Here is a 51178-nt window from a genome sequence, read left to right on the forward strand (position 1 = left end):
GCGGGTGTGGCACTCGATCGATTCGAGGGTTGTTACTGCACGCCCAGCGAGGCGTAGTCGTAGCGGCCGTTGTACGCGTCGGCCGTGTAGACGTTGGTCAGGCGCGAGCTGCGCCAGATGATGTTCTTCTCGAAGGTGAAGGGCAGGTAGTACGCGCCCTCGGAGACCTTCTGGTTGATCTGCTTGTAGACCTCGGCCGCGGCGTTCGCGTCGGTCTGCTGCAGCGCCTGGTCGAACAGGCCGTCGATCGACTTGTCCTTGATCTCGGCGAAGTTGTTGTTGCCGCTCTCGAGGATGAACCGGCTGTCGACCAGCGGCTGCAGGAAGCCCTGGCCCGACGGGAAGTCGGCGCCCCAGCCCATGATGATGATGCCGTAGCCCTTGGACTTGACCGTCTTCGGGGCACCGATGATGCCGGAGGTCTGCGCACCGTCGAACTCGTCGAGCTCGGTGGTGATGCCGACCTTCTTCAGCGACTCCTGCAGCGACTCGGCCGTGGCGATCTCGATCGGCTTGTTGTTGCGGACCGCGATCGTGGTCTTGAAGCCGTTGGGCTGGCCGCAGGCCTTGAGTTCCTTCTTGGCCTCTTCGACGTTGCCCGTGGTGTCCTTCAGGACGTTGTACGGGTCGTACTTGCCGTCGGCGCCCTTGATGCCCAGCGGGAGCATGTTCGGGGCGATCGCGCCACCGGCCTGCGGGCCGCCGCGGGCGGTCTGCAGCGACTTGTGGTCGGCGGCGAGGATGACCGCCTTGCGGCAGTGGATGTTGTCCATCGGCTTGACCGTGGTCGGGAAGACCGCGTAGCGGATGAAGCCGGTGTCCGGGTTGTCGGCGTTGGCCTTGTTCTTGCCGAGCACCTCGGCGCGCGCGGCCTGGCCGACACCGGTGGCGTTGAGGTCCAGGTCGTAGTCGCCGTTGATCAGGCGCTTGTCCATGTCGTCGGCGTTGGTGGTCAGGGTGACCGTGATCTTGTCCGGCAGCGCCTTGCGGAGGTCGTCGGTGGACGCGCTCCAGTTGGTGTTGCGGACCAGGACCATCGACTTGTTCGGCGTGTACGACTGGAACTTGTACGGACCGCTGGAGAACGGCTTGAGGCCGTACTTCGCGCCGGTGTCCTTGTCGGCCTTGACCGGCGAGCCGGAGGGCATGGCCAGCATCTGCTCGAAGTCGCTGTTGGGCTTCGGCAGCTTGAAGATGATGGTCTTGTCGTCCGGCGTCTCGATGGCCTTCAGGCCGAGCTTGTCGGGCGACGTGTCCTTGTAGGGGCCCTTGTACTCACCCTTGGGGTCGAGCACCTGCTGCAGGTAGATCGGACCGCCGGAGATGACGTCCTGAGCCCAGATGCGCTCGATGCCGTACTTGACGTCCTTGGAGGTCAGCGGCGAGCCGTCCTCCCACTTCAGGCCGTCCTTCAGTGTGTACGTGTAGGTCTTGCCGTCGTCGCTGATCTTCGCGTTGGAGGTCGCGAGGTCCGGCTTCAGCGTGGTGCTGGCCAGACCCGGCTCCGGGCTGAAGGAGACCAGCTGGCGGGTGTAGTACCGGGCGAAGTCCCACATGAAGCCGTAGTAACCGCGCTGCGGGTCCCAAGAGTCGGCGTCCTGCGTCCCGATGAACTTGAGCGTGCCGCCCTTCTTGTCGGACGCGTTCGCCACCTTGTTGATGGCGGCGTTGAATCCGGGGGCCTTGGCGTTGCCTTCGGACTTGCCACCGCCGCCTCCGCCGCAAGCGGCGGTGGACAGCAGCGTGGCGACCACGACGGCCGTCCCTGCGGCCAGCCTGCGCCTCGATGAGCGTGGGGATGTCACTTTTCCGTAACCTCCGTGATTCGCGGTCCGCGGCCTTCGGCGGACCTGCGGTCCTTCTCGGTGAGAAGCCACCTGACGGGAATGGCAGGGGCGGTATGCGTGGGCTAGCGGGAGCCCTTCGGGTCCAGCGCATCCCGTACGCCGTCACCGAAGAGGTTGAAGGCGAGCACGGTGATGAAGATCGCGAGGCCCGGGATCAGCATGAAGATCGGGTCCGTCTCATAGAAGGACAGCGCCTTGAAGAGCATCTGCCCCCACGAGGAGGTGGGCGGCTTCACACCGACCCCGAGGAAGCTCAGGGCGGCCTCGGTGAGGATGTTCGTCGGGATCATCAGCGTCGCGTAGACGGTGATCGGGGCGACGAGGTTGGGCAGCAGTTCCCGGAAGAGGATGTAACTACGGCCGGCGCCGAGGCTGCGTGCCGCGTCGACATATTCGCGTTCCCTCAGGCTCAGGGTCTGGCCGCGGACGATGCGGCCGACGTACGGCCAGCCGAAGAAGCCGATCACCACCACCAGGACGCCCATGCGCACGCCGGTACCGCTGAAGCCCAGCAGCGAGTTCGGCATGACCGAGACCAAGGACATGATGAAGAGCAGCTGGGGGAAGGCCAGGAGGACGTCCATCACGCGGCCGATGGCAGCGTCGACCCAACCGCCGAAGTAGCCGGCCATGATGCCGAAGAAGGTACCGAGGACCACGGCGACGACCGCCGACAGGAAGGCCACCAGCAGGGAGATGCGCGTGCCGTAGACGATGCGGCTGAAGACGTCGCGGCCGTTGACCGGCTCCACGCCGAAGAGGTAATCCCCGCTGACGCCGCCCCACTTGCCGGTGGGGGTGCCGAAGAGGGGGTCGATCTTGTCCTCGTGGAAGTCGTTCGGCGGGTGTCCGAGGGCGCTGACGATGAGGGGGGCGAAGACCGCGACCAGGATGAGGAAGACGACGATCACGCCGCCTGCCAGCGCCACCTTGTCGCGCTTGAGGCGCATCCATGCGATACGCCCGGGTGAACGGCCCTCGATCGCCTTCGCGGGTGTGTCGGCGGCGAGGTCGGCGACGGTCGTCTCGGCGGTGTCGTGCAGCGGTGCTGTCATGTCTCCTCGTGCATCCCCCTGCCGGCGGTGGCCGACTTCGCCTGGCCGTCCGCCCGGGTCGACGGAGCGGACCACCATGTCGGGCGCAGCTCTTGTGGTGGTGCGGTGGCGCTGGGCTGTGGTTTCGTGGTTTTGACGAACGGTTGGACGACGCGCTGGCCGCCTTGGTGCGCGAGTCTTCATGGGGGCGCCGATCACGCGCCAGACCCCGCGGGGAAAGGATGCGCAACCGTGATGTGATGACTGTTCGTCCGCTATTACCGCAGTGTTACGCGCGTTGACACATCGCCGCGGCACATGGGGAGTCGCTACCGTCGATGCCATGAATGATCGGCTTCGCTCGGTGTGCGACCTGATGGTCCCCGTGGTCAGGGAGATGGCGGGACTCCACGAGTACGACGGCCAGGTGCAGGATCTGTCGCCCGACGGCGTCCGCCGGGGACTGTCCTCGCTCGCCCACGCCCGGCTGCGCGAACCGGCCCTCGCCGACCCCCATGACGAGCGGCACCTCTCGGTCTTCGAGGACACCCTCAAGGTCCAGTACGGCGAACTGGAACTGCACCGTCGCGACCCTTATCCGCATGTGTCCAATCTGGAACTCACTGCCTACGACCGCGAGTACGCGCCCAGGCAGGAGCTGGCCGAGGCCCGCAGACGCCACCTGCAGCAGTGGCCGGACGCCGTGGACGCGGCCATCGCGTCGCTCGACCGGGTGAGCGCGCCGGTCGCCGGGGCACTCCTCGGGGCGGTTCGCGGCCTGGCCGCCGACCTCGACCCGGACGCCGAGCCGGAGGCCGGCCCCGCACTCGCCGCGCACTCCCGGCTGGTCGACCACATCGCACGCGCCGCCGAGACGGGCGATCCCGACCCGCGACTGGGCGGGCAGGCGCTGTCCTTGCTGATGGGCAGTCAGGAAGGTTTGCGGGTCGACCTGTCGGCCCTGGCCGACGAGGCCGAGCGCGAGCGGGACCGGCTCACCGCACTCCTCACGGACTCCTGCGCACGGCTGGACCCGAAGGCCGGCGTGGCGGAGCTCATCCCGCGACTGCTGGCCGACCATCCGGAGGCGGACGAGGTCATCCCCGAGGCCGCCCGGCTCACCGACGAGGTCATCGACTTCACCCGCCGGCGGGGTCTCGTGCCCTGGCTGGACGGCGACTGTCTCGTCGGGCCGGCGCCGCCCTCGCGCCGCTGGTCCATGGCAATGATGAGCTGGGCCGCGCCGGAGGAGGCCGACTCCGCCTCCTGGTACCACGTCACCCCTCCGGAGCCGGACTGGCCGGAGGAGGAACGCGAGGAGTGGCTCTCGGTCTTCAGCCGCACGAGCCTGCCGGCGATCACCGTCCACGAGGTGGCGCCCGGTCATTTCGCCCACGGACGGGCATTGCGGCACGCACCGACGCAGGTGCAGCGTGTCCTGCACTCGTTGTCCTTCTGCGAGGGCTGGGCGCATTACGTCGAGGAGGTCTGCCTCGAGGAGGGCTTCCGTGCCCGCGACCCCCGCTTCGCGATCGGCGTGGCCCTGGAGGCGCTCGTACGCGTCACCCGGCTCGCGTGCGCCATCGGGCTGCACACGGGGGCCATGACGCTGGAGGAGGCCACGCAGCGCTTCATGCGCGACGCCCACCTCGCACGGGCCGGCGCGGCCTCCGAGGCGCGGCGCGGCACCTTCGACGCGGCGTACGGGCGTTACACCTGGGGCAAGCTGGAGATCATGCGGTTGCGGGAGCGGGCCCGGCGCGCCTGGGGGCCGGAGTTCTCACTGCAGCGGTTCCACGGTGCCCTGCTGGAGCTGGGCAGCCCGCCGCTGGGGCTTCTCGACGCGATCCTCTGAGGCGCCGCCCTCAATGCGCCGTGCAGGCGTTCGGGGGCGGTCGGGCGTGGCGGGCCGTCTCCCGCCCGCCCGTCGCCGTCGACGCTCGCGTGCACGCCGAGCGGGCGGAGCGCGCCGCCCGCAAGCCGCCGGCGGACAGGCGGCGCCCACAGGGGCGCCTCGCTCCACCCGCGGCACCGCACGGGCGGCGGCGGAAAGGCCCGCCGCGGTCAACGGACCGCGACCGCCGACGGCCCGGCGGCAGCCGCGAGGTCCACCACCGCACACGACCGCGACACCGTGCCGCCGCAGGGTGGCCGACGGCACCGCTGCCGCGGGCGTGCCGACGGATGCCTCAGTAGGACCGCGGGGGCCAGCCGTACGCGGCCCCGGGCGCACTCGGAGCACCCGGCGCACCGGGGACGCCCGGCGCGCCGTGGGCGTCGCGGGAGTAGAAGGGCTGCGCCGAGGCCCGCATCCACAGGCCGACCGGGTCGTACTCGTCGGTGAGCGCGACCGTGGCGACGGGCAGTCCCGGCGGCACCGCCCCGAGGGCGGACTGCATCATCAGCCGCACGGAGTCCGCCGCCTGCGGCCCGGCGTCGTAGAGGTCGACGCCGATCGCCAGATACGGCTCGCCCAGCACGGGCTGCACCCAGGCGCGCCGCAACGACCTGACGGCCGGGGTGCGATGGGCCTGCTGGGACAACAGGGCGTAGTAGTGGGGGATCTGGAGCGCGGGCTCGCCGATCCTCAGCGGTCCGGCCGGGGAGCGGTCGAGGCCGAGGCAGACGCGCCGCAGGTCGGGCCAGGGGATGCCGACGCCGCCGCCCGGGGCGTGCGGGTTGAGCCACAGCCCCCAGCGGTCGGGGAAGAGCGAGGCGGCGATCTCCCGACCGGACACCACCTCGTGGGCCCGGTCCCAGCCGCAGGCGCCGAGCTCCTGCGGCGAGGTCACGCAGGGCGCGTAGCCGTGGCCGCCGACCTCCATGTTGCCGTACTGCGCGTCCGCCCCGCCGGGCGTGCCCTGCCAGAGCAGCATCCACACCTGGCTGTCGGCGAGGGTGCGCAGCAGTTCCTCGTAGGCGTCGAACCTACCGGGCGTCACCTGCCGGAGCGCGTGCTCCAGTCCGCCCCCTCCCACGCCGGCGCTCACGTGCCCCGCCCTTCCGTGTCTGCCTTGCCGCGTCGTCTGCTTCTCGGTCGGCTTCGCCGCATGCCTCTGGTGTCGTGCCGGACCCAGGTTAAGCGCCCGAGCCGACATAGAAGGGTCGCACGCGCTCCAGCATCCAGTCGCCGACGGGGTCCTGCGCGACGTCCAGCAGCACCAGGTTGACCTGCCAGGGCAGCGGTACGGCGCCGAGCGCGCGTCCGAGGGCGCCCATGGCGGCGGCCCGGTCCTCCTCCTGCCAGCGGTCGAGTTCGACCCCCACGAAGAGCGTGGCGGGGTCGCCCTCGACGCTGGCCAGCGCGCGGCGGGCGGAGAGCACGACGGGGGTCACTGCGAACTCGCCCGCGGCGGCGGCCAGGAAGTCGACCGGCTCCTCGTCCGGCGAGGGCTCCCACAGCCGGACCCGGGCGCCGGTCGGGGTGCCGGGCTCGCGGTCGGTGCGGCACAGCTCCATCACCGCGGCGGGCGGCAGCGGAATGCCCACCGCGCCCCCCGGGTTCACGGCGATCCCGAGCTGCGGGGGCAGCCCGCGGGCGAACTCCCGGGCGGGTGCGACGGCGAAGCTCATACCGGAGCCGGCGGCCATGAACTGCGCTTCCGAGCTGAAGACAGGCACATAGACGCCACCGTCGAGTTCGAGGGTCGGCAGGTCGAGGTCCGCGCTGTCGGGGCCGCCGCCGTTCGGCAGCGGGATCCACACCTGGGAACGCCCGAGCACCTCCAGCACCCGGGCCGTGGCACCCGGATCGCCGAGTGCCGCGGAGAGCACTTCCTCGAGCTCGTTGGCGGGCCAGCCGCCGGCACCGTGGACCGGCGGGGCGAAGCCGTCCGGTATCCGCTGCCCCGGGATGTTCACTGCGTCTCGCCTCGCAAGTTCCTGTGGTGTGCGCTCGGTGGAAACCCTATCCGGCGGCAGGCCCCCAGACCTCCGCATCACACGCTTGTCACACCATGCGATGGTCCGGTTGCGAAGCGTCACATCGCCTCCGAAGGTAGGACGAGCAAGGAGAAAACCCTCAACCGGGAGATATCTCGACATGCGCATCACCAGGATCAACTCCACCCTCATAGCGGCAGCAGTGTGCGCCTCGCTGACGATGGGCTTCGCCGGCACCGCCGACGCCCACGCCCCGGTTCGCATCGCGGCTGCCGACATCTCCAAGGCGGCGGATTCCGCCGACGCGGCGGCCGCCACCCGAGCCGAGCTGATCGCGAAGCTGGGTGACACGCTGTCCTATGGCGCCCGGATCACCCAGGACGCCCAGGCTCAGTCCCCGGACGGGGGTAGTTTGCAGGAGCTGAGCTCCCGTCTGGCGGAGGCGAGCCGCCAGTTCGCCGGCCTCATCGACACGGCCGCCGCGCAGAGCGTGGGCCAGTCGCCCGACCAGTCCGGACTGGCGGCCGGCCGCGCCAAGGACGGCGCCGCGGAAGAGGGCGCCAAGGAAGGTGCCAAGGACGGCGCCAAGGCGGCGGCCGGCACCATCGACGAGATCAAGGCGCAGCTGGACAAGCTGATCACCGACGTGGCCGCCCTGGTCACCGCCGTGATCTCGGGGGATATCACGGCCGTGGCGGCGCAGATCGCCGTCGTGGTCGGGGACCTCCAGGCGATTCTGCTGCTGGTGCCGCAGCTGCTGACCGACATCCTCGTGCCGCTGCCGCTGCCGTTCGGCAACGACGCGGCGCTGTCGCCGCTGTCCCCCGCGGTTCCCGGTGCGCCCGAGCTGTCCCCCGCAACACCCCAGACGGTGTTCGAGGCGCCGCAGGCGCTCGCTGAGCCGCAGTTGCAGTAGCAGGACCCCTGCGGGGCGAGCCCCGCACGCGACGCGGCCCGGCCGCTCAGCCGTCGAAGTCGATGGCCTCGAGCTCCCGGGCCGCTGCGCGGTCCAGCAGCACCACCGAGGCGCACGCCCGGGGCAGCCGGCCCGCCGCCGCCTCGGCCAGCAGGCGGCGGGAGGCGTTGCGGTGCCGGGCCATGGCGTACGCCGACACCCCCCGGCCGCGCCGGCGCTGGCCGTCCAGCGCGGCGCCCACCGGGACGTCCAGCAGCACCAGGTGCATCCCCCGCCCCCGGCGCCGTGCCTCACGGGCGACCCAGGCGCGCACCCAGCGCTGGGTGCCGCAGTCGTGCAGGACGACGCTGTCGCCCGAGCGCAGCGCCCGCCGGAGCCCCGCGTAGTGCGCGATCCGCACCAGGGGGCGGTAGAGGGCGTAGGGCAGCAGCCTCGGGACCCGGGCCTGCCAGCGCTCCCTGACGTCCTGAGAGTCGATCAGACGGGCGCCGCCCGCCGCGCGCCGCATGAGGGTGGTCTTGCCGCCGCCCGGGAGGCCGGAGACCACCAGGACGTCCCCCGGCGGATAGCGCAGGGTGCGCACGGGCCGGCGCCCCCGCCGCAGATCGAGCAGCCGGCGCGGCCGCACGGCGCGGCCGCCGCGGCGCGCCTCCCCGGCCCGCGCCGGGACCGGCCGGGACGCGGCCGGACCCCCGGCCGTCGCATACGCACTCTGCCACCGCACAGCTCGCCTCCGGGTCAGATGTTCAAGAAACAGTAAATCCTGTGTCTTTGCTTACCCAGAGAAGCGGCGGCGTTACTGCGCGATCAGGACCGGACCCGGACATCCGGCACGCGATCGCGACAACGACCGGCGCCGTGCAATGATGGCGCCCTCAACCTCATAGCGGCCGTTCGAGGTCGCGCGGGAGAGTTTCCGCACCACCGCGGTGGTGCGGACGCCGAAGGAGCAAGTCCTCCCTTGAATCTCTCAGGCACAGATACCGCGCGTCCGAGGCAGATCTGAAAAGCGGGCGAACCTCCCGGCCACGGAGCGCCGCCCCACCCAAGGTGCAAACCAGGACTCCTCCCGTCGGAGGGTCCAGGTGAACCTCTCAGGTTCCGATGACAGATGGGGAGGACCTGACCCGTCATCGCCCTACCTGTCCCCTCTCGCCTTGGGAGTCCGCCCGATGAGTGAACCCCGCCGTACCGCACTGGACGCGCTGCACCGCGCCCTCGGCGCCACCATGACCGACTTCGCGGGCTGGGACATGCCCCTGCGGTACGCCAGCGAGCGCGACGAGCACACCGCCGTGCGGACCCGGGCCGGCCTCTTCGACCTGTCCCACATGGGCGAGATCACCGTCACCGGTCCCGCCGCCGGCGAAGCGCTGGACTACGCGCTGGTCGGCCACATCTCGGCGCTGGCCGTGGGTCGCGCCCGCTACACGATGATCTGCGCGCCCGACGGCGGTATCCTCGACGACCTGATCGTCTACCGCCTCGGCGACGAGGAGTACATGGTCGTCGCCAACGCCTCCAACGCCCAGGTCGTGCTCGACGCGGTGACCGAGCGTGCCGCCGGCTTCGACGCCGCGGTCCGCGACGACCGGGACGCCTACGCGCTGATCGCCGTCCAGGGCCCCCTCTCCCCCGCCATCGTGAAGTCGGTCACCGACGCCGACCTGGACGGGCTGAAGTACTACGCGGGGCTGCCCGGCACCGTCGCCGGCGTCCCCGCGCTGATCGCCCGCACGGGCTACACGGGCGAGGACGGGTTCGAGCTGTTCGTCGCACCGGCCGACGCCGAGAAGCTGTGGCAGGCGCTGACCGAGGCCGGAGCGGACGCGGGCCTCGTGCCGTGCGGCCTGTCCTGCCGCGACACGCTGCGCCTGGAGGCGGGCATGCCGCTGTACGGTCACGAACTGACCACCGCGCTCACCCCCTTCGACGCCGGGCTCGGCCGGGTCGTGAAGTTCGACAAGCCGGGTGACTTCGTGGGCCGCGAGGCGCTGGTCGCGGCCGCCGCCAAGGCCGAGGCGCAACCGCCGCGCAAGCTGGTCGGCCTGGTCGCCGAGGGCCGCCGGGTCCCCCGGGCGGGCTACGCCGTGGTGGCGGGCGGCGAGGTCGTCGGCGAGGTGACCTCCGGAGCCCCGTCCCCGACCCTGGGCAAGCCGATCGCCATGGCGTACGTGGACGCCGCGCACGCCGCGCCGGGCAGCCCCGGTGTGGGCGTGGACATCCGCGGTACCCATGAGCCGTACGAGGTGGTGGCCCTGCCGTTCTACAAGCGGCAGCGCTGACGCCCCGCCCGCTTCCGGCGCCCGCGTCTTACCTGTCAAGACAGCCATTCACCAGCACATACCGTCATCCAGGAGAATTGAGCCATGAGCAACCCCCAGCAGCTGCGGTACAGCAAGGAGCACGAGTGGGTCTCGGCCCCCGACGCGGACGGCGTGGCCTCGGTGGGCATCACCGAGCACGCGGCGAACGCCCTCGGCGACGTGGTCTACGTCCAGCTCCCGGCGGTCGGCGACACGGTCGCCGCGGGCGAGACCTGTGGTGAGCTGGAGTCGACCAAGTCGGTCAGCGATCTGTACGCCCCGGTCTCCGGTGAGGTCGCCGAGGTCAACGAGGACGTCGTGGGCGACCCCTCGCTGGTGAACACGGCGGCCTTCGAGGGCGGCTGGCTGTTCAAGGTGAAGGTCTCCGAGGAGCCGGGCGACCTGCTCTCCGCGGACGAGTACACCGCCTTCATCGGCGACTGACGCCCACGGCTGCCGACCGCTCCGCCCTGCCCACTCCGACTTCCGGACGGATGACATCCTGATGTCGCTTCTCAACAGCTCACTCCATGAGCTCGACCCCGACGTCGCCGCCGCCGTCGACGCCGAACTGAACCGCCAGCAGTCCACCCTCGAGATGATCGCCTCGGAGAACTTCGCTCCGGTCGCGGTGCTCCAGGCCCAGGGCTCGGTGCTGACCAACAAGTACGCCGAGGGGTACCCCGGCCGCCGCTACTACGGCGGTTGCGAGCACGTCGACGTCGTCGAGCAGCTCGCGATCGACCGCGTCAAGGCGCTCTTCGGCGCCGAGCACGCCAACGTCCAGCCGCACTCGGGCGCGCAGGCCAACGCCGCCGCGATGTTCGCGCTGCTCAGCCCCGGCGACACGATCCTGGGTCTGAACCTCGCCCACGGCGGGCACCTGACCCACGGCATGAAGATCAACTTCTCCGGCAAGCTCTACAACGTGGCCGCGTACCACGTGGACGCGGAGACCGGGCAGGTCGACATGGCCGAGGTCGAGCGCCTGGCCCGGGAGTCCCGCCCGAAGCTGATCATCGCCGGCTGGTCGGCCTACCCCCGGCAGCTGGACTTCGCGGCCTTCCGCCGGATCGCCGACGAGGTCGGCGCGTACCTGATGGTCGACATGGCGCACTTCGCCGGTCTGGTGGCGGCGGGGCTGCACCCCTCCCCTGTGCCGTACGCGGACGTCGTCACCACGACCACGCACAAGACCCTGGGCGGTCCGCGCGGCGGCGTGATCCTGAGCAAGGCGGAGCTCGCGAAGAAGATCAACTCGGCGGTCTTCCCTGGCCAGCAGGGCGGCCCGCTGGAGCACGTCATCGCCGCGAAGGCGGTCGCCTTCAAGGTCGCGGCGAGCGAGGAGTTCAAGGACCGCCAGGTCCGCACCCTGGAGGGCGCGAAGATCCTCGCCGAGCGGCTGACCCAGCCCGACGTCACCGCGGCGGGCGTCTCGGTGCTGTCCGGCGGCACCGACGTCCACCTGGTCCTGGTCGACCTGCGCGACAGCGAGCTCGACGGGCAGCAGGCCGAGGACCGGCTGCACGAGATCGGCATCACGGTCAACCGCAACGCCGTCCCGAACGACCCGCGCCCGCCGATGGTCACCTCCGGACTGCGCATCGGCACCCCGGCCCTGGCCACCCGCGGCTTCGGCGCGGAGGACTTCCGCGAGGTCGCCGACATCATCGCCGCGGCCCTGAAGCCGCACTTCGACGCGGAGACCGCCAAGGCGCTCGGCGCCCGCGTCACCGCCCTGGCCGACAAGCACCCGCTCTACCCCGGCCTGAAGTAGCGAGCGTCACCGGTGTGCGGGGCCCGTCCCACAAGGAGGGTCCCGCACACTGAGAACCGCGTGCGGCGCACCCACGCCACCCCACGTACCACTCCGGCGGCGACCCCGCCGCCCGCCCGCGCACAACAGGGTCCGCGAACCCGAGGAGTCATCGCACCGTGGCCATCTCCGTCTTCGACCTCTTCTCGATCGGCATAGGCCCGTCCAGCTCCCATACGGTGGGCCCGATGCGCGCCGCCCGGATGTTCGCCCAGCGGCTGAAGAACGACGGTCTGCTGGCCGGCATCGCCTCCGTGCGCGCCGAGCTCTACGGCTCCCTCGGCGCGACGGGCCACGGCCACGGCACCCCCAAGGCGGTGCTGCTGGGCCTGGAGGGGCACTCCCCCCGCACGGTCGACGTGGACACGGCCGACGAGCGCGTCGAACGGATCCGCACCGACCGCCGCATCAGCCTGCTCGGGGCCCACGAGATCCCGTTCTCGCCCGACAACGACCTGATCCTGCACCGCCGCCGCTCGCTGCCGTATCACGCCAACGGCATGACGCTCTTCGCGTACGACGAGACCGGCGCGCCCGTGCTGGAGAAGACCTACTACTCGGTCGGCGGCGGCTTCGTCGTCGACGAGGACGCGGTCGGCGAGGACCGCATCAAGCTGGACGACACCGTGCTGAAGTACCCCTTCCGCACGGGTGACGAGCTGCTGCGGCTCACCCGGGAGACCGGGCTGTCCATCTCCGGCCTGATGCTGGAGAACGAGAAGGCCTGGCGCACCGAGGCGGAGATCCGCGCGGGGCTGCTGGAGATCTGGCGGGTGATGCGGGACTGCGTGCAGGCCGGGCTGAACCGCGAGGGCATCCTCCCCGGCGGCCTCAAGGTCCGCCGCCGCGCCTCGGCCACCGCCCGTCAGCTGCGCGCCGAGGGCGACACGGCGGCGCACGCCATGGAGTGGGTCACCCTCTACGCCATGGCCGTCAACGAGGAGAACGCCGCCGGCGGCCGGGTCGTCACCGCCCCCACCAACGGCGCCGCCGGCATCATCCCGGCCGTGCTGCACTACTACGTGAACTTCGTGGCCGAGCGCTCGACGGAGGCGGAGAAGGAGGACGACGTCGTCCGCTTCCTGCTCGCGGCGGGTGCGATCGGCATGCTCTTCAAGGAGAACGCCTCCATCTCCGGCGCCGAGGTCGGCTGCCAGGGCGAGGTCGGCTCCGCCTGCTCCATGGCCGCGGGCGGCCTGGCCGAGGTCCTCGGCGGCGGCCCGGAGAAGGTCGAGAACGCCGCCGAGATCGGCATGGAGCACAACCTCGGTCTCACCTGCGACCCGGTCGGCGGGCTCGTCCAGATCCCCTGCATCGAGCGCAACGGCATGGCCGCGGTCAAGGCCGTCACCGCGGCGCGCATGGCGATGCGCGGGGACGGGCGGCACCACGTCTCCCTCGACAAGGTCATCAAGACCATGAAGGAGACCGGGGCCGACATGAAGGTCAAGTACAAGGAGACCGCGCGGGGCGGGCTCGCGGTGAACGTCATCGAGTGCTAGGGAAACAGGCCCTGACCTGCGAATTCCCATCTTTCGCAGCTGTCAGGGCCTTCCCTGTCTGCTCCCTCGGCACGGGTTCGACGCCGTGACCGTCACGGAGATCGCCTCCGGGGCGGGTGTGGCGCGGAGCACGTTCTTCCGCTACTTCCCGGACAAGGCGGACGTGTTCTTCCATGACGACGAAGCCGCACATCTCCTGCTCGCTAGAGCCGTGGCGGGAGCAGCCCGCACCAAGGCGCGCTCGGAGTTTCACTGACCGAAGCGCTGCGAGCCGCCCACTCCGCCTGCCTCGTACTCGCCGACTCCAAGGCCATCCAGGCCCTGCGTTTCCGTTTCCCGATGCGCCAGCAGCTCATCGCCCAGCCACCCCAGCTCCAGGCCTGCAGCCTCGTCAAGGAACGCGCACACACCGACGTCCTGGAAGCGGCACTGATCGAGCAGGGCACCGATCCCCTCATCGCCCGAGGGCACGTTGCGCGCTTCGGGTACCGAACGGCGGCGCCTCTCCGGGCCCTGCAAGGCGCCGCCGTCCATGAGCCGTGACTGCACGGCGCCCCCGACCGAGGCATGCCAGCGCTGTCTACACTGGAAGAAGTTACAATATTCCCCGTCCACGACGCGGAACCACGTTTGGCGTTGCGCCGCAAGACCATTGGAAGACGCATATGGCCGCTCCCGTGACCGTCCCGGAATGGCTAGAGTTCCTGACTGCTCCTGGCACCGACTGGCCTGGTACGCTGCCCGCGAACGAGGGCGCGGTCCGTGCCGTCGAGCAGCGGCTCGGCCTCTCGCTGCCCCCCAGCTACCGGAACTTTCTGCTGGTCAGCGATGGTTGGGAGGAGATGCCCACCAACGCGGGCACGTTGCGAACGGCCGACGCGATCGGCTGGTACCCCGAGACGGACCCGGAGATGTGGACCGCTTGGTTCGGGCCGGACATGGACTTCCCCGACCTGGAGTCCGCGCTCAGACGGTGCGTACTGATCACTACCGACTCCGTCCAGGGCGACGTCTGGGTACTCAGCGCGGACCACATCGGTGCGAACGGCGAGTGGCGGGCCTACGAGTGGTGGCCGGGTGATGACGGCTCCCTGTTGCCTCATGACAGCTTCGGCTCACTGTTGCTCAGCGCACGCGACGCATGGGTGCTCGAACGGGCGGCGGAAGCCTGATGCTGACCGACACCGGCGTCATGTCCGGGGCTGCGGTCTTGCCGGCCGACGCCGCTTCGCCGGCCGACGCTTGTCGGAATCCGTCTTCCACCGATTCCGGCTGGTCGAGGGGCGTGTCGTCCCTCGCCTCCGTGAAACGGTAGCCGTCGCCGAGTGCCTGTCGGACTGGCGCTCTTGAACCCGCACGCGCTCACAGCGGAGTGATGTCGGCCACCGCGGAGGCCGGCCGGCCGCACGATCGCCCGCCGCCACCCCGCCCGGATCGCGATGGGCGCAACCCCCCACGCCGAAGGCTCCGGCAGTCGACGACCCTCCCGAAAGCCCTACCACCCGCGGGGCGCCCTCACCTGGCCGCGGCCCGTCGGCGTCCCGGCCTTCGGCTCGCCCGCGTGGATCACCGGGGTTCCCGGCTCCCGAGGCCGCCGACACCGTCGCCGAGTCCGCGACGGCAGCACCCGAGTGGACGATCCGCGAGCCGGGGAAGGCTGACTGCCGAAGGGCGCGGAGACCGTCGTCCTGCGGGCGTCCGGCAGCGGCTTCGGCCACCCGGCCCTCATGGCCCTCCGGTCGCTGCGACCGTAGCGTCCTCGGCGGGACGGGCGTCACCGCCGAGGAGGCCACCGCCGTCGACGGCTCGGCCCCGGCGGCTCGGCTCCCTCCAAGCCTCCCTGCCGTCAGGGGGGTTGCCGGCCATCGCCCCACGTGGACGCCGGGTGACGCGGGCTGCCGCACCGGTGACTCGCCCTGGAGGAGAGCGGCTTGGGGCCCGCGCCCTCGGCCACGGCATGCGCGCCGGTCGCGGCACGTCCCCGCCGCCCCGGTCCGCCGGCGCCACCGCGCGGCGGACCGGAGGCGGAGGAGCCACGGGCGCGGACGGCGCCGAGTGACGGCGGGCACCTCTCCTGACGGCCTACCAGGCGCCCGCTCGGCCGCCGCGCGCCACCTCTGATGCCCCGGCAGAGTGGCGATGCGACGGAACCGCTCATACCGTCAGATTCCAGGTGACCCGGGACGTCACCCCGGAAGGCAGGTACGGGCAGTCATGACACTTCGTCGGCCCCAGGCGACCGCGGTGGCCGCGGTCGCCGGTGTGCTGAGGGGCGCGGACACCGTCCTCGCCCCGGGGACCCGGGCCGGCCGCAACGTCCGTACGCCGGCCGGGAACGGACTGCGCGTCACCGCGGCGGGGCAGAGCCGGCTGGGCGGCGTCCGGCTGCGGTCGCTCCCGGCCTCCGGCGTCCGCGAGGACGGCGTGGACGCCTTTCGGACGGACGACCCCGAGGGCGGTGCCGCCGCCGAACACAACAGCCGCCAGGGCATCGGCGTCCGGCATGCGGTGCGGTACCCGGGCGTCGTGGGCAACCGCTTCACCGCCGACAGCGGCGGCGTCCTCGTCGTCGGGGAGGAAGAAGTCCCGCGCGCCGGAGGCCGGACCGTCTCCGACGACATCGTGGCGGCGAAACCCACGTGCTGCCCTTCCACCGCCCGGCTCCCCTTCACGCAGGGCGCGGGGACCGTGCTGACGGGCGCAGAACGGACCCTGGTGGTCCGCAACCGGGTCGTGGACCACCACGGCACCTCACCGATGTCCGGCGGGATCGTGCTCTTCCGCAGCGTGGAGGGCGCCCACGACGCCGGCAACACCGTCCGGGGCGACACGACCCCGGGCGACAGCCCGGCCGATCCGGCCGACCGTGACCAGGGCACCGCCGATGTCCTCCGTGGCAACACGTGCCGCGTCTTTGAACCGAAGGGGTTGTGCGAGGAATGACCGTGACAGAGACCACCAGCGAGGACGGCACCGCGAAGACGGCGGCCGCCGAGACCGCCACGCCGCCGGCGATGCGTCTGCGCGAGCTCGTCTTCGGCGCCGCGTGCGCCGCCGCCGTACGGGCCGCCGCCAGGCTGGGCGTGCCGGACGCGCTCGGCAAGGAGCCCGCGACCGCCGAGGAACTCGCGGCCATGGTCGGCGCCGCGCCGCGCCAGCTGCGCCGGCTGCTGCTCGCCCTGACCTCCTATGGGGTCTTCGAGGAGCAGGCCGACGGCCGCTTCGTTCACACCGAGATGTCGCGGATGCTCCGCAAGGACAGCCCGAACACCCTGCACTACATCGCGCTGTGGTGCACCGAGCCGTGGACGTGGGAGGTCTGGCCGCGGCTGGACGACGCGGTGCGCGGCGGTCGCAACGTCTTCCCTGAGGTCTTCGGCAAGGAGTTCTTCGAGTACCTCCACGACGACGCCCGCGACAGCGCCCGGATCTTCGACCGCGCCATGACCGCCTCCAGCCGGCAGTCGGCGCAGGACATCGCGGCGCTGCTGGACCTGACCGGCGTCGGCTCGGTCGCCGACATCGGGGGCGGCCAGGGGCACGTGCTGGCCGCGCTGCTGGAGAAGCACCCCGAGCTGCAGGGCACGCTGCTGGACCTGCCGAAGGTCGTCGCCGGCGCGGACCCGCGGCTGCGCGAGGGCGGTCCGCTGGCAGCGCGCGCCCGGCTGGTGCCCGGGGACTGCCGGGTGGACGTCCCGGTGGCCGCCGACATGTACATCATCAAGAACATCCTGGAGTGGGACGACGACAGCACGCGGCGCACGCTGCGCAACGTCGTCGCGGCGGGCGGCGCCGGGGCGAAGGTCGTCGTCATCGAGAACCTCGTCGACGACACCCCGTCCATGCGCTTCACCACCGCCATGGACCTGCTCCTGCTGCTGAACGTCGGCGGTCAGAAGCACACCCGGGACAGCATGGTGAAGCTGATGACGGAGGCGGGGCTGCAGATCGGCGAGGTGACCCCGGTCAACGCCTATCTGCACGCCCTGCACAGCACGGTCGGCCCGGCGCGCTGACCACCGGACGGCTAGCCGTTCTCGCCGGTACCGGTGATCTCCGCCACCAGGCCGGTGGTGTGCCGGCCCGCCCGGAACTCCGGGCGGGCCAGCACCTTGCGCAGGAAGCCGGCCGTGGTGCACACGCCCTCGCCGTGCACCCGCATCTCCTCCAGGACGCGGTCCATGCGGGCCAGCGCCCGTTCCCGGTCCGGTGCCCAGACGACCGCCTTGGCGAGCAGGGAGTCGTAGTCGGGACCGATCCGCCAGCCGGGGAAGGCGTGGGTGTCCACCCTGACGAAGGGCCCGCCGGGCACCTCGAATGCGGTCAGCAGGCCCGGGGTCGGCGCGAAACCGCGGTCGGGGTCCTCGGCGTTGACCCGGCACTCCACGGCGACCCCGCGGTGCACGACGTCCTCCTGGCGCAGGGTCAGCGGATGGCCGGCGGCCGCCAGGATCTGCTCACGGACCAGGTCGATCCCCGTCACCATCTCGGTGACCGGGTGCTCCACCTGGAGCCGGCAGTTGACCTCCAGCAGGTGGAAGTCCCGCTCCGGGGTGAGCACGAACTCGAAGGTGCCGACGCCCGTGTAGCCGACCGCCCGGGCGCCGCGCACGGCCGCCGCGCACATCGCCGAGCGCAGCCGCGCCGGCAGGTCCGGGGCGGGGGCCTCCTCGACCAGCTTCTGGTGGTGCCGCTGCACCGAGCAGTCGCGCTCGCCGAGGTGGACGACCGTGCCGTACCGGTCGCAGAGCACCTGCACCTCCACGTGGCGGGCGTGCTCGATGTACCGCTCCAGGTAGAGCCGGTCGTCGCCGAAGACGGAGCGGGCGTGCGCCGCGGTGCCGCGGTAGGTCTCGAGCAGCCGGTCGGGGGCGGTGACCACGGCCATGCCGCGCCCCCCGCCTCCGGCGACGGCCTTGAGGATCACCGGGTAACCGGTCTGCTGCGCCGCCTCCTTCGCGTCGGCGAGCCCCGTCAGCGGGCCCGTGCTGCCGGGCAGCACGGGCAGTCCGGCCTCGGCCATCAGCGTGCGGCAGGACGCCTTGTCGCCCAGCAGGGAGAGCACCTGCGGGGAGGGGCCGATGAAGGTGAGGCCGCCTGCCTCGCAGATCTCGGCGAAGTCGGGATCCTCGGACAGGAAGCCGTAACCGGGGTGGACGGCCTGCGCTCCGGTGCGGCGGGCCGCCTCGACGACGGCCGGGATGTTGAGGTAGCTCGCGCGCGCCGGGGGCGGTCCGATGTGCACGGCCTCGTCGGCGAAGCGGACGACGGCCGAGTCGCGGTCGGCCGTGGAGTACACCGCGACCGTGCGGATGCCCAGTTCACGGCAGGCGCGTGCGATCCGCAGCGCGATCTCGCCGCGGTTGGCGATCAGGACGGTGGAGAACACGGGCCCTCACTCCTCCACCGCTCGAGGCTGCAGTGCGATCAGCGGCTGCTGGAACTCCACAGGCTGCCCGTCCGGGACCACGATCTCCACGACGCGGCCGGCCACGTCCGCCTCGACGATGTTCATCATCTTCATGACCTCCAGGACGCCCACGCTCTGGCCGGGGCGGACCAGGTCGCCGACCCGGACGCACGGGCGCTCGCCGGGTTCCAGGGCGTGGTAGAAGGTGCCCACGGTGGGGGCGCAGACGTAGTGGTGCGACTCGGAAGTCTGCGCTCCGTGCGCCTCGTGCGCCTGAGCCGCGCCGGCGGCGCCCTGGCTTCCACCGGGGGCGGGCGGCGGGGCGGCAGCCGCCGGAGCGGTCTCCGGTGCGGCGGGAGCGGGCGCGGCCGGAGCGGTCTCCGGTGCGGCGGGAGCGGGCGCGGCCGGAGCGGGCGCGGCCGGAGCGGGCGCGGGTCCGTCCGAAGAGGCCGGCGGCTGCGGCCACTCGATCTCGACCGCCGTCTGGCCGTGGCGCAGCCTGATCCGCCGCGGCGGGGCGGGCATCGAGCGGGCCAGCTCCGCCGCGCTGCGGCAGACCGCCTCCAGCGCAGGGGGCGCGGTCTGCGCGCCCGGGGACGTTCCGTTGAGGGCCTTGCCCGCGCCCGGAGGGCGGGCCGTCCTGTCGTCGCCGTGGAGTGTCATGGTGCTGCCTCCTCCTCCAGTCGGCCGAAACGGTGGAACCGGTCGCGGCGCTCGGCCAGCAGCCGGTCGGGGGCCCGGGGACGCAGTTCGTCCAGGGCGGCCGAGACCGCGCCGCCGACGAGGGCGGCCGCGAGGGCGTGGTCCTTGTGGGCGCCGTCGGGCGGCTCGGGGATCACGCCGTCGACGATGCCCAGCCGGAGCAGATCACGGGCGTGCAGCCGCAGGGCGGCCGCGGCGGCGGGGGCCGCGGCGGGGTCCTTCCACAGGATCGCGGCGCAGCCCTCGGGGCTGATGACGGAGTAGACGCCGCTCTCGGTGACCAGGACCCGGTCGGCGACGGCGAGGGCCAGGGCCCCGCCGCTGCCGCCCTCGCCGGTGATCACGGCGACGACCGGTACGGGCAGCCGCGCCATCAGGCGCAGGCTCTCGGCGATGGCCAGAGCCTGGCCGCCGCACTCCGCCTCCGGGCCCGGGTCGGCGCCCGGGGTGTCGATGAGGGTCACCACCGGCATGCCCAGCTTGGCGGCGGTCCGCATCAGGCGCGCCGCCTTCCGGTGACCGGCCGGTGTGGCCATGCCGTGGCGGCGCCGCCGGCGCTCCTCCGCCTCGGGGCCGCCCTTGTGATGGCCGATCAGCATGATGGGCCGGCCGTCGAGCAGCCCCGGCCCGCCGATCACGGCCGGGCAGTCGGCGGCCAGCCGGTCGCCGTGCAACTCCTGGAAGTCCCGCAGCAGATGGGCCGCGTAGTCGGCGGCCGTGGGGCGCATCGGGTGCCGGGCCAGGCGTACCGCATCCCAGGGGTCCCGCTCCGGCAGTTCGTCCGCCGTGCGGACGACGCGGACGGCGGGTCCGCGCGGCACGGTCGCCGGCCGGGGCCGCTCGGCGGCGGGCGCGTCCTCCCCGCGGGCGGCGTCCGCCCCGGAGCGCAGCCGCAGCAGCCGGGCCAGCGTCGGGCGGAGTTCGGCGCGGGGGACGACGTCGTCGACGAGTCCGTGCGCGAGGAGGAACTCCGCGGTCTGGAAGCCCTCGGGAAGCCGGCGGCCGGTGGTCTGCTCGATGACGCGCGGCCCGGCGAAGCCCATCCGGGCGCCGGGCTCGGCCAGGATGACGTCGGCGAGGGTCGCGTAGGACGCGGCGACGCCGCCGTACGTGGGATCGGTGACCAGGGACACTACGAGGACGCCGGCCTCGTCGAGTTCGGCGAGCGCCTGGGCGGTCCTGGCCATCTGCATCAGGGACAGGGCGCCCTCCTGCATGCGGGCGCCGCCGGAGGCGGTGACCAGCAGCAGCGGGACGCGCTGCCGCAGGCTGCAGCGGGCGGCCCGGGTGATCTGCGAACCGACCCCCAGACCGAGGCTGCCGCCGAGGAAGCGGAAGTCCATCGCGGCGGCCACCACCGGCTGCCCCCCGACGGCGCCCCGCACGCAGACGACGGCCTCGTCCATCCCCGTCCGCGCCCGTGCCTCGCTCAGCCGCTCGGCGTACGGGCGGGTGTCGGTGAAGCCCAGCGGATCGTGCTGCGCCGGCCGCTCGCCGCGCTCGGCGGCGAGCGGCCGGCAGGAGCCCGGGTCCAGCAGCTGGTCGAGCCGCTGCCGGGCGGTGAGCCGGCCGTGCGCGCCGCACTCCGGGCAGACGCGCAGCGTACGGGCGTAGCGCTTGCCGTAGACGAGCGCCGCACAGCGCTCGCAGCGCACCCAGTCCGGCTCGGCGGTGGCCTGCTCAGCCACTGCGCTCCCAGCGGTAGAACTCCCGGGCCATGGCGTCCTTGGGCTCACGCCAGGTCTCGGGGTCGTACGCGGAGATGAAGGACGACAGCTGCTCGCTGATGTCCCGGAACGCCGGGTGGTCCTTGTACCGGGCGACCTCGGGGCCGGGCGGCCGGTCGGCCTCGACCAGGTGCAGATAGACGTCGCGGAACTGGAACAGGCTGCGCCCGGTGACCCCGATCAGACCGGGCAGCTCGCCCTTGTCCGACTCGGCGAAGACCTGCGCCACCTGCTCCTGCGAACCGGGCTTCATCCTGGCCACGATCAGGCTGCGGTAGCTCATGCCGAGCCCCCGCGGTGGCGCTGCACGATCCGCTCGCGGATCAGCTCCAGCTGGATCTTGGAGTTGTCGTTGATCCGGGCCGTCATCGCCTCGTCGTCGAGGGGGGCGCCGGGCTTCATGGCGAAGTCCTGGGTCCAGCGCATCCGGGTGCCGCCGGGGACCTCCTCGTACGCCCAGCGGATGTCCATGTACTGGAAGGGGCCGGTCTCCACCCGGTGCGCGCGCACGGTGCGGGTGGCCCGGTCGGCGACCCGCTCGGAGACCCAGCTCCAGACCTGGCCGTGCTCGTCGGGGTGCATGGTGAGCCGGAAGACGACCCGGTCGCCCTCCCGCTCCACGATGTCCACGGAGGCGTACTCGCTGAACAGGTCCGGCCAGCCCTCCACGTCGTTCGTGATGTCCCAGACGACGTCCATGGGGGCGGGGATGATGATCTCGTTCTCGGTGTGGCCGGGCATGGTCAGACTCCTGCCTTGAGTGAGCTGTTGACGACGTCCATGAAGGCGCCGGGGGTCTTGCACGAGTCGGCGTCGCCGGCGATCGGGATGCCCCGGTCGTTCTCCAGGGCGCCGACGATGCCGAGCAGGCCGAGCGAGTCCAGGCCGTACTCGGCGAAGGGCGTCTCCGGGTGCCCGGTCAGGAGGGCCACGTCGACGGTGATGCCGGCACTGGACTTCATCAGGGCGGCGAGTTCGCCGTAGGTCAGTTCCTTGCTCATGGAAGAGCTCTCCTTCACTGCGCCTGCGCTACGCCCGGACGACCAGGGCCGAGTTGGAACCCATCAGGCCGCGGCTGAGCACCAGAGCGGTCCGCAGTTCCGCCGGCCGGGGCCGGCCGGTGACCAGGTCGAGGTCGTGGCAGATGTCGGTGATGTTGGGGGTCGGGGGCACGACTCCGTGCCGCAGGGCGAACACGGCGGCGGCCACGTCGAGCACCGGGGCGCCGCAGTAGGCGCGGCCGGTGCCGGTCTTGGGAGCGGTCACGGGGATCTGGGCGGCGCGTCTGCCGAACACGTCGGCCAGTGCCTGCGCCTCGGCGCGGTCCGCCTCCGGGGTGCCGAGCGCGTCCGCGAAGACGACATCGATGTCCCCGGGGGCGCACGCGGCTTCCGCGAGAGCGTCACGGATCGCGCGGGCCAGTCCCTGGCGGGACTCCGCCCAGCGCGAGGCGCCGGTGAAGGTGGCGCCGTGCCCCGCGATGACCGCCTGCGCGGCGGCCCCGCGGCCGGCGGCGTGCTCGGGGTCCTCGACCACGAGCATCGCGCCCCCCTCGGCGGGGGCGAAACCGCAGGCGTCCCGGGTGAAGGGCTGATAGGCGCGGTCGGGGTCCTCCTCGAGGCTGAGTTCTTCGTATCCGAGCTGGCAGACGGCCGAGTACGGCGCCAGCGGCGCCTCGGCGGCGCCGACGACGACGGCCCGGGTGCCGGTGCCGCGGGTGATGTTGCGGCAGGCGTGGGCGACGGCGTCGAGACCGCCGGCCTCGTCGCTGGCGACCACGCCGCAAGGGCCCTTGAAGCCGCCGCGGATGGAGATCTGGCCGGTGCTGGCGGCGTAGAACCACGCGATGGACTGGTACGGACCGACGAAGCGCGGCCCCTTGCCCCACAGTTGCTGGAGCTCGCGCTGGCCGAACTCGCCGCCGCCGGAACAGGCCGCGGTCACCACGCCGATGTCGAAGGGGGCCTCCTCGTCGAAGCGCAGTCCGGAGTCGGCGAGTGCCTGGTCGGCTGCCGCCATCGCGAAGTGGGTGAACCGGTCGGTCTGCACCGTGTAGCGGTCCTCGACGACCGCCGACACCTCAAAGCCGCGGACCTCTCCCGCGACGCGAAGCGGCAGGTCCCGGCAGCCCTCGCGGCTGACCGCGTCGAGGACGGAGACGCCTTCCCTGGTCGCCTTCCAGAAGGCGTCGGCTCCGATGCCGTTCGGTGCGACGACGCCGATGCCGGTGACCACCGCTTGCGTGTTCATCGCTGGCTCCCCTCCGGTCGGTTGAGGACCACCGCGGACTGGAAGCCGCCGAAACCGCTGCCGACGGACAGCACGGTGCGCAGCTTCAGCTCACGGGCGGTGCGAGGGACGTAGTCCAGGTCGCACTCCGGGTCCGGGGTCTCGTAGTTGGCGGTCGGCGGCACCACGCCGTGAGCGAGGGCCAGGGTGCAGGCGGCCAGTTCGATGGCGCCGATCGCCCCGAGGGAGTGGCCGACCATGGATTTGATGGAGCTCATGGGCGTGGAGTAGGCATGGGCGCCCAGGGAGCGCTTGACCGCGGCGGTCTCGTGGCGGTCGTTCTGCTTGGTCCCCGAGCCGTGCGCGTTGACGTAGTCGACGTCCGCCCGGTCGAGCCTGGCGTGGTCCAGTGCCCGGTCGATGGCCTCGGACATCTCCAGGCCGTCGGTGGTGAGGCCGGTCATGTGGTAGGCGTTGCCGTATGTGGCGTAGCCGCCGACCTCGCAGTAGATCCGGGCCCCGCGAGCCCTGGCGTGCTCCAGTTCCTCCAGGATGAGCACGGCGCCGCCCTCGCCCATGACGAAGCCGTCGCGGTGGGCGTCGAAGGGCCGGGAGGCATGGGCCGGGTCGTCGTTGTTGGGGCTGGTCGCCTTGATGGCGTCGAAACAGGCCACCGTGATGGGTGAGATCGGGGAGTCCGAGGCGCCGGCGATGACGATGTCGGCGCGTCCCTCCTCGATGGTGTGGAACGCGTATCCCACGGCGTCGAGGCCGGAGGTGCAGCCCGTGGAGACGGTCTGCACGGGGCCGCGGGCGCCGTGCCGCTCGGCTATCTCCGAGGCGAGGGCGCTGGGCGCGAACGCCCGGTGCAAATGCGCCCCCGCCTGGCGGTGGTCGACGTCCCAGCGGGCGCCGCGTTCGCTGACGCGTATGTAGTCGTGTTCCAGCCGGGTGGTGCCTCCGACGGCGGTGCCCAGGGAGACCCCGACGCGCCAGGGGTCCTCCTCGCCCAGTTCCAGTCCGGCGTCGCGGATCGCCTCGGCGGCCGCGACGAGCGCGAACTGGACGTACCGGTCGGCGCGTTCCACGTCCTGCGGGCCCAGCCCGCAGGACGCCGCGTCGAAGTCGACCTCTGCGGCGATGCGGGACCGGAAGCCCGTCGGGTCGAAGAGCGTGATCCCGCGGGTCGCCGTCCGGCCGGCGGTGAGCAGTTCCCAGAAAGCGGGGACCCCGACACCGCCGGGGGCGACGACACCGGCCCCGGTGACCGCCACCCGGCGGGTCATGACGCCGCGTCCTCGGTCTGCTCGGTGACCTCGGTGTCCACGTGGCCCAACTCCGGTCGGGGAGCGAGCGGACCGAGGTGGAAGACGAGCCGGGCCTCGGTGCGGCCCACGTTGCGGAACCGGTGGCGGACGTACGGCGGGATCATCAGGCCCTGCTCGGGGCGGAGCACATGGGGCTCGCCGTCCAGGTCCACCTCCAGGTCGCCGCACACCACGTAGACGAACTCCTCGGAATAGGGGTGGTAGTGCTCGCCGATCCGGTCACCGGGGTCGACGAGAGCCACGCCCATGAAGCCGCTGGTGGCGCCGCACGCGGTCGGGGTGAGCATCGCCCGCAGGTCGCCGCCGCGGCGGCGGTTGGGCGGGGTGTCCGCCAGATTCACGATGGTCGGCGTGAACGGGGCGTTCCGTTCGTTGGTCAGAAGATCATCCATGCTTGCCTCCTCCGGCGGGGGCCGGTCCGGGGCGCACCCCGGACCGGCCGGTACCTGCCGGCTGCCAATGGCTCGGACGGGTCAGGACGTGGCCGCGCTGCGGTCGGTGAGCAGGCGCATGTCGCACTCGGCGAGGAACCGCTTCAGGCCCTGCTCGTCCCCGAGGTCCCAGCCGGGGCCGAGGTCGAGCAGCCTGGCGAGGACGCCGGTCTTGTGCTTGCCCGCGACGCCCACGGCGACCAGCGGGGCCTCCTCGACCGGGACCCGCAGGTCCACCAGGCGCACCACGATGTCCTCGCGGAGGTAGACGGTGCTGCGCGCGAGCGGCCCCTTGGGGGCGTCCACGGCCTCCTCGTCCTGCTGGGCGAGCATCTTGGCGACGGCCGGGCCGGAGCCCGCCTTGGCCGGGTAGATCAGGGCGTGCCGGCGCAGGTTCTCCGGACGGTCGGCGCCCTTGGCGACGTGGTGCACGGCCGGGAGCGCGGCGCGGGCGAAGAACTCCCGTGCCGAGCCCGGGTCGTTGAGATCCCGGTCCACCTCCAGGTAGGGGTTGATGGCTTCCTCGACAGCCCGCACCTCGGGCTGGCGGGCGACGTGGCGCAGTGCCCTGGCCAGGTCGCCCTCCACCTCCACGGCGCGCACGACGCGGTTGCCGTGCATGAACAGCGAGGTGCGGCGCAGCCGCGTGTTCTCGTCCACCACGGCCTGCGGCGAGGTGTAGCCGGACAGGATGTCCGCCACCTTCTGTTCGCTGCCGGGCTTCACGGTGAAGGTGATGGCGTGGCGGATGATCCCGTCCCCGACCCGCGGCACGGGCTGCATGCGGCCGGACTCGTAGGAGGTACGGGTCTCCCGCAGCACCCCGAAGCGGAGCGAGCGGGTGTCCTTCACGCAGCCGTGCATCGGCTGCACCATCTCCAGGTGGGTCGGGCTGTCCACCCAGGCGAGGAAGTGCAGCGCACTCTCCCACTCACTGGTGATCAGCCATTGCGAGGGATTTTCGATCGACTGGCACAGCTGGTCGCTGACGTGTCCGGGCACGGCGGCGACGTGGCGGCACATCTGGTCATACGCATCAAGAAACCGCTGCTCGGCGCCGTCCTCGACATCAAGCATGAGGACGACGCGCAGGCGATTGCCATCGAGCGCGGACTGCGAGACCTTTTCGGCCTGGGCCGGCATATTCCACCTCTTCCGAGAGCGAGCAACCCCCCAAGGTCCGTCGTCAAACGATCGTGCTGTGGTGGCCCAACCGGTGCGAGATATGTGATCCAATTGGGTGACGGGCGAAAATACACCCCGCAATCGGGCATTTAGGGAGCTATGACTCCACAGGCCGAAGACCGGGTTCCGGTCCTCATCGTGGGGGGCTCCCTCGTCGGGCTCTCCAGCTCAGTCTTCCTGGGCCGGCTCGGCGTCCGGCACGTCCTCGTCGAGAAGCACCCGGGTACCTCCATCCACCCCCGTGGCCGCGGCAACAACCTGCGGACCATGGAACTGTTCCGTACGGCCGGGGCGGAGCCGCTGATCCGGCGGGCCGCCTCCGTACTCGCCGACAACCACGGCATCCTGCAGGCCGAATCGCTCACCTCGGACAACGCGGAGTGGCTGTTCCGGGAGATCGACCCGGGCGGCCGACTGTCCGGCATCAGCCCCAGCGGCTGGTGCCTGTGCAGCCAGAACGACCTGGAGCCGGTGCTCGTGGACTACGCCCGCGAACTCGGCGGCGATCTGCGCTTCAGCACCGAACTGACCTCGTTCACCCAGGACGGCGACGGAGTGACCTGCGAACTGACGGACCGCGAGACAGGTGAGCGCCGCACCGTCAGGGCCGACTACCTGCTCGCGGCCGACGGTCCGCGCAGCCCGGTGCGCCGCGCCCTGGGCATCGGGCACACCGGCCAGGGCGACCTGTTCGCCAACATCAGCGCGACCTTCCGCGCCAAGCGGCTGGCCGACGCGGTGGGCGACCGCCGCTTCATCGCGTGCTACCTGACCAACCCGGACGCCGACGGCGTGCTGCTGCCCGTCGACAACCAGGAGAACTGGGTCTTCCACGCGCCCTGGCACCCCGAACGGGACGAGGCGCCGGAGGACTTCACCGACCAGCGGCTGGCCGCCCACATCCGCACCGCGGTGGGCGTGCCGGACCTGGAGATCGAGATCACCGGCCGGGCTCCCTGGCGCGCCGCGGAGCGGGTCGCGGACTCCTACGGGCGCGGGCGGGTGCTGCTGGCCGGCGACGCGTGCCACGAGATGTCCCCCACCGGCGCCTTCGGCTCCAACACGGGCATCCAGGACGCCCACAACCTGGCGTGGAAGCTGGCCGCGGTGGTCGGCGGCTGGGCCGGGCCGGAGCTGCTGGAGACATACGAGGCGGAGCGCCGCCCGGTCGCCGTGGCCACCAGCGAACGGGCTTCCGCGCGTTCCGCCGAGCACGCCCACCCCGGCTACGCCCCGCCGGCCGGCGGCGGACCCCAGAAGGGCGTGCTGGTGGTCGCTCTGGGCTACCGCTACCCGCAGGGCGCGTTCCTCGGCGCGGATCCGGGGCGCCCGGTCGTCCCCGAGGACTTCCGCCCGGTCGCCGAGCCCGGTGGCCGCTCCCCGCATGTGTGGGTGACCACCCGGGAGGGCGAGCGCCGCTCGACGCTGGACCTGTACGAGCGCTCCATGGTGCTGCTCACCGGTGACGGGCCGAAGGGAACGGCCTGGCACGACGCGGCCCGCGCGGTCGCGGAGCGCCTCGGAGTCCCTCTGGAGGCCTACCGGCTCGGTGAGTCCACCCAGGCGGACCTGGTGCCCGAGGCGGGCACGGACTGGACGGCGGTGCACGGCATGACGCCGAGTGGAGCGATCCTGGTCCGCCCGGACGGTTTCGTCGCGTGGCGGAGCCGTGACGCCGTGGCGGACCCCGCGGCGACACTGACGGAGGTGCTCACCTCGGTGCTGCGGCTCGGCTGAGCGCCGGACCCCTGCCCTCGCTCCCCGGGGCGAGGGCAGGGGTCTGTCCACACGCGGGCCGATCCGCTGCCGCGAGGTGCCGCGCGTACGGACGGCGGCCACCACCGCTCGCCAGAGCGCTGGTGGCCGCCGTGTGCGGTGCCGTCAACCCACCGGCCCGCCCGCGCCCTCCTCGAAGGTGCGGGACCCGCCCGGCTGGACGGCGGGCGGTACGGCCGGACGACCGGCCGGCGCCGTACCCGGCCCGGGCGCCACAGGCGCGGCCGGGGGTCGGGCGGCCGACGGGGCGGACGGCTGAGCGCCGGACGGTTGAACGGCGGACGGCTGAGCGCCGGACGGCGCGGCTGGGCCGCCGGCCGGGGACGTGCCCGGCCGGGCCGCCGGAGGCGCTGCGGACGGCCTGGCTGCGGACGGTGCCGACGGCTGGGCGGCGGAGGGCGCCGACGGCTTGGCGGGGGGCTGGGCAGGGGGTTGCGCGGCGCCGGGTTCCTTCACCCCCGTCCAGTCGGGGGCCGGCCAGCCGCGCCACGGCGAGTACGCGGGGTTGAGCACGCACCGCGCCGTGACCTCGGCCCCGGTGGCCTTGTCCACCGGGCATGCCTTCACGATGAACTGCCGGGCCACTCCCCCCGGGAAGACCACGCTGGTGCGGGCCGACCTCAGCTCCCGGGTGCCGAGGGTCTCGTCGAGCTCGATACCCCCGGGGGCGTCGATGTAGTAGAGGTAGGTGGTCGTCCGCTGTTTGAGGGACTCGCGGTCATAGGTGGTGGCCACGAACGGCGAGGGCTGCTCCCGCCGGGCGTAGGCCTGCAGGTCGTACTCGCCGCCACTGACGTCCGCGGGACGCAGCCCGTCCTTGAAGACCTGCTCCGGCGGGCGGTCGTCGCCCCGGAAGAGGGCGTTGCAATTGGAGCGCCAGCTCGGCTCGCCGGGCCTGATCCGGTCGAGGTCGACGCTGGTGTCCGCGGCTGCGTAGAGCCGGTCGGGGACGACGGGGCACCATTCGGGAACGGCCGGGTCGCGTGGAAGACCCGGGGCGACGGCCGCGGCGGCCGCGCAGACGGGGAGTGCGAGCACCCCCAGCGGAAGGGCGGCGGCACAGAGCCGGCGCAGCGTGCGCAGTGTGATCATATGCCCACAATTACCCCGGCATCGTCCAGTCGCCGGAATGCTCACCCTTGTCGGCGTGTCCCGCCACAGAAGCAGAAGAGGCCCCCGAGCGACGTTGTGCGACGCTGCTGGGGCCTCTCGATCCGCCGCGGAACCAGGGGTGTGATCCACGACGCCTTCGGACGACCGAACCCGGGTCTTGGAGGTCGTTACATTGGCAAGCATACGAGGAAACACTGCCGAAACCTCGCGATGTGCGAGTGACATGGGACACTGACCTTGCAAACACAGGTTTTCGTTCATTCTCCGTTCAACGGTCCATGACCCGCATTTCGAACCAGGTCGTCTTGCCCTGCGGCAGCAGGTCCACCCCCCAGCGGTCGGCGAGCGTGTCGATCAGGAAGAGCCCGCGCCCGCTCTCGTCCAGTTCGCGCACCGGCATCAGGCAGGGCAGGGCCCGGGAGGGGTCGCGCAGCTCCACCCGGATCCAGCCGCGGCGGCGCGGCATGTGCAGACCGAAGGTACGGGCGCCCGTGTGCCGCACGGCGTTGCCCACGAGTTCGGAGACGAGTAACTCGACGACGTCGTCCAACTGGGGCAGCCCCCACAGCCGCAGCACGGCGCGGGCGAGGCGGCGGGCATCGGCCGCCGACTCCGGGCGCGAGACGAGCCGCACCTCCGCCATGGCGGGGTTGCCCAACAGCTCGATGCACGACGCCGCCCGATCGTCGACCGCCGCGGACGGCCGCCCCACCGCAGGGACGGTCACCCGCTGCGGCTGCTCAGATGCTCCCTGCTGCCCCGCCATGTCCACATGATGGCCGTACCCGACAGCGCTTCGGGGCGGAACGAGGGAATCGGCGCCGCAGGACATGCCACCCCGGGACGCCCCGTCGGCATATGCCAGGGGCATGACTGGAGCCGCCGCGACCCCTTTCACCTGCGCGAAGAGGGCTCCGGCGAGGAACGGTCGAGGCATCCGCCGCGGGTCGCCCCGAGCCTCGCCCGAGACGGGCTCGAGGCGACCCGGCGATACCGGCCGTCACCCAACCGGGTCGGGCTCAGCGGAACTTCGCCTTGCCGGGGCCCTCCTCGACGAAGCTGCGCATGCCCGTCGTGCGGTCCTCGGTGGCGAACAGCCCCGCGAACAGGCTCCGTTCGATGGTGAGGCCGGTGTCCAGATCGGTCTCCAGGCCGGCGTCCACGGCCTCCTTGGCGGCGCGCAGCGCCAGCGCCGGACCGCGGGCCAGCCGCTCGGCCCAGGCGCGGGCCTCGGCGTACACCTGCCCGGCCGGGACCACCTTGTCCACCAGGCCGATGGTGAGCGCCTCGTCCGCCGTGACCATGCGGCCGGTGAAGATGAGGTCCTTCGCCTTGGCGGGGCCCACCAGCCGCGACAGCCGCTGCGTGCCGCCCGCGCCGGGGATCAGGCCGAGCAGGATCTCGGGCTGGCCGAGCCTGGCGTCCTCCGCGGCGATCCGGATGTCGGCGCAGAGCGCGAGTTCGCAGCCGCCGCCGAGGGCGTAACCCGTCACGGCGGCCACCACCGGCTTGGGGATCCGGGCGACCGCCGTGAAGGAGACCTGCAGCGCGCGGGCCCGCACGGCCATGGCCTCGTAGTCCATGGCCTGCATCTCCTTGATGTCCGCGCCCGCCGCGAACACCTTCTCGCCGCCCCAGAGCACGACGGCCCGTACGTCCTCGCGCCAGGACGCCTCCTCCGCCACCTCGCGGAGCCGGTCCTGGGTCGCGACGTCCAGGGCGTTCATCGGGGGGCGGTCCAGGCGGATGGTGCCGACACCCTCGTCGACCTCGAGATTAACTGTCATGGCCGACGAGGGTATCCGTGAACGTCCGTTCACGCTGCGACATGCCTCACGGGGCGCGTCAGGAAGCGGGGGTCCACTGACTCCACGGCAGGTTCCAGCCGTTGAGCCCGTTCCACCACTGCACGGTCTTGTCGTGGGAGTTCCTGACCTCCACGACGTCGCCGATCATCGAGTTGTCGTAGAACCACGAGGACGGGGTGGCACCGCCGCCGCCGCGCACGTCCCGCAGGCCCACGCAGCCGTGGCTGACGTTCGCGCTGCCGAAGGTGCCCGAGGACGCCCAGTAGTTGCCGTGGATGAAGGTGCCCGAGGTGGTCAGCCGCTGGGCGTGCGGCACGTCCTTGATGTCGTACTCACCGCCGAAGCCCACGGTGTCGCCGTTCATGCGGGTCACCGGGTACCGCTCGGTGATGACCATCTTGCCGTTGTAGGTCGTCGTGCCGGGCCCGCCCGCGGTGATCGGTATGGTCCGCAGCAGCTTGCCGTCGCGGTAGACCTTCATCGTGTGCTTCGCGGCGTCCACGATGCTGACCTGGCTGCGGCCGATGGTGTAGTGCACGTCCTTGGACTGGGTGCCGTAGACGCCGTCCGCGCCCTCGACGCCATTCAGCCGCAGGGACAGAGTGATCTTCGTGCCCTTGGCCCAGTACTTCTCGGGGCGGAAGTCCACTCGCTGGTTGCCGTACCAGTGGCCGACGACGGGGACCGACGGGGTCGCGGTCACCTTGATCGCGTCCTGCACCGCCTTCTTGTCGGTGATCGCCCGGTTGAACTTCAGCGAGACCGGCATGCCCACGCCGACCGTCTGCCCGTCCTCGGGGGTGAAGAAGCCGATGAAGGTGTCCTTGGGGGTGACCGTGGTGAAGCTCGCGTGCTTCGCCGACTCACGGCCCGCGCTGTCCTCGGCTATCACGTCCACCGAGTACTCGGTGGACGTGCCCAGCGTCTCCGTCGGCTCCCAACTGGCGCCGTCGGCGGATATCTTGCCCTCGACCGGGTCGCCCTTGCCGCTCTTGACCACGACGGAGGTCAGCCGGCCCTTGCCGGCCGTGACCTTGAGGTCCCCCGTGGTGGCCACCTCGTCCGCGCCGTCCTCGGGCGCGATGGTGACGACGGCCTGCGACTCGGTCGTGTCGCTCTTGCCGCCCTGCGAGGCCGTGGCTCCGGGCCTGGCCTTGCCCTCGTCCTTGCTGTCGCCGCTGGCACTGCCCCCGCACGCGCTGACGAGGAGCAGCATCGCCCCCACCGCGAGGCCCAAGGTGGTCCGCCCTGCGCCCCGCGCGCCCTGTATCGCCTTCACCTGTCGTCTCCCCAAACCGGCCCGTGGCGCCGCAGCCCCGCGGCCCACGTGTGAGTCCCCCTCACCTTCGTTCAGAGAACCACACGCGCCCGGTGTTGTGGTCCCGGTATTGTCACCGTTCCGTCCCAGTCGCGGAGCCCGGTGCCGGTCTCAGGCCCCGTCCGCCCACTGCTCCCAGGTCATGTTCCAGCCCCCCAGCCCGTTGTCCGGGGAGACGACACGGTCATGGGAGTTGACGACGGTGACGAGGTCGCCGACGAGCGAGTGCGCGAAGAACCAGCCCGCCGGCGTGGCCGTGCCGCCGCCCTTCACGTCGAAGAGGCCGACGCAGCCGTGACTGGTGTTGGCCGCGCCGAAGGTGCCGGGTGCGGCCCAGTAACTGCCGTGCACGAAGGTGCCGGAGCGGGTGAGCCGCATGGCGTGCGGGACGTCGGGGATGTCGTACTCGCCGCCGAAGCCCACGGTGTCCCCGTTCATCCGGGTCAGGCGGAGCTTCTCCGTGATGACCATCGCCCCGTTGTACGTCGGGTTGGACGGAGCGCCCGCCGAGATCGGCAGGACGCGGAGGACCTGCCCGCCGCGGCGCACGGTGAGGGTGTGCGTGGCGGCGTCCACGGTGCTGGTCTGGTCCCGGCCGATGTCGAAGGTGACGTCCTTGGACTGCACCCCGTACACCCCGGGGGCGGTCTCGACGTCGCGCAACCGCAGGGAGAGCGTCACCTTCGTGCCGGGGCGCCAGCGTTCGCGGGGACGGAAGTCGAGGCGGCGGTCGCCGAACCAGTGCGGGGCGATCTCCACCGGGGGCGAGGAGTGGACGCGGACGGCGCGCTCGACGGCCTCGCGGTCGGCGACCGGCCGGTTGAAGTCCAGAGAGACGATCATGGCCGTGCCGACCGTCTGGCCGTCCTCGGGGGTGAAGTAGCCGATGAGGGTGTTCTTGGGGACGAGAGTGGTGAACACCGCGTGCTTGGCGGCGCGCCGGCCCCCCGGGTCCTCGGCGACGGCGTCCACCGTGTACTTCTCCGAGAGCGCCAGCCTCGACCGGGCGTGCCAGCGGGAGCGGTCCGTGGTGAACACCCCCTCGACCACGTCCCCGTCGCCGTCCTCGACGTGCACGGAGGTGAGCCTGCCCCCCTCCGTCTCGACCGTGAGCGGGTCGTGCGCCTCCACGTCGCGGGTTCCGTCCGCCGGGGTGACGGTGATCCTGGCCTGGGACACCTTCGGGGTGTCGTCGCGCACCGCACCGCTGTCCGCGGGCCCGAGTCCCAGCCCGCACGCCGTCAGCATCCCCGCCAGCCACATGGCGGTGGCAAGCCCCGCCCCCGCGCGCAGAGCGCGCCGCACCGCAGTCGTCACGCTCGGTCAACGACCGGGGGCCCCCGGGGTAACCGCTCCGCCGCTCCGCCGCTCCGATCGATCAGGCGTTTGGCGTCCTCCCGCCCGAAAGGACCCTCCGCAAGGACGGGGATTCCTGGCTCACGTCGGCTGGGGGCCCGCGGTCCACCGGCTCCTGCACGATCAGCACCAGCCGGGTGAGACCGGCTCGGACCGGCATCGCACGGGCGCACTTCCTGTCCCTGGGGAATACGACTTCGCACGCGGCGCAGGACTGCTCCCCGGCCTCAAGGCCGGGGCATCCCGGAGGAACGAGGTGACGCCGCCGGGTGAACGGGAAAGTAAAGCGGGAGGGCGTGAACGCGCACGCGGGGGGACACCGCGCCGCGCACGGGCCCCGGCCGCCGCCGGCCGGGATCCGGCGTCCCCCGAGCCGCAGGAGGCGAGCACGTGTCGGAGACACGCGAGGACGAATCGGTCGACCGGGCCGCGACGCCGCGCCCAGGCGGCCACCGGACCGCCCCCGTGGCCGTGCCGCTGCCGCGCCCGGCGACCGCGCCGGCCGCGCCCGGGCCGGCCGGTTTTGGGGGTGCCATGGTGTGGCCGGGCAGTCCCCAGCCGCTGGGGGCGCGCTTCCACACCGGCCCCGACGGGCGCCCGGGCACCAACTTCGCCCTGTGGGCGGGCGGCGCCGAGTCGGTGGAGCTGTGCCTGTTCGACGACGAGGGGGCCGAGACCAGGGTCCCGCTGACCGAGCTGACCCATGAGATCTGGCACGGCTTCGTGCCCGGGGTGCTGCCCGGCCACCGCTACGGCTACCGGGTCGGCGGCCGCTGGGACCCGTGGACCGGCGCCCGCTGGAACCCGGCCAAGCTGCTGCTCGACCCGTACGCGCGGGCGGTCGACGGCGACTTCACCCTGCCTCCCGAGGTGTACGGCCATGTGCGCGACTGGCCGGAGCAGGCGGTCGCCGACACCGTCCGAGACAACCGCGACTCCGCCCCGCACGTGCCCAAGGGCGTCGTGGTGGACGACGACGACCCGTGGACGGACGACCGCCGGCCCAAGACGCCCTGGGCGGACTCCGTCCTCTACGAGCTGCACGTCCGCGGCTTCACCATGCGCCACCCCGGTATCCCGCCCGAACTGCGCGGCACCTACGCCGGACTGGCCCACCCGGCGGCGATCGAGTACCTCACCGGCCTCGGCGTCACCGCCGTCGAGCTGCTGCCGGTGCACCAGTTCGCCCACGAGGATCACCTGCTGCGCCGGGGCCTGCGCAACTACTGGGGCTACAACTCGATCGGCTACTTCGCCCCGCACGCCGGCTACGCCGCCAGCGGCACCCGCGGGCAGCAGGTGGGCGAGTTCAAGCGGATGGTGCGCGCCCTGCACGACGCGGGGCTGGAGGTGATCCTCGACGTCGTCTACAACCACACTGCCGAGGGCAGCGAGTTCGGGCCCACGCTCTCCTTGCGCGGCATCGACAACCACGGCTACTACCGGCTGCAGGGGGACGCGCGCCGCTACGCCGACTACACCGGCTGCGGCAACACCCTCCACGTCGTCCAGCCCCAGGTGCTCCGGCTGATCACCGACTCCCTGCGCTACTGGGTGACCGAGATGGGCGTCGACGGCTTCCGCTTCGACCTCGCCGCGGCGCTCGCCCGGTCGATGCACGACGTGGACATGCTCTCCCCGTTCCTCGCCGTCATCGCCCAGGACCCGGTGCTGCGCCGGGTCAAGCTCATCGCCGAGCCCTGGGACGTCGGCTCCGGCGGCTACCAGGTGGGCGCCTTCCCGCCGCTGTGGACGGAATGGAACGACCGCTACCGCGACACCGTCCGGGACTTCTGGCGCGGCGCCCGGCACGACGTGCGCGACCTGGGCTACCGGCTGTCCGGCTCCAGCGACCTGTACGCCTGGGGCGGGCGCCGGCCGTACGCCTCGGTCAACTTCATCACCGCCCACGACGGCTTCACCCTGCGCGACCTGGTGACCTACCAGCACAAGCACAACGAGGCCAACGGCGAGGACAACCGCGACGGCACCAACGACAACCGGTCCTGGAACTGCGGCCACGAGGGAGAGACCGACGACCCGGCCGTGGGCGAACTGCGCCGGCGCCAACTGCGCAACATGCTCTCGACGCTGCTGCTGTCGACCGGGGTTCCGATGCTGGTGGCCGGCGACGAGGCGGGCCGCACCCAGGGCGGCAACAACAACGCGTACTGCCAGGACAACGAGATCAGCTGGCTGGACTGGTCGCTGCCGCAGGACCCGGCCTGGGCCTCGCTGCGCGCGCTGACCGCCCGGCTGATCGCGCTGCGCAAGGCGCACCCCGTGCTGCGCCGGCGGGCCTTCTTCTCCGGCCGGCCGCAGTCCGCCGGCGGGCTGCGGGACCTGGCCTGGTTCACCGCGCAGGGCCGGGAGATGACCGAGGCCGACTGGCACGGCCCCACGGCCACGCTCGGGATGTACCTGTCGGGCGCGGACATCCCGCACCGCGACGCACGCGGCCGTCCGGTGACCGACGACAGTTTCCTGGTGGTCCTCCACGCCTCGCACCGCCCGGCCCGCTTCACCCTGCCCGGCGGGCCGTGGGCCCGGGAGTACGAGCTGCTGCTCGACACCTCGCGCGAGGACCAGGCCGAACCGCCGGGCAGCCGGCACCCCGCCGGCCGGGCGCTGACCGTGCCGGGCAGGACGGTGCTGCTGCTGCGCGCCGTCTGACAGGCGAGACGCCGCGGCAGGGGTGTGGACTCGGCCGATTGGTCCAGTCCACACTGGTCGGCCGTGACCTCCGCACCCTCGCCCCCGCCGCCGTGCGCCCCGGGGCCCGGCACGCCCCTCTCCCCCCAGGGCCGCCTGTGGTCAAGGGGGTTCAGCCTGTACTTCACCGCCCGCAGCGTCGCCATGCTGGGCGACTCGATGCTGCCCGTCGCGCTGTCGGCGGGACTGCTGCAGCACGGCTACGGCGCCGGGGACATCGGCTACGCCATGGCGTCCTTCACCGCCTGCTTCGCCGGTCTGGTCGTCTTCGGCGGGGTCTTCGCCGACCGGTTCAGCGCCCGCGGCCTGATGATCGGCGCGGACCTGGTCCGGGTGGGCACGCAGTCACTGGCCGCCTGGCTGTTCTTCTCCGGGCAGGTCGTGCTCTGGCAGATCTGCCTGATCGGCGCGGTCAACGGCGTGGCGGGCGCCATGTTCCAGCCGGGCGTGGCCAGCACGGTGCCCCAGGTGGCCCGGGACGTCCAGGAGGCGAACGGGGTGGTGCGCACCGCCGAGTCGCTGATGGCGCTGGCCGGCCCGGCGCTCGCCGGCGTGCTCGTGGCCTTCACCTCCGCGGGCGGGGTGTTCGCCGCACACGCCGGCACGTACGCGGTGAGCGCCGGGTGCCTGCTGCTGCTCCGGCTGCCGAGGCGCGCGGCGCCGGAGCCCGGGGGCGCCGCCGCGCGCGGCAGCTTCCGGGCCGACCTGGTGGAGGGATGGCGGGAGTTCAGGGCCCGCACCTGGATGTGGTCGGTGATCGTCATCTGGATGGGCTTCATGATCCTCGTGATGGGCCCGGTGACCCCGCTGGCGGCCGGGGAGATCCTGCCCGCGCACGGCCCGAAGGCGTACGGGCTGGTGTCCTCCGCGCTGGGGGCCGGCACCGCGCTCGGCGGGCTGCTGGCGATACGGGTGCGGCCGGCCCGGCCGCTGCGGGGCGGCGCGGTGGCGCTGTTCGGGTTCGCGCTCTACCCGGCGGCGGTCGGCGCCGGGCTGCCGGTGCCGGCGGTGGCGGCGGCGGTGCTGGTCGCGGGGACGTCCTGGGCGTTCTGGAGTGTGATGTGGGCCACCAGCGTGCAGACCCAGGTGCCCGGCGCGATCCTCAACCGGATCCACGCGTACGAGGTCGCCGGCTCGGTCGCCATGCTGCCCGTCGGCCAGGCCCTGGCAGGGCCGGCGGCGGGCTTCTTGGGGGCGCGGCCGGTGCTCCTCGCCGGGGGCGTGGTGACCCTGCTGGTGTGCGCGGCGCTGCTGGCGGTGCCCGCCGTGCGCGGCCTCGGCCGGAAATCGGGATGAGCTTTGTCGGTGGTGGCACGTACTCTCAGGAACGATGCCTGAGTCGACCATCCAACCCGAGCCCGAACGTTCCCGATCCGCGGTGCGCTCACTGCTGCGCCTGTGGCCGTACGTGAAGCCGATCAGCCACCGGCTGTTCGGCTCCGCCGGCGTGGCCGTGGTCGCGTCCTGCCTGGCGCTGCTGATCCCCCTGGTCCTGGAGTGGATCGTGGACGGCCCGGTCGCCGACCACGACCCGTCCGGGGTGTGGCTCGGCGGCGGGCTGGTGCTGCTGCTCGGCCTCCTGGAGGCCGGGCTGTTCGGCGTACGGCGCTGGCTGGTGGCGCGCCCCATGGCCGGGCTCGAGGCGACGATGCGGGCCGACCTGTACCGGCGGCTGCAGCGCCTGCCGGTCGCCTTCCACGACCGCTGGGGATCGGGGCAGCTGCTCTCCCGGGCCACGAACGACCTGCAGATCCTGCGGATGTTCCTGACCTTCCCGATGGTCTTCCTGGCCGTCAACACCGCCACCATCGTCGCGGGTTTCGCGATCCTGTTCTCGCAGCGCTGGTCGCTCGGGTTGATCCTGCTGGGCCCCGTCGTGCCGCTGGTGATCCTGTGCTCGTACTTCGAGGCGCGCTACCAGATCGCCTCCCGGAACGCGCAGGACCAGGTCGGCGACCTGACCACGCTGGTCGAGGAGTCGGTGCTCGGCATCCGCATCATCAAGGCATTCGGCCGGCACCGCAACCAGGCCGAGGCCTTCCGCCGGCAGTCGCGCGAACTGCGCGGCACCGAACTGCGCAAGGCCCGGCTGCTGGCCGACCTGTGGATGGTCATCACCGGCCTGCCGGACGTCGCCCTGGGCGCCGCCCTCGTCCTGGGCGTGGTGCAGGTCGCCGACGGCGACCTGTCGGCCGGCACCCTGGTCGCCTTCCTGTCCACGGCGCTCGCGCTGCGCTGGCCGGTGGAGTCGCTGGGCTGGCTGCTGTCCTTCAGCAACGAGGCGGCCACCGCCGCCGACCGCGTCTTCGAGGTCCTCGACACCGAGATCCCGCCGGAGACCGGCACGGAGACGCACAGCGCCACGGGGGCCGTTCCCGGTGGGCCGGAGCGGCCCGCCGACGGCATCCGGTTCAGCGGAGTGCGCTTCCGCTACCCCGACGCCCCCGAGGGCACCCCCGACCTGCTCACCGGGATCGACCTGCACATCCGCAGCGGCGAGACGGTGGCGCTGGTCGGCGCGACGGGCAGCGGCAAGACGAGCCTGACGGCGCTCATCCCGCGTCTGTACGAGCCCACCGGCGGCCGCGTCCTGCTGGACGGCATCGACGCCGCGCTGCTCACCCGCTCCACCCTGCGCTCCCTGGTCGCGACGGCCTTCGAGGAACCGACCCTGTTCTCCGCCAGCGTGCGGGAGAACGTGCTGATGGGCGCGCCCGACGCCGGGGAGGCGGATCTGCTGCGGGCGCTGGAGATCGCCCAGTGCGACTTCGTCCACAAGCTGCCGCTGGGTGTGGACACCCAGGTCGGCGAGCAGGGCCTGAGCCTGTCGGGCGGTCAGCGGCAGCGGCTCGCGCTGGCACGGGCGGTCGTCGGCCGCCCCCGCTTCCTGGTGCTGGACGACCCCTTGTCCGCCCTCGACGTGCACACCGAGGCCCTCGTCGAGGCGGCCCTGCGGCAGGTGCTGGCCACCACCACGGCGCTGGTGGTCGCCCACCGCCCCTCCACGGTGATGCTCGCCGACCGGGTGGCGCTGCTGTCGGAGGGCCGGATCGCCGCGGTCGGCACCCACCAGGAGCTCCTGTCCTCCTCCGCGGCCTACCGCCGCCTGATGTCCGGTCAGGACGGGAGCACGCCCGCCGCGCCGGACCGCCAGCAATTCGAAGGGAGCAGCACCCGATGACGTCCGTCACTCAGGCGCAGCCCGCCGCGCAGTCGGCCGACGAGGAACCGGCGGGTCTCCGGGGCACCGGAAAGGCGCAGGAGGCCCCTGCGGACGACGCCTTCGACCGGGACCGGCTCCCGGCGCCCGAGGGGGCGTCACGCGCCCTGCTGCGGGAGCTGATCGGGCCGCACCGGCGGCGCGTGTGGCTGGCGGCCGTGATCCTGCTGCTGCAGCAGGCGGCCGTGCAGGCGGGCCCGCTGATCGTGGCGGTGGCGATCGACCGGGCCATCCCGGCGCTGCGCCGCGACGACAACGGCCCGCTGATCGCGGTGGCGGTCGGCTACATCGGCTGCGCCGTCGCCGGCGGTCTGCTGCAGCGTTCGTTCATCCGGCAGGCCGGACGAGTCTGCCAGGACGTGCTGGTCGAGCTGCGCGGCCGGATCTTCCGCCACGCCCAGGCCCTCGGCCTGGACTTCCACGAGCGCTACACCTCGGGCCGGATCATCGCCCGCGCCACCTCCGACGTGGAGTCGATCCGGGAGCTGCTGACCGAGGGCCTCCAGGAGCTGCTGAACGTGGGGCTGTCGGTCCTCTACATCTCGGCGGTCCTGCTGTGGCTGGACTGGGGGCTCGGTCTGTTCGCTCTGGCCACCGCGGTGCCGCTGGTGGTGACCGTGCGGATCTTCCGGCGCCGGTCGGCCAAGGTCTACACGCGCCGCTCCGCCGCGATCGCGGCCGTCATCGTGCGCTTCACCGAGACGATGAACGGCATCCGGCCCGTGCAGGCCTTCCGCCGCGAGAAGGCGAACGACGAGGCGTTCGACGAGCTCAACACCGCCCACCGGCAGGCCAACGGCGACGCGATCCTGGAGATGGGCCGCTTCACCGTCTCCTCCTGGCTGATCGCCAACACCTCGGTGGCGCTGGTGGTGCTGTGGGGCGCGTACCGCGTGGCCTCCGGCTCCCTGGCGCTCGGTGTGCTCGCCGCCTTCGTGCTCTACCTGCGGCGGCTGTACGCGCCGATCGACCCCCTCGGGATGTTCCTCAACTCCTACCAGTCGGCGGCCGCGTCGCTGGAGAAGATCGCCGGGCTGCTGGCCCAGCGGCCGTCGGTGCCCGAGCCGGAGACGCCGCGGGCGCTGCCGGCCCGGGAGGCGGCCATCCCCGGCCGCGAGGTCGTCTTCGAGCAGGTCCGGTTCGCCTACCGCACCGGCGGGGAGGTGCTGCCCCGCTTCGACCTGCGGTTGCCCGCAGGGCAGACGGTCGCGGTCGTGGGCGCCACCGGCGCGGGCAAGTCGACGCTGGCCAAGCTGCTGGCCCGGTTCTACGACCCGACCGAGGGCCGGGTCACCCTCGACGGGGTGGACCTGCGCGATCTGTCCCTGCCCGAGCTGCGACGCGGGGTGGTCATGGTGACCCAGGAGGCCTTCCTCTTCTCCGGCACCGTCGCCGAGAACATCGCCATCGGGCGCCCCGAGGCCACCCGCGAGGAGATCGAGCAGGCCGCCAGGGCGATCGGCGCCCATGACTTCATCGCCGCGCTGCCCGAGGGCTACGACACCGACGTCCGCAAGCGCGGCGGCCGCATCTCGGCGGGCCAGCGCCAGTTGGTGGCCTTCGCCCGCGCGCTGCTCGCCGACCCCGCGGTGCTCATCCTGGACGAGGCGACCTCCTCGCTGGACGTACCGGGCGAACGGGCGGTGCAGCAGGCCATGCGCGAGGTGCTGCGCGGCCGCACGGCGGTGATCATCGCGCACCGTCTGTCGACGGTGGAGATCGCGGACCGGGTGCTGGTGATGGACCAGGGCCGCGTCGTGGAGGACGGCACCCCGGCCGCACTCGTCTCGGGCGCGGGCCGCTTCGCGGATCTGCACCAGGCCTGGCGAGACAGCCTCGTCTGACCCGTGCCGAAGGCCGGTGACGGAGGGTCCGTCACCGGCCTTCGGCATGCGGTGTCCCGCGCGGAGCGAAGATCCCCAAGAGAGCAGATCCGGCCATTTGTTGGCACGCGCATGACACTGCTCCGGAAGTGATGGCAATCTTCCCGGGTCGGTCGCAGCACCGGTGGACGCACCCCACCCACCCTGCGCCCGGCGCTCGTCCGCACACCCACCCGTATCCCACCCGCACGCCCAGTTCCACCCGGGCAGCACACCCCGTCTGCCCGGCTGTCCCGGCCGCTGCACGCGGCCGACGCAGTAGGAGTTTGCGTGAGACGAACCCCCCACACGGCGGTCGCGGCCACCAGCCTGGTCGCCACCGTCGCGTTCCTCGCCGTCGGTATACCGGTGACCACCGCCGCGGCGGACCCCGCCCCCCACACCAGCACCCTCCGCGCCGGTGCGCTCGAGGCCCCGCTGACCCCGGCCCAGCGCACCGCGCTCATCAGGAGCGCCGACGGCGAGACGGACGCCACGGCCGGGCGACTCGGCCTGGGCGCCAAGGAGAAGCTCGTCGTCAAGGACGTGGTCAAGGACGCCGACGGCACGCTGCACACCCGCTACGAGCGGACGTACGCCGGGCTCCCGGTGCTCGGGGGCGACCTCGTGGTGCACAGCCCGGCGAAGGACACCGGCACGCTGAGCACCACGTTCAACACCGACAAGCAGATCACGGTGCCCTCGACGACGCCGAAGGTGTCCGGAACCGCCGCCACCGCCTCCGCCCTGAGGAGCGCCAAGGCCCTCGACGTCGCGGCCCCCGCCGCCAAGGACGCCCGCAAGGTCGTCTGGGCGGGCCGGGGCGAGCCGAAGCTCGCCTGGGAGACGGTGGTGGGCGGTGTGCAGGACGACGGCACCCCGAGCCGGCTGCATGTGATCACCGACGCCGCCACCGGCGACGAGCTGTCCCGCTACGACGACGTCAAGACCGGCACCGGGAACACCCAGTACAGCGGCCGGGTGTCGCTCAGCACCACGCTGTCCGGCTCGACGTACCAGCTGACCGACAACACGCGCGGCGGCCACAAGACGTACAACCTCAACCACGCCACCGGCGGCACGGGCACGCTCTTCACCGACGCCGACGACATCTGGGGCGACGGCACGGGGGCGGGCGTCCAGACCGCGGCGGCCGACGCGGCCTACGGCGCCCAGGAGACCTGGGACTTCTACAAGGACACCTTCGGCCGCAACGGCATCAGGAACGACGGTGTCGGCGCGTCCTCGCGGGTCCACTTCGGCACCAACTACGACAACGCCGGCTGGGACGACAGCTGCTTCTGCATGCTCTACGGCGACGGCGTCGGCGGCAACCGCCCGCTGACCGCCCTCGACGTCGCGGGCCACGAGATGAGCCACGGCGTCACCTCCGCCACCGCCAACCTCATCTACGCCGGGGAGTCCGGCGGGCTGAACGAGGCCACCTCCGACATCTTCGCCGCCGGCGTCGAGTTCTACTCCGACACCAGCGCCGACCCCGGTGACTACCTCGTCGGCGAGAAGATCGACATCAACGGCAACGGCACTCCGCTGCGTTACATGGACGAGCCCTCCAAGGACGGCCTGTCGGCCGACTACTGGTACTCCGGCCTCGGCAACATCAACGTCCACTACTCCTCGGGCCCGGCGAACCACATGTTCTACCTGCTCGCCGAGGGCAGCGGCAGCAAGGTGGTCAACGGGGTCTCCTACGACAGTCCCACCGTCGACGGCCTTCCGGTCACCGGCATCGGCCGCGCCGCCGCGCTGCAGATCTGGTACAAGGCACTGACCACGTACATGACGAGCAACACCGACTACGCGGGCGCCCGCACCGCCGCGCTGAACGCCGCCTCGTCGCTCTACGGCGCCTCCTCCGCCCAGTACGCGGGCGTGCAGAACGCCTTCGCGGCCATCGGCGTCGGCAGCCGGGCCCCCGTCGAGGGCGTCACGGTCACCAACCCGGGCAACCGGTCCAGCGTCACCGGCACCGCCGTCAGCCTGCAGATCCAGGCCAGCAGCACCAACAGCGGCGCCCTGAGCTACGCGGCGACCGGCCTGCCGGCAGGGCTGACGATCAACTCCTCCACAGGGCTGATCTCCGGCACCCCGACCGCCGCCGGGACCTACAGCACCACGGTCACGGTCACCGACAGCGCCGCCAAGACCGGCACCGCCTCCTTCACCTGGACGGTCAACGCCCCCGGCAGCTGCGCTACGACGCAACTGCTCGGCAACCCCGGCTTCGAGTCGGGCAGTGCCTCCTGGACCGCGTCCACCGGCGTCATCACCAACGACCGCGCCCAGGCCGCCCACGGCGGTTCGTACAAGGCGTGGCTCAACGGCTACGCCACCACCCACACCGACACGCTCTCCCAGTCGGTGAGCGTCCCGGCCGGCTGCAGGGCCACCTTCAGCTTCTGGCTGCACATCGACTCCGCGGAGACGACCACCAGCACCCAGTACGACAAGCTGACGGTCACCGCCGGATCGACCACCCTGGCCACCTACTCCAACCTCAACAAGGCATCGGGCTACACCCAGAAGTCCTTCAGCCTGGACGCCTTCGCCGGCTCCACCGTGACCCTGAAGTTCACCGGCGCCGAGGACTCCTCGCTGCAGACGAGCTTCGTGATCGACGACACCGCGGTGACCACCGGCAACTGATCCGCACCGGCTGATCGCGAACACCGGGCCCCGGCCGTCACCCTCGACGACCGGGGCCCAACCGTGTTTGCTCTGACGTCCGCTCAGCGCAGCACGCCGGCCGTCATCCCCGCCACTTCCGGCGGCACGGCGATGAGCCCGAGCTCCGCGACAGAGGCGAGCAGCCGGTGCGTCGGCAGGACACGCACGGTGTAACCGAAAGGACCCGTCCGGTCGAGAGCGAGCGGTCCCTCGAAGAGCCAGCGGCCCTCCACATCCGGCCGCCCACCCGGCTTGAGGGACACCACCGCCGGGTCGGCGATCCGATCGGAGTCGTCGACCCGCCCGGACACCACCTGGACGTCCACATCCCCGGGCTCCAGGCCACCCAGGGTCACCTGGACCCGCAGGGTCAGCGTCGTCCCGAGCTCCGGTGTGCCGCCGACCGCCGCCGTGGTCTCCACATGGTCGACGGCGACCTGCGGCCACCGCTCGCGCACCCGGCGCTTCCACGCGGCGAGTCCGGCGGCCTCCGCGCCGCCCACGAGGCGGTGGGCGCGCGCGGCGGGCGCATAGAGACGGGTCACGTACTCGCGGACCATGCGCCCGGCGAGCACCTTCGGGCCCAGGGTGCTCAGGGTGTGCCGGACCATCTCGATCCAGCGGACCGGCAGACCGTGCGCGCCGCGGTCGTAGAACCGGGGCGCGACCTGGTTCTCGATCAGGTCGTAGAGGGCGGCGGCCTCGATGTCGTCGCGGCGGTCGGGGTCGCCGGCCGCGCCGAAGCCGTCGGCGGTGGGGATCGCCCACCCGTTGTTGCCGTCGAACCACTCGTCCCACCAGCCGTCCAGGACGGACAGGTTGAGGCAGCCGTTCAGCGCGGCCTTCATGCCCGAGGTGCCGCACGCCTCCAGCGGCCGCAGCGGGTTGTTCAGCCAGACGTCGCACCCGGGGTAGAGGTGCTGGGCCATGGCCATGTCGTAGTCCGGCAGGAAGACGATGCGGTGCCGCACCCGGGGGTCGTCGGCGAAGCGCACCAGCTCCTGCACCAGCCGCTTGCCGCTGTCGTCGGCCGGGTGCGCCTTGCCCGCGACCACGATCTGGATCGGCCGGGACGGGTGCAGCAGCAGCTCCATCAGCCGGTCCTGGTCGCGCAGCATCAAGGTGAGCCGCTTGTACGACGGGACCCGGCGGGCGAAGCCCATGGTCAGCACGTCCGGGTCGAGGACGTCGTCGACCCAGCCCAGTTCGGCCGAGCCGGCGCCGCGGTGCCGCCACGAGGCGCGCACCCTGCGGCGCACCTCCCGCACGAGGTGTTCGCGCAGCTCCCGGCGCAGCTCCCAGATCGCGGCGTCGGGGATGCGGAAGACGCTCTCCCAGGTGTCGTCGAGCCCGGTGGTCATGGCGTCCTCGACGTTGCGGACGCCGGCCTGCCGGGCGCCGAGCCGCAAGACCTGCGGCGCCACCCAGGTGGGGGCGTGCACGCCGTTGGTGATGGAGGTGATCGGCACCTCCTCCGGGTCGAAGCCCGGCCACAGCCCGGCGAACATCTCGCGGCTGACGCGGCCGTGCAGGGTCGACACGCCGTTGGCGCGCTGGGCGAGGCGCAGCCCCATCACGGCCATGTTGAAGACGTTGGGGTCGCCGCCGGGGTAGGTCTCCATCCCCAGCTCCAGCACGCGCTGGACGTCCACGCCGCGCAGCTCGCCGTCGTCGCCGAGGTGCCGGGCCACCAGCTCGCGGTCGAAGCGGTCGATGCCCGCCGGCACGGGGGTGTGGGTGGTGAAGACGGTGCCGGCCCGCACGGCCTCCAGGGCCGAGTCGAAGTCCAGTCCTTCCCCGTCGGCGGCGAGTTCGCGGATGCGCTCCAGCCCGAGGAAGCCCGCGTGGCCCTCGTTGGTGTGGAAGACCTCGGGCTCCGGGTGCCCGGTCAGCGCGCAGTAGGTGCGCACGGCCCGGACGCCGCCGATCCCGAGCAGCATCTCCTGCAGCAGCCGGTGCTCGCTGCCGCCGCCGTAGAGGCGGTCGGTGACGTCCCGTTCGCCCGGGTGGTTCTCCTCGACGTCGGAGTCCAGGAGCAGCAGCGGGACCCGGCCGACCCTGGCCAGCCAGACGTGGGCGCGCAGGCTGCGCCCGCCGGGCAGGTCCAGGACGATCAGGACGGGGCCGCCGTGCTCGTCGCGCAGCAGCGACAGCGGCAGCTCGTTCGGGTCGAGCACCGGGTAGTGCTCCTGCTGCCAGCCGTCCCGGGACAGGGACTGGCGGAAGTAGCCGTGCCGGTAGAGCAGGCCGACCCCGATCAGCGGCACGCCCAGGTCGCTGGCGGCCTTGAGGTGGTCGCCGGCCAGGATGCCGAGTCCTCCCGAGTACTGCGGCAGCGCGGCGGTGATGCCGAACTCGGGCGAGAAGTAGGCGATGGCGGAGGGGAGTTCCCCGGCCTCGGCGGCGCCCTGGTACCAGCGCGGGTTGCCGAGGTAGTCGTGGAGGTCCTCGACGGCGGCGTCGAGCCGGCGGAGGAACCTGCGGTCCTTGGCGAGGGCGTTCAGCCGGTCCTTGGAGACGGCGCCGAGCAGCCGCACGGGGTCGCCGGCCGCCGCTCTGAAGCCCTCCGGGTCGACGGACTGGAAGAGCTCGCGGGTCTCGTTGTGCCAGGACCAGCGCAGATTCTGCGCGAGCTCCCCCAGGGGACGTAGTGGTTCGGGCAGGACGGTTCGCACGGTGAATCGACGAATAGCCTTCACATCACTCACTTTCGGTGCATATGCCTGACCTTGAGTGAAGCGCATCTCCGACGGTAGCGGCATCTTTCGGTGCGGTGGTGACAACCGGGTACCCGATGTCCCGAAGCCGGGCGTGCCGCGCGGCTCCCGCGCCTGGCGCACCGGACGTCACGGGCGTTCCCGACTCCTCGCGCACGCGTCCGCGCGCGCCTCGTCAGCGTGTCGGACGACGGCTACGACCGACGCGGCAGGGCAGGTCGGACGACGCGCACCGCGAGGGCTACATCGGGCGTCCACGACCGGGGCACGGGCGGGTCCCGGTGCGCCGGACGGTCGCGTCCGCCGTCCGGGCCGAAGGTGGCCGGTTCTGTGCGTCCGGACGCCGCCGGGACCGCCCCGCACGCAACTTACGCGTCAGTACCCCTTCCCGTGGAGCTTTCGACCGTCATCCAATGGGCAGGCTCCCTCCGGCGCGACGCGGCGCCGAACCCCCGTACCACAACTGATATCCGCCCACCCGAGTGAACGCGGACAGGAGCGGTCATGCCCACAGGCAGGCATCCGAAGGAGCAGATAGAAAGAGCGGAAGGTACCCGCCCGGCCACCCGTACCCACAGGTGAGGCGCAATGATCGGTCGTATCCCCGTCCTGGACGTCCGCCCGCTCGTCGACTGCGGCCGCCGCCCCGCCAAGGCCGTGGTCGGCGAGACCTTCCAGATCACCGCCACCGTCTTCCGCGAGGGCCATGACGCGGTGGCGGCGAACGTGGTCCTGCGCAACCCGTCGGGACGTTCCGGTCCGCGGATCCCCATGCGCGAACTCGCCCCCGGCACCGACCGGTGGGGCGCCGAGGTGACGCCCACCGCGGAGGGCCGCTGGACGTACACGGTGGAGGCCTGGAGCGATCCGGTGGCCACCTGGCGGCACCACGCGGGCATCAAGATCCCCGCGGGCATCGACACCGAACTGGTCCTCGCCGAGGGGGCCGCACTGCACGAGCGCGCCGCGGCCGGGGTGCCGAAGAAGGACGGCCGGGCCGTCGTGCTGGCCGCCGCCGACGCCCTGCGCGACACCTCCCGCACCCCCGCGGAGCGGCACGCCGCCGCGCTCGCGCCCGAGGTGGTGGAGGTACTCGGCCGGCACCCGCTGCGCGACCTGGTGAGCGCCTCCCGCCCGGCGCCCCTCCAGGTGGAGCGGCAGCGCGCGCTGTTCGGGTCCTGGTACGAGATGTTCCCCAGGTCCGAGGGAGCGGTGGTGGACCCCACGGGCCGCCGCCCACCGTCATCGGGCACCTTCCGCACGGCCGCCGAGCGGCTTCCGGCGATCGCCGCGATGGGCTTCGACGTGGTCTACCTGCCGCCCATCCACCCGATCGGCTCAGCGTTCCGCAAGGGGCCGGACAACGCGCTGGAAGCCGGCCCGCACGACGTGGGCTCGCCCTGGGCGATCGGCTCCGCGGAGGGGGGCCACGACGCCGTCCACCCGGATCTCGGCACGATCGAGGACTTCGACTTCTTCGTGGAGCGGGCCCGCGAGCTGCGGCTGGAGATCGCCCTGGACTTCGCGCTGCAGTGCTCCCCGGACCACCCGTGGGTCGGCAAGCACCCCGAGTGGTTCACCACCCGGGCGGACGGCACGATCGCGTACGCCGAGAACCCGCCGAAGAAGTACCAGGACATCTACCCGATCGCCTTCGACGCCGACTTCGGCGGCATCGTGCAGGAGACCGAGCGGGTGCTGCGGCACTGGATGGACCACGGGGTGCGGATCTTCCGCGTCGACAACCCGCACACCAAACCGGTGGTGTTCTGGGAGAAGGTCATCGCCGACATCAACCGCACCGACCCCGACGTCATCTTCCTGGCGGAGGCGTTCACCCGTCCGGCGATGATGCGCACACTGGCCCAGATCGGCTTCCAGCAGTCGTACACGTACTTCACCTGGCGCAACGGCAAGCACGAACTGACCGAGTACCTGACGGAGCTGTCGGGCGAGGCCGCGAGCTACATGCGGCCCAACTTCTTCGTCAACACCCCGGACATCCTTCACGCCTACCTGCAGCACGGCGGCCGTCCGGCGTTCGAGGTGCGCGCGGTCCTGGCGGCGACGCTCTCGCCCACCTGGGGGGTGTACGCCGGGTACGAGCTCTGCGAGAACGCGCCGGTGCGCGAGGGAAGCGAAGAGTACCTACACTCGGAGAAGTACGAGCTGAGGCCCCGTGACTGGGCGGCAGCCGAGGCCGAAGGCCGTTCGCTGGCTCCGCTGCTCACCACGCTGAACCGGCTGCGACGCCGCCACCCCGCGCTCCAGCAGCTGCGCGACCTGCGCTTCCACCCCGTGGACAACGACGCGGTGCTGGCGTACTCCAAGCGCTCGGGCGACGGCGGGGACGTCGTACTGGTGGTCGTCAACCTGGACCCGCACCACACCCAGGAGGCGACCGTCTCGTTGAACATGCCGGACCTCGGCCTCGCATGGCACGAGTCCATCCCGGTGCGCGACGAGCTCACCGGCGAGACCTACCACTGGGGCAGGGACAACTATGTGCGCCTCGAACCGGGCCGCGCGCCCGCGCACATCCTCACCCTGCGACCTACTCCATCGACAGGAGGGTCACCCACTTGATCGTCAACGAACCCGTACCTGACACGTTCGAAGACACCCCGGCCAAGGACCGGGACCCCGACTGGTTCAAGCGGGCCGTCTTCTACGAGGTGCTCGTACGGTCCTTCCAGGACAGCAACGGCGACGGCATCGGCGACCTCAAGGGACTCACCGCCAAACTTGACTATCTGCAGTGGCTCGGCGTCGACTGCCTGTGGCTGCCGCCGTTCTTCGCCTCGCCGCTGCGCGACGGCGGCTACGACGTCTCGGACTACACGGCCGTACTGCCGGAATTCGGGGACCTGGCCGACTTCGTGGAGTTCGTGGACGCCGCCCACCAGCGCGGGATGCGCGTGATCATCGACTTCGTCGTCAACCACACCAGCGACCAGCACGAGTGGTTCCAGCAGTCCCGCACCGACCCGGACGGCCCCTACGGCGACTACTACGTCTGGGCGGACGACGACAAGCAGTACCAGGACGCCCGCATCATCTTCGTCGACACCGAGAGCTCCAACTGGACCTTCGACCCGGTGCGCAAGCAGTACTACTGGCACCGCTTCTTCTCGCACCAGCCGGATCTCAACTACGAGAACCCCAAGGTGCAGGAGGAGATCCTGGCCGCCCTGCGCTTCTGGCTGGACCTCGGCATCGACGGCTTCCGGCTGGACGCGGTGCCGTACCTGTACCAGGAGGAGGGCACCAACTGCGAGAACCTGCCGCGCACCCACGACTTCCTGAAGCGGGTCCGCCAGGAGATCGACGCCCACTACCCCGACACGGTGCTGCTCGCCGAGGCCAACCAGTGGCCCGAGGACGTCGTCGACTACTTCGGCGACTACGCCAAGGGCGGCGACGAGTGCCACATGGCCTTCCACTTCCCGGTCATGCCGCGCATCTTCATGGCGGTGCGCCGGGAGTCCCGCTACCCGGTCTCGGAGATCCTCGCCAAGACCCCGGCCATCCCGCGCAACTGCCAGTGGGGCATCTTCCTGCGCAACCACGACGAGTTGACGCTCGAGATGGTGACGGACGAAGAGCGCGACTACATGTACGCGGAGTACGCCAAGGACCCGCGCATGCGGGCCAACATCGGCATCCGGCGCCGGCTCTCCCCGCTGCTGGACAACGACCGCAACCAGATCGAGCTCTTCACCGCGTTGCTGCTCTCCCTGCCGGGCTCGCCGATCCTCTACTACGGCGACGAGATCGGCATGGGCGACAACATCTGGCTCGGGGACCGCGACGCGGTGCGCACCCCGATGCAGTGGACTCCCGACCGCAACGCGGGCTTCTCCTCCTGCGACCCGGGACGGCTCTATCTGCCCACCATCATGGACCCGGTCTACGGCTACCAAGTCACCAATGTCGAGGCACAGATGAGCTCCCCGAGCTCGCTGCTGCACTGGACCCGCCGGATGGTCGAGATCCGCAAGCAGAACCCGGCCTTCGGCCTGGGGTCGTACACCGAACTGCCCTCCACGAACCCGGCGGTCCTGGCCTTCCTGCGCGAGGCCCCCTCGACCGAGGGCAGGGGCGACGACCTCGTCCTGTGCGTGAACAACTTCTCGCGCTTCGCCCAGCCCACCGAGCTCGACCTGCGGCCCTTCACCGGCCGGCACCCCGTGGAGCTGATCGGCGGAGTGCGCTTCCCGGCCATCGGCGAATGGCCCTACCTGCTCACCCTCGCCGGTCACGGCTTCTACTGGTTCCGGCTGCGCCGCGACG

General features: G+C 72.1%; 40 protein-coding genes and 1 riboswitch. Of the genes, 18 read left to right on the forward strand and 22 right to left on the reverse strand.

The window, feature by feature from the left end:
- Nucleotides 1-32: 32 nt before the first annotated feature.
- Both ACRWND_RS18210 and ACRWND_RS18215 read right to left on the reverse strand, forming a co-directional pair.
- A complete protein-coding gene (locus ACRWND_RS18210) occupies nucleotides 33-1754 on the reverse strand; it encodes an ABC transporter substrate-binding protein (RefSeq protein ID WP_431950569.1) in 1722 nt (573 codons plus the stop codon).
- A gap of 155 nt (nucleotides 1755-1909) precedes the next feature.
- Nucleotides 1910-2902 (reverse strand): ABC transporter permease, encoded by a 993-nt coding sequence (locus tag ACRWND_RS18215; protein WP_431950571.1) that lies wholly within the window; start codon nucleotides 2900-2902, stop codon nucleotides 1910-1912.
- Nucleotides 2903-3224: 322 nt separating this feature from the next.
- Here ACRWND_RS18215 and ACRWND_RS18220 point away from each other — a divergent pair, with 322 nt between their 5' ends.
- Entirely contained in the window at nucleotides 3225-4736 is a 1512-nt protein-coding gene (locus tag ACRWND_RS18220) for a DUF885 family protein (protein WP_431950573.1), read from the forward strand.
- Between the two features lie 334 nt (nucleotides 4737-5070).
- Here the strand turns inward: ACRWND_RS18220 and ACRWND_RS18225 are convergent, their stop codons facing one another.
- A complete protein-coding gene (locus tag ACRWND_RS18225; protein WP_431950575.1) occupies nucleotides 5071-5871 on the reverse strand; it encodes an enhanced serine sensitivity protein SseB C-terminal domain-containing protein in 801 nt (266 codons plus the stop codon).
- Between the two features lie 88 nt (nucleotides 5872-5959).
- Nucleotides 5960-6742: an enhanced serine sensitivity protein SseB gene (locus ACRWND_RS18230; protein ID WP_431950577.1), complete on the reverse strand. Its 783-nt coding sequence runs from the start codon at nucleotides 6740-6742 to the stop codon at nucleotides 5960-5962.
- Between the two features lie 181 nt (nucleotides 6743-6923).
- On the opposite strand from ACRWND_RS18230, the gene ACRWND_RS18235 reads away from it, so the two are divergent.
- A complete protein-coding gene (locus ACRWND_RS18235) occupies nucleotides 6924-7679 on the forward strand; it encodes a hypothetical protein (protein ID WP_431950579.1) in 756 nt (251 codons plus the stop codon).
- 46 nt (nucleotides 7680-7725) lie between these two features.
- Here the strand turns inward: ACRWND_RS18235 and ACRWND_RS18240 are convergent, their stop codons facing one another.
- Nucleotides 7726-8403, reverse strand: coding sequence for an AAA family ATPase (locus ACRWND_RS18240; protein ID WP_431950581.1), 678 nt, complete (start codon nucleotides 8401-8403; stop codon nucleotides 7726-7728).
- 171 nt (nucleotides 8404-8574) lie between these two features.
- A riboswitch (glycine riboswitch) is annotated at nucleotides 8575-8675 on the forward strand.
- Between the two features lie 176 nt (nucleotides 8676-8851).
- Between ACRWND_RS18240 and gcvT the strand changes: the two genes are divergently transcribed.
- The 5 genes from gcvT (at nucleotide 8852) to ACRWND_RS18265 (ending at nucleotide 13559) form a co-directional block, all read left to right on the forward strand.
- Nucleotides 8852-9964: a glycine cleavage system aminomethyltransferase GcvT gene (gene gcvT, locus ACRWND_RS18245; protein ID WP_431950583.1), complete on the forward strand. Its 1113-nt coding sequence runs from the start codon at nucleotides 8852-8854 to the stop codon at nucleotides 9962-9964.
- A gap of 84 nt (nucleotides 9965-10048) precedes the next feature.
- Nucleotides 10049-10429: a glycine cleavage system protein GcvH gene (gene gcvH, locus ACRWND_RS18250; protein ID WP_431950585.1), complete on the forward strand. Its 381-nt coding sequence runs from the start codon at nucleotides 10049-10051 to the stop codon at nucleotides 10427-10429.
- Between the two features lie 61 nt (nucleotides 10430-10490).
- Complete coding sequence (glyA, locus tag ACRWND_RS18255) at nucleotides 10491-11762, forward strand: serine hydroxymethyltransferase (protein ID WP_431950587.1); 1272 nt, start codon at nucleotides 10491-10493, stop codon at nucleotides 11760-11762.
- A gap of 158 nt (nucleotides 11763-11920) precedes the next feature.
- Nucleotides 11921-13303: an L-serine ammonia-lyase gene (locus ACRWND_RS18260; protein WP_431950589.1), complete on the forward strand. Its 1383-nt coding sequence runs from the start codon at nucleotides 11921-11923 to the stop codon at nucleotides 13301-13303.
- 58 nt (nucleotides 13304-13361) lie between these two features.
- Nucleotides 13362-13559 carry a TetR family transcriptional regulator gene (locus ACRWND_RS18265; RefSeq protein WP_431950639.1) on the forward strand — a complete coding sequence of 66 codons (198 nt, stop codon included), beginning with the start codon at nucleotides 13362-13364 and terminating at the stop codon, nucleotides 13557-13559.
- Here the strand turns inward: ACRWND_RS18265 and ACRWND_RS18270 are convergent.
- Nucleotides 13553-13918 (reverse strand): hypothetical protein, encoded by a 366-nt coding sequence (locus ACRWND_RS18270; protein WP_431950591.1) that lies wholly within the window; start codon nucleotides 13916-13918, stop codon nucleotides 13553-13555. The genes ACRWND_RS18265 and ACRWND_RS18270 overlap by 7 nt on opposite strands.
- A 62-nt stretch (nucleotides 13919-13980) precedes the next feature.
- Between ACRWND_RS18270 and ACRWND_RS18275 the strand changes: the two genes are divergently transcribed.
- The 3 genes from ACRWND_RS18275 (at nucleotide 13981) to ACRWND_RS18285 (ending at nucleotide 17319) form a co-directional block, all read left to right on the forward strand.
- A complete protein-coding gene (locus ACRWND_RS18275; RefSeq protein ID WP_431950593.1) occupies nucleotides 13981-14475 on the forward strand; it encodes an SMI1/KNR4 family protein in 495 nt (164 codons plus the stop codon).
- A gap of 1042 nt (nucleotides 14476-15517) precedes the next feature.
- Nucleotides 15518-16246, forward strand: coding sequence for a hypothetical protein (locus tag ACRWND_RS18280; RefSeq protein ID WP_431950595.1), 729 nt, complete (start codon nucleotides 15518-15520; stop codon nucleotides 16244-16246).
- On the forward strand, nucleotides 16243-17319 hold the full coding sequence (locus ACRWND_RS18285) for a methyltransferase (RefSeq protein WP_431950597.1): 1077 nt from the start codon (nucleotides 16243-16245) through the stop codon (nucleotides 17317-17319). Before ACRWND_RS18280 ends, ACRWND_RS18285 begins: the two co-directional genes overlap by 4 nt.
- Nucleotides 17320-17330: 11 nt before the next feature.
- Here the strand turns inward: ACRWND_RS18285 and ACRWND_RS18290 are convergent, their stop codons facing one another.
- From ACRWND_RS18290 to ACRWND_RS18335, 10 genes are all read right to left on the reverse strand, one after another.
- Nucleotides 17331-18692 carry an acetyl-CoA carboxylase biotin carboxylase subunit gene (locus ACRWND_RS18290; protein ID WP_431950599.1) on the reverse strand — a complete coding sequence of 454 codons (1362 nt, stop codon included), beginning with the start codon at nucleotides 18690-18692 and terminating at the stop codon, nucleotides 17331-17333.
- Nucleotides 18693-18698: 6 nt separating this feature from the next.
- Nucleotides 18699-19376, reverse strand: coding sequence for an acetyl-CoA carboxylase biotin carboxyl carrier protein (locus ACRWND_RS18295; RefSeq protein ID WP_431950601.1), 678 nt, complete (start codon nucleotides 19374-19376; stop codon nucleotides 18699-18701).
- Nucleotides 19373-21103: an acetyl-CoA carboxylase, carboxyltransferase subunit beta gene (gene accD, locus ACRWND_RS18300; protein ID WP_431950603.1), complete on the reverse strand. Its 1731-nt coding sequence runs from the start codon at nucleotides 21101-21103 to the stop codon at nucleotides 19373-19375. The genes ACRWND_RS18295 and accD overlap by 4 nt, the downstream gene beginning before the upstream one ends.
- The gene (locus ACRWND_RS18305) at nucleotides 21096-21425 is read right to left on the reverse strand and encodes a TcmI family type II polyketide cyclase (RefSeq protein ID WP_431950605.1); all 330 of its coding nucleotides are present in this window, start codon (nucleotides 21423-21425) and stop codon (nucleotides 21096-21098) included. Before ACRWND_RS18305 ends, accD begins: the two co-directional genes overlap by 8 nt.
- The gene (locus ACRWND_RS18310; protein WP_431950607.1) at nucleotides 21422-21883 is read right to left on the reverse strand and encodes an SRPBCC family protein; all 462 of its coding nucleotides are present in this window, start codon (nucleotides 21881-21883) and stop codon (nucleotides 21422-21424) included. The genes ACRWND_RS18305 and ACRWND_RS18310 overlap by 4 nt, the downstream gene beginning before the upstream one ends.
- Nucleotides 21884-21885: 2 nt before the next feature.
- Nucleotides 21886-22143, reverse strand: a complete 258-nt coding sequence (locus ACRWND_RS18315; RefSeq protein WP_431950609.1) for an acyl carrier protein — start codon at nucleotides 22141-22143, stop codon at nucleotides 21886-21888.
- Between the two features lie 28 nt (nucleotides 22144-22171).
- The gene (locus ACRWND_RS18320; RefSeq protein WP_431950611.1) at nucleotides 22172-23392 is read right to left on the reverse strand and encodes a ketosynthase chain-length factor; all 1221 of its coding nucleotides are present in this window, start codon (nucleotides 23390-23392) and stop codon (nucleotides 22172-22174) included.
- A complete protein-coding gene (locus ACRWND_RS18325; protein WP_431950613.1) occupies nucleotides 23389-24657 on the reverse strand; it encodes a beta-ketoacyl-[acyl-carrier-protein] synthase family protein in 1269 nt (422 codons plus the stop codon). The genes ACRWND_RS18320 and ACRWND_RS18325 overlap by 4 nt, the downstream gene beginning before the upstream one ends.
- A complete protein-coding gene (locus ACRWND_RS18330; RefSeq protein WP_431950615.1) occupies nucleotides 24654-25091 on the reverse strand; it encodes a cupin domain-containing protein in 438 nt (145 codons plus the stop codon). Before ACRWND_RS18330 ends, ACRWND_RS18325 begins: the two co-directional genes overlap by 4 nt.
- A gap of 81 nt (nucleotides 25092-25172) precedes the next feature.
- A complete protein-coding gene (locus tag ACRWND_RS18335) occupies nucleotides 25173-26273 on the reverse strand; it encodes a SchA/CurD-like domain-containing protein (protein ID WP_431950617.1) in 1101 nt (366 codons plus the stop codon).
- Nucleotides 26274-26414: 141 nt separating this feature from the next.
- Between ACRWND_RS18335 and ACRWND_RS18340 the strand changes: the two genes are divergently transcribed.
- A complete protein-coding gene (locus ACRWND_RS18340) occupies nucleotides 26415-28052 on the forward strand; it encodes an FAD-dependent oxidoreductase (RefSeq protein WP_431950619.1) in 1638 nt (545 codons plus the stop codon).
- Nucleotides 28053-28196: 144 nt separating this feature from the next.
- On the opposite strand, the gene ACRWND_RS18345 is transcribed toward ACRWND_RS18340, so the two are convergent.
- From ACRWND_RS18345 to ACRWND_RS18365, 5 genes are all read right to left on the reverse strand, one after another.
- Nucleotides 28197-29183 (reverse strand): scabin-related ADP-ribosyltransferase, encoded by a 987-nt coding sequence (locus ACRWND_RS18345; RefSeq protein ID WP_431950621.1) that lies wholly within the window; start codon nucleotides 29181-29183, stop codon nucleotides 28197-28199.
- A gap of 289 nt (nucleotides 29184-29472) precedes the next feature.
- Entirely contained in the window at nucleotides 29473-30075 is a 603-nt protein-coding gene (locus tag ACRWND_RS18350) for an ATP-binding protein (protein ID WP_431950623.1), read from the reverse strand.
- Between the two features lie 148 nt (nucleotides 30076-30223).
- Nucleotides 30224-30991 carry an enoyl-CoA hydratase/isomerase family protein gene (locus ACRWND_RS18355; protein ID WP_431950625.1) on the reverse strand — a complete coding sequence of 256 codons (768 nt, stop codon included), beginning with the start codon at nucleotides 30989-30991 and terminating at the stop codon, nucleotides 30224-30226.
- Between the two features lie 58 nt (nucleotides 30992-31049).
- Entirely contained in the window at nucleotides 31050-32228 is a 1179-nt protein-coding gene (locus tag ACRWND_RS18360) for a L,D-transpeptidase (protein WP_431950641.1), read from the reverse strand.
- Between the two features lie 213 nt (nucleotides 32229-32441).
- Nucleotides 32442-33578, reverse strand: a complete 1137-nt coding sequence (locus ACRWND_RS18365) for a L,D-transpeptidase (protein WP_431950643.1) — start codon at nucleotides 33576-33578, stop codon at nucleotides 32442-32444.
- Nucleotides 33579-34220: 642 nt separating this feature from the next.
- Here ACRWND_RS18365 and glgX point away from each other — a divergent pair.
- The 5 genes from glgX to ACRWND_RS18390 all read left to right on the forward strand — a co-directional run bounded on the left by glgX (nucleotide 34221) and on the right by ACRWND_RS18390 (nucleotide 44147).
- Nucleotides 34221-36359, forward strand: a complete 2139-nt coding sequence (gene glgX, locus ACRWND_RS18370) for a glycogen debranching protein GlgX (protein ID WP_431950645.1) — start codon at nucleotides 34221-34223, stop codon at nucleotides 36357-36359.
- 63 nt (nucleotides 36360-36422) lie between these two features.
- A complete protein-coding gene (locus tag ACRWND_RS18375; RefSeq protein WP_431950627.1) occupies nucleotides 36423-37694 on the forward strand; it encodes an MFS transporter in 1272 nt (423 codons plus the stop codon).
- A 34-nt stretch (nucleotides 37695-37728) separates the two neighbouring features.
- On the forward strand, nucleotides 37729-39579 hold the full coding sequence (locus tag ACRWND_RS18380) for an ABC transporter ATP-binding protein (protein ID WP_431950629.1): 1851 nt from the start codon (nucleotides 37729-37731) through the stop codon (nucleotides 39577-39579).
- The gene (locus tag ACRWND_RS18385) at nucleotides 39576-41462 is read left to right on the forward strand and encodes an ABC transporter ATP-binding protein (RefSeq protein ID WP_431950631.1); all 1887 of its coding nucleotides are present in this window, start codon (nucleotides 39576-39578) and stop codon (nucleotides 41460-41462) included. The genes ACRWND_RS18380 and ACRWND_RS18385 overlap by 4 nt, the downstream gene beginning before the upstream one ends.
- Nucleotides 41463-41771: 309 nt before the next feature.
- Nucleotides 41772-44147, forward strand: coding sequence for a M4 family metallopeptidase (locus tag ACRWND_RS18390; protein WP_431950633.1), 2376 nt, complete (start codon nucleotides 41772-41774; stop codon nucleotides 44145-44147).
- Nucleotides 44148-44230: 83 nt separating this feature from the next.
- On the opposite strand, the gene glgP is transcribed toward ACRWND_RS18390, so the two are convergent.
- Nucleotides 44231-46867, reverse strand: coding sequence for an alpha-glucan family phosphorylase (glgP, locus tag ACRWND_RS18395; protein WP_431950647.1), 2637 nt, complete (start codon nucleotides 46865-46867; stop codon nucleotides 44231-44233).
- Nucleotides 46868-47473: 606 nt separating this feature from the next.
- Between glgP and ACRWND_RS18400 the strand changes: the two genes are divergently transcribed.
- Both ACRWND_RS18400 and treS read left to right on the forward strand, forming a co-directional pair.
- Nucleotides 47474-49471, forward strand: a complete 1998-nt coding sequence (locus ACRWND_RS18400; RefSeq protein WP_431950635.1) for an alpha-1,4-glucan--maltose-1-phosphate maltosyltransferase — start codon at nucleotides 47474-47476, stop codon at nucleotides 49469-49471.
- Nucleotides 49468-51178, forward strand: a 1711-nt coding sequence (treS, locus tag ACRWND_RS18405) for a maltose alpha-D-glucosyltransferase (protein WP_431950637.1), incomplete at its 3' end; no start/stop codon positions are given. The genes ACRWND_RS18400 and treS, both read left to right, overlap by 4 nt.

Source organism: Actinacidiphila sp. bgisy167, from assembly GCF_965342175.1.
Lineage (GTDB): Bacteria > Actinomycetota > Actinomycetes > Streptomycetales > Streptomycetaceae > Actinacidiphila.

Excerpts from the sequence above, each read along its gene's own strand:
- ACRWND_RS18215 (WP_431950571.1), bottom strand. The coding sequence starts at position 2,902 with ATGACAGCACCGCTGCACGACACCGCCGAGACGACCGTCGCCGACCTC.
- ACRWND_RS18220 (WP_431950573.1), top strand. The coding sequence starts at position 3,225 with ATGAATGATCGGCTTCGCTCGGTGTGCGACCTGATGGTCCCCGTGGTC.
- ACRWND_RS18235 (WP_431950579.1), top strand. The coding sequence starts at position 6,924 with ATGCGCATCACCAGGATCAACTCCACCCTCATAGCGGCAGCAGTGTGC.
- gcvT (WP_431950583.1), top strand. The coding sequence starts at position 8,852 with ATGAGTGAACCCCGCCGTACCGCACTGGACGCGCTGCACCGCGCCCTC.
- gcvH (WP_431950585.1), top strand. The coding sequence starts at position 10,049 with ATGAGCAACCCCCAGCAGCTGCGGTACAGCAAGGAGCACGAGTGGGTC.
- glyA (WP_431950587.1), top strand. The coding sequence starts at position 10,491 with ATGTCGCTTCTCAACAGCTCACTCCATGAGCTCGACCCCGACGTCGCC.
- ACRWND_RS18280 (WP_431950595.1), top strand. The coding sequence starts at position 15,518 with ATGACACTTCGTCGGCCCCAGGCGACCGCGGTGGCCGCGGTCGCCGGT.
- ACRWND_RS18285 (WP_431950597.1), top strand. The coding sequence starts at position 16,243 with ATGACCGTGACAGAGACCACCAGCGAGGACGGCACCGCGAAGACGGCG.
- ACRWND_RS18295 (WP_431950601.1), bottom strand. The coding sequence starts at position 19,376 with ATGACACTCCACGGCGACGACAGGACGGCCCGCCCTCCGGGCGCGGGC.
- ACRWND_RS18305 (WP_431950605.1), bottom strand. The coding sequence starts at position 21,425 with ATGAGCTACCGCAGCCTGATCGTGGCCAGGATGAAGCCCGGTTCGCAG.
- ACRWND_RS18310 (WP_431950607.1), bottom strand. The coding sequence starts at position 21,883 with ATGCCCGGCCACACCGAGAACGAGATCATCATCCCCGCCCCCATGGAC.
- ACRWND_RS18315 (WP_431950609.1), bottom strand. The coding sequence starts at position 22,143 with ATGAGCAAGGAACTGACCTACGGCGAACTCGCCGCCCTGATGAAGTCC.
- ACRWND_RS18320 (WP_431950611.1), bottom strand. The coding sequence starts at position 23,392 with ATGAACACGCAAGCGGTGGTCACCGGCATCGGCGTCGTCGCACCGAAC.
- ACRWND_RS18325 (WP_431950613.1), bottom strand. The coding sequence starts at position 24,657 with ATGACCCGCCGGGTGGCGGTCACCGGGGCCGGTGTCGTCGCCCCCGGC.
- ACRWND_RS18330 (WP_431950615.1), bottom strand. The coding sequence starts at position 25,091 with ATGGATGATCTTCTGACCAACGAACGGAACGCCCCGTTCACGCCGACC.
- ACRWND_RS18335 (WP_431950617.1), bottom strand. The coding sequence starts at position 26,273 with ATGCCGGCCCAGGCCGAAAAGGTCTCGCAGTCCGCGCTCGATGGCAAT.
- ACRWND_RS18340 (WP_431950619.1), top strand. The coding sequence starts at position 26,415 with ATGACTCCACAGGCCGAAGACCGGGTTCCGGTCCTCATCGTGGGGGGC.
- ACRWND_RS18345 (WP_431950621.1), bottom strand. The coding sequence starts at position 29,183 with ATGATCACACTGCGCACGCTGCGCCGGCTCTGTGCCGCCGCCCTTCCG.
- ACRWND_RS18350 (WP_431950623.1), bottom strand. The coding sequence starts at position 30,075 with ATGCCCCTGGCATATGCCGACGGGGCGTCCCGGGGTGGCATGTCCTGC.
- ACRWND_RS18355 (WP_431950625.1), bottom strand. The coding sequence starts at position 30,991 with ATGACAGTTAATCTCGAGGTCGACGAGGGTGTCGGCACCATCCGCCTG.
- ACRWND_RS18360 (WP_431950641.1), bottom strand. The coding sequence starts at position 32,228 with ATGCTGCTCCTCGTCAGCGCGTGCGGGGGCAGTGCCAGCGGCGACAGC.
- ACRWND_RS18365 (WP_431950643.1), bottom strand. The coding sequence starts at position 33,578 with ATGCTGACGGCGTGCGGGCTGGGACTCGGGCCCGCGGACAGCGGTGCG.
- glgX (WP_431950645.1), top strand. The coding sequence starts at position 34,221 with ATGGTGTGGCCGGGCAGTCCCCAGCCGCTGGGGGCGCGCTTCCACACC.
- ACRWND_RS18380 (WP_431950629.1), top strand. The coding sequence starts at position 37,729 with ATGCCTGAGTCGACCATCCAACCCGAGCCCGAACGTTCCCGATCCGCG.
- ACRWND_RS18385 (WP_431950631.1), top strand. The coding sequence starts at position 39,576 with ATGACGTCCGTCACTCAGGCGCAGCCCGCCGCGCAGTCGGCCGACGAG.
- ACRWND_RS18400 (WP_431950635.1), top strand. The coding sequence starts at position 47,474 with ATGATCGGTCGTATCCCCGTCCTGGACGTCCGCCCGCTCGTCGACTGC.